The sequence below is a fragment of the Prevotella merdae genome, assembly GCF_900290275.1.
GTDB classification, from domain to species: Bacteria; Bacteroidota; Bacteroidia; order Bacteroidales; family Bacteroidaceae; genus Prevotella; species Prevotella merdae.
In genome coordinates this window covers 598,358-656,028 of record NZ_LT985324.1, presented here as the reverse complement: position 1 = coordinate 656,028, position 57,671 = coordinate 598,358, and the positions used below count along the sequence as shown (strand labels likewise).

Sequence of the window (57,671 nt, the reverse complement as noted above, 5' to 3'; positions counted from 1 at the left end):
ACTTTCCGTTCAGAGCGCCTGAGGAAGGAACCAAACTGATATCAACCGACCGTTTCTTATTGCCACAAGGATGGAATGTGTCTATAGTAATAGCATGTATGAGTGCGGCACTTGGCCTGACTATGGTTACACATACAAGTACCGAATTCTTCACATCGCTTGCAGTAGGATTTGCTATCGCAATACTTACATTGCGATTCCCTGCCGTAAGAATGGGACGATTCACGTCTATGGTAGGCAATGTTTGCATACTGACAGCTGTATTGGCAATGACACTACACAATGGTATGCTCGACGACACACTGAAACCTATGGTGCTTGGTCTTGGCTTCGGACTTACCGCATCCGAACAGTTGTACAAATTGTTGGACAGAAGCAACCACTGCCAACGCAGTACAGCCGAAAGCACATATTTTATGGCAAGCGATGGTGGTTTGTTCTTGGGCATTGCTGCAGGTTGTCTCGTTGGTACCTATGCCGCCGAACAAGCAGCAACGGGCGAACATGGAGCCATTCTGCTATTTGCAATAGCATCGATAATGTGCTCGATTAACTCGTTGATGAAGAAGAAACATACCGAGTTTCACGCATAAACAAAAATACATAAAACCATAAATGTAAAGGAGACTAATATTATGATTATTGATTTCAGAAACATCGAAAGAAAAGAAGTCGACGGATTCAAAGGTGGTAATGGTCCTTTCTTGACCAAACTTGCAGACGACGGCAAAGTGAAAATCATGCACAACATATTGCCAGCTGGCAGTAGCATTGGTCTTCATACGCATACGGGAAATTGCGAGGTAATGTATATCCTTAAGGGAACCATCACCTTTACCTATGACGGAAAGACAGAGACGGCATCGGCAGGCGACGTGCACTACTGCCCAAGCGGACATGCACATTGCGCTGAAAACAAGACATCTGAAGACGCAGAATTCTTTGCTATTGTGCCCGAGACAGGAACTATCTAAAATATGGCAAAATCGAATGAAATAGACATGCTTCATGGGCCTCTGCTTATGAAGATACTTGTCTTCTCATTGCCTCTTGCTGCAAGCAGTGTGCTACAACAGCTCTTCAACTCTATTGATGTTGCTGTTGTAGGACATTTTGCAAGCAGTCAGGCTCTTGCAGCCGTTGGCAGCAATGGCCCTGTTATCAGCTTGCTCATCAACCTATTCCTTGGTGTGTCGATGGGCGCTAATGTTATCATATCCAACCATATAGGCCAAAACGATGAAGAAGGCATACAGAAAGCTGTTTCAACTGCATTCACCACAGCCATCGTAAGTGGATTGATACTTATGTGCTTGGGCGTGGCTGCTGCCAAACCCATACTTACGATTATGGGCACACCTGATGATGTACTGACATTGGCTGCCACATATTTGCGAATATACTTCTTAGGAATACCTTTCTTTCTGATATTCAACTTTGGCGCAGCAATACTAAGAAGTATGGGCGACACAAAACGCCCACTATACATACTCGTTATTGCCGGTATCGTGAATACTGTGCTCAATCTGTTCTTTGTCATCGTACTAAAGATGAGTGTTGCAGGTGTTGCTGTGGCTACTGGTATTGCCAATCTTGTTAGCGCATTGCTTATCATTAGATTGCTTTGCAAGGAGAAAGCCCCCTTCCGCCTACACCTTAATAAAATAGGTGTAGTATGGAGCGAACTTAAGCGTATGCTTATGATAGGTATTCCGGCCGGATTGCAAGGCATGGTATTCTCTTTCTCTAACGTTCTGCTGCAAACAGCAATTAACGGATATGGATCTGATGCCATAGCAGGATCGGCTGCCGCTCTCAACTTTGAATACTACTGCTATTTCGTGATAGCGGCCTTTAATGGAGCAGCAATATCATTTATAGGCCAGAACTATGGCGCAGGAAACAAGGAAAGAGTAAAACGCATCTATTGGATATGCCTTACACTTAGCGTTGTATGCTGCGGAGCACTTAACGAACTATTCGTATGGCAACACTCGTTCTTCCTGTCGTTTTTCTCTAACGACCCAAATGTTCAGGCATATGGAGCTACCCGTATGGATATTGTACTTGCTTGGCAGTTCATTGCAAGCAGTTATGAGATATCTGCCTCATCACTTAGAGGTATGGGCAAATCGATGCTGCCAACTATTCTTACCGTCTTCGGCACATGCCTATTGCGTATCGTTTGGGTATATGCTGTTTGTCCGGTATGGCACACTTTCGACGTCATAATGCTTGTATACCCAGTTTCGTGGTGCCTAACGGGCATAATGGTATGCACAGCATACTACATTACAGCAAGAAAGAAATTGCGAACAACCCCAATGGCCACTTGCCAATAAAAGAAAAAAAATAGCATTGTCATAAATTTGACGGTGCTATTTTTGTTTTGTATTAGATTTTACGCTATCTTTGCACTAAACGTAATACGAACCTAATAACAAAAACATTATGACACACAAATCATTAGCACATTTAGCAACAGCTTTATTGTTCGCACTTATGTGGACATCATGCGAGAAAGCCGTTTTCAGCGACGAGGAAGAACGAAGTAACAACAAACCCAACAAAGACGAAATAACCGTTACGTTTGGAGCAAGCGAACTTGACAACGCTTTCGTCAACGATCAGTTGGCACCGCAACAAAGCCGCGCAACAACTCCTATTCAAAACTTGTGCAATCGTATAAACCTTGCAATATACAATGGCGACGACGGTACAAGAATAAAGTCGATTAATCAGGAAAAGGGAGATGCTTCGTTCGGACAGATTAAGACCACTCTTGCCAAAGGCCACTATTACATTGCTGTATTGGCACATAACGGCGAAGGCAATGCCACTATGACTACACCTTCAAAAATAACGTTCAAAGACAATAAGGTTACCGACACATTTTATTATTATGGTGACATAGATGTGGGAGAAAACATTACATTCAACCTTACAATGAAACGAGCCGTTGCCATGGTGCGACTCGTAATGAAAGACAAAACACCAGCTAACATACACAATATTAAGTTCTATTACACTGGCGGAAGCTCTACATTTGACGCGACAACAGGATACGGATGCGTAAACTCTAAACAAACAGAAATGCGCTCGGTAGCCAACTCTGCATACACTGGCGAGTCGACATACGATATATATACATTTCCGCATGCCGATGGCAAAAAGCTGAAAATAGAAATATCCGCATTGGAAAATGCCAGTTCAACATCATCCACATACGAACGAACCATAGACAATGTGAGCGTAAAACGCAATTATATAACACGTTATTCGGGTTGCTTCTACGAAGATGAGTCGGCAACGGGACGTGGTTTTACGATGTCAACAGACGACGAATGGCATTACGAAGACTACGAGTACTGACTTAACAAGGTGAAAATTAACTAGTTCGGCAAACCAATATTAGCTTTATAAGCAAAAAAATGCACAATAAATTTTCATATAACACGAAAAACTTGTATCTTTGCACGTCCTTAGAGGAAAGAAAGATAAAAACAAGATAACAATAACATACATTCAAATGACTAAAGCAGATATCATTAACAAAATTGCTGAGAGCACTGGTTTGCAAAAGAAGGACGTATCGGTCGTAGTAGAAAGCTTTATGGAGAACATAAAAGACAGCTTGTTGTCAAACAAGGAGAATGTGTACCTGCGTGGATTTGGAAGTTTCATCGTAAAGCATCGCGCTGCCAAAACAGCAAGAAACATATTGAAGAAGACAACGATGAAGATTGGCGCTCACGACCAGCCAAGTTTCAAGCCAGCTAAGTGCTTTATCGAGGAGATGAAAAATGCGACAATGGAATAAGACAATAAACATATTATAAATTAACATATTAACAATAAAAATTTTAAAGTTATGCCAAACGGAAAGAAAAAAAAGGGACACAAGATGGCTACTCACAAGCGTAAAAAGAGATTACGTAAGAACAGACATAAGAGCAAGTAAGAAAGCCTGCCCATAAGGGTCAGTTCCGAAATATGGGGGCGCGTCAAACACAATGCAAACGCAATGAGCTTTGGCGCGCCCCTATGCTTTACTCGTATGTAAGCAACGTAATTCAAAGTATCGGATACAGATGGAAAAGCAGTAATGCCGGAAAGCTGATTACTGATACTAACTTATTAATCTAAATTAGAACAGAAAGAGAAATGACGAGCGAAGTTATAATCGACGTTCAACAGAAAGAAATTTCCATAGCATTGCTTGAGGACAAGCGACTTGTGGAATATCAGACAGAGCCAAGATCTGCCTCATTCTCTGTTGGCAACATCTATGTAGCAAAAGTAAAAAAACTAATGCCCGGACTGAATGCCAGTTTCGTGGATGTTGGTTATGAGCGCGATGCTTTTCTCCACTATCTTGATTTAGGCAACCAATTCAATTCTTACGAAAAATACCTAAGACAGGTACAAAGCGACAAAAAAAAGCTCTATCCTTTTGCTAAGGCAACACGCCAACCCGACTTGAAGAAAGACGGAAGTGTACAGAACACGCTGACTGTTGGACAAGAGGTATTGGTGCAGATTGTTAAAGAACCAATATCAACAAAAGGACCACGACTCACTGGCGAATTAAGTTTTGCAGGACGATATCTCGTACTTATGCCTTTTGGCGACAAGGTTTCTGTATCGTCTAAAATTAAAAGCGGTGAAGAACGAGCACGCTTAAAACAACTCATCAACAGTATTAAACCCAAGAATTGCGGTGTAATTGTTCGTACTGTTGCTGAGGGCAAAAGAGTCGCTGAACTGGACGCTGAATTAAAAATTCTGACGAAGCGTTGGGAAGACGCACTTATTAAAGTGCAAAAGACCCAGAAACGCCCGCAACTAATCTTCGAAGAAACAGGACGTGCCGTAGCTCTATTGAGAGATTTGTTCAACCCCACCTACGAAAACATCTACGTCAACGATGAAGATGTGTTCCACGAAGTGAAGCACTATGTTGAACTCATTGCCCCAGAGAAGGCCAACATCGTGAAACTTTACACAGGAACAGTTCCTATCTTCGATAACTTTAATGTAACAAAACAAATTAAGTCCAGTTTCGGCAAAACAGTCAACTACAAACACGGTGCTTATCTCATTATCGAACACACCGAAGCTTTGCATGTAGTTGACGTAAACAGCGGCAACCGTTCACACTCTGACAATGGACAAGAGGCTAATGCTCTTGACGTTAACCTTGGAGCAGCCGATGAGTTGGCACGCCAGTTGCGACTTCGCGATATGGGAGGTATTATCGTTGTCGACTTTATAGACATGAACCTCGCCGAAGACAGACAGCTTCTATACGAACGCATGTGCAAAAACATGCAGAAGGATAGAGCACGCCACAATATCTTGCCATTAAGCAAATTTGGCTTGATGCAGATAACACGACAAAGAGTGCGCCCCGCCATGGACGTGAATGTGGAAGAAATATGCCCCACATGCTTCGGTAAAGGAAAAATAAAATCGAGCATCATTTTTACAGACCAACTCGAAAGTAAGATTGACCGACTTGTCAACAAGATTGGAGTCAAGACATTCTACCTACATGTACACCCGTATGTAGCTGCCTACATCAATAAGGGAGTGTTCTCCCTTAAACGTAAATGGCAACTCAAATATGGACTTGGAGTACATATCATACCTTCAGAGAAACTCGCTTTCTTGCAGTATGAATTCTACGACAACAAACGCCAGTTCATAGACATGAAGGAAGAAATAGAAACAAAGTAAAAAATGAAAGTAAACAAAACGACAGAAGCAACTAATTTGCTTCTGTCGTTTTGTTATATCAATTTGTTAATATTAACTAAACACACACAAAAACAAACATGCCAACATACATTATTCAAAATATTATGAGTAACTTTGCAGCCGCTATTACGAGTTAGTAGCATAATTCAAACCACAATATTAAATTAAAATTTAAAAATGGCAACAAAAATCAGACTTCAGCGCGGCGGACGTAAAGGCTACGCTTTCTATCGTATCGTTATCGCTGACTCAAGAGCACCACGTGATGGTAAGTTTACTGAGAAGATTGGTACTTACAACCCTAACACCAATCCTGCTACTGTAGATTTGGATTTTGACCGTGCACTCTACTGGGTAGAGGCAGGTGCACAGCCCACAGCAACAACACACAACATCCTCAAGGGCGAGGGCGTTTACTTGATGAAGCACCTTCGTGGTGGCGTTAAGAAGGGCGCATTCGACGAGGCTACAGCACAGAACAAGTTTGACGCTTGGAAGGCTGACAAGCAGAAGGGACTTGATAGCGTACGCGAGAGCGAGGCTAAGGCTAAGGCAGAGGCTGTTGCTAAGGAACTTGAGGCTGAGAAGAAGACAAATGAGGAGATTGCTAAGAAGGTAGCTGAGAAGAAGGCTGCTGAGGCTGCCGCTAAGGCAGAGGCAGAGGCTGCTGCTAACGCAGAGGCTACTGAAGAGGCTCCAGCTGAGGCTTAATCCACATTGTCAAAAGCTATGACTATCGTTTTTTAGTCAAAACAATATGAATCCCAAGGACATAACCGTTCTTGGGATTTATTATTTTCTCATTACCCACATTTATAAACATCAAAACAACAGCTGTAGAATGTCAACAACCAACAAAACCAACAACTCTATTGCCTACCGTGCAATAGCACTCGACCTTGACGGAACATTGACAAACCACGACAAAGAGGTTACACCCATAACACGACAAGCCTTGATGAAGGCACAAAAGGATGGTGCACACATCATATTAGCTTCTGGTCGACCTACATACGGCATTGCACCAATTGCCGACCATCTGGAAATTAACAAGTATGACGGTTATGTTCTATCATACAATGGAGGCAAGATTGTAAAATGGCAAACAAAAGAAGAGATCTATTCCAACCATCTTCCAAACGACGTTATACCTATCTTATATAATTACGCCAAGGAAAAAGGCCATGCACTTCTTGGATATTCGGGCAAAGAAATAATAACAGAGATGCCCGATGACAAATACGTAAAAGAGGAGTCGCGCATCAACAAGATGCAGATAAGAAAGATAAACAATCTTATGGAAAGTCTCGAGCCAAATCCTACCAAGCTGCTTATGACTGGCGACCCGTCGCTTATGATAAAGGCAGAAGAGGAGTTAAGCGAGCTTGTAGGCAATCGTATGGACGTGTTCCGCTCTGCCCCATTCTTCATCGAACTTGTACCCAGAGGCATTGACAAGGCACAATCACTAAACAGACTATTGGGATTGATTGGCCTTACACCTAACGATATGATTGCTTTTGGCGATGGATATAACGACCTTTCCATGCTAAAGCTTGCCGGAATTGGCGTGGCCATGGCTAATGCTGTACCTGAAGTAAGAGCCGAGGCCGACTTCATTACCAAGTCGAACGAAGAAGACGGCGTAGCATTTGCCATCCAAAAGTTCTGCTACAATACAGACATTTAATGTTACATTATATATATAATAGATGTTTATATGAAGGTTGACATAAAAACATACAAAGAAATACACAGACCGGTTTACATCCTTGAGGAGGAGCGACTCAGAAGAAACCTCGAATTGATAAGCGATGTTGCCAAAAGAGCTAACATAGAAATAATACTTGCATTCAAGGCTTACGCCCTTTGGAAGACATTCCCTATATTCAGAGAATACATCAAGTCGACAACAGCAAGCTCACTTGCTGAGGCCCGTCTTGCCTTAGACAAGTTTGGCAGCAAGGCTCATACATTCTCGCCGGCATATACCGACTACGAGATAGACGAGATAGCTGAATGTTCAAGCCATTTAACATTCAACTCAATATCTCAATATGATCGACTGCACATCAGAGCACAAAAAGCCAACAATGATATAAGCTTTGGCATACGCATCAATCCTGAATACTCTGAGATTGAGACCGACATATACAATCCATGTGCACCTGGCACACGCTTCGGCGTAAGTGCCGACAAGATGCCAGATACCCTACCCCAATTTATTGAGGGATTTCATTGCCATTGCCATTGCGAGAATGGATCGGACGTATTTGTACGCACACTTAAACACATAGAAGATAAGTTTGCAAAATGGTTTACACAAATAAAGTGGATAAACTTCGGCGGCGGACATCTAATGACACGCAAAGACTATGACATAGAGTTGCTCGTAAATACTCTCAACAACTTCCATAAACGATATCCATGGCTAAAAGTTATTATGGAACCAGGCAGCGCCTTCGGTTGGCAAACAGGACCACTAGTTGCTCAAGTTATAGACATAGTAGAAGACAAAGGCATTAAAACTGCCATTCTAAACACAAGCTTCTCATGTCATATGCCCGACTGCCTTGAAATGCCATACCATCCCACTGTACGTGGAGCCGAAACAATAGAGGAAGATATCGACTACTCTAAGCCATACACATATCGTTTAGGAGCCAACAGCTGTCTTTCTGGCGACTTTATGTCGGCTTGGCGATTTGACCACGAACTGCAAATAGGCGAAAATATCATATTCGAGGACATGAATCATTACACCACAGTGAAGACAACCATGTTCAATGGCATCACTCATCCATCCATTGCAATGGTACATAAAGGCACAAATGAGCTTAAAATACTTAAAGAATATACCGTAAACGACTATTTTAATCGTATGGATTAAAAAAATGCACTTTTTCTTGAATTTTTCTCACAAAAGTTTTGGCGGTTCAAGAAAAAGTGCTACCTTTGCACTCGCTTTAAAGAACTAAGCAAAACATCAACAAAAGATGATGCGGCAATAGCTCAGTTGGTAGAGCACAACCTTGCCAAGGTTGGGGTCGCGAGTTCAAGTCTCGTTTGCCGCTCAATGTTCTGAATAAGTTGAACGAAAGCAACTCTTTCAATTGCCCAGGTGGCGGAATTGGTAGACGCGCACGTTTCAGGTGCGTGTGTTTAACGACGTGCAGGTTCGAGTCCTGTTCTGGGCACAGATTATTCAGATCGCAAATACATAATATGTCGGAGAGGTGGCGGAATTGGTAGACGCGCTACTTTGAGGGGGTAGTGACAATTGTGTCGTGGGAGTTCGAGTCTCCTCCTCTTCACATATTAAATGTATAAAACAATGCGGCAATAGCTCAGTTGGTAGAGCACAACCTTGCCAAGGTTGGGGTCGCGAGTTCAAGTCTCGTTTGCCGCTCATCCATTATTTATGGATTAATTTAAGCCTTCTTTATATGGCTTAATTTTAATAGTCTTTGTTGGAGAGGTGGCGGAATTGGTAGACGCGCTACTTTGAGGGGGTAGTGACAATTGTGTCGTGGGAGTTCGAGTCTCCTCCTCTTCACCAAAGTAAATAATGCGGCAATAGCTCAGTTGGTAGAGCACAACCTTGCCAAGGTTGGGGTCGCGAGTTCAAGTCTCGTTTGCCGCTCTTTTTCTAATATCGATTTTTATATAAAATAAAAATCTTTTGATGAACCATAACAAGATTAATCAATGAATTTATATCTTAGATATTTTGACAAAGAGACATTAGTATATAACGTAGAAGATGCGTTAGATTTTTTGCGCTCTATACCCGAGATTGGTATGAATGCAAATCTTGAGGCTGATGTTCGTGAATACGCTGAAAGCGAAGTGTTTTACCCTAAAAGATATAAAATTCGTCCCCGAGTTTACTTCATTATAATCAAGACCACAGCTGCCACTATGCTTGACTTCAAGCAGAAGAAGGCCTTGCACCCTGCTCCACAGAATTCTGTCGCAGCAGAGAAGCATGATATGGTGGTTACAGCTACAACGAAGCTTAATGAAGAACGTCCTGGATGGTACGAGGGAACATTAGACTTCAAACGAGTAATGCTCATCCCTGCTACCGGTAAGCACGAATACAGAGATACACATTTTGTTGTAAGATGTAAGGCAAATTCGGGACAAGACTGCTACAATCGTATTGTAGAACACTTGCGCGATCGTGTCGACAGCCGTTCACAATTTCCATCTGCTAAGGGTAAAAACTTCCACTACAAGTATTTAGGTATGTGGAAATAACACATATTATATATATTAGGGTGTCTGCCAAGTTGCATGGCACCCTTATTTGCTTTGTATAGCTACCATATATAATATAAATTCATGTATTATAAAATCAAGAACTAAAATACTACTATTATGAATAAGGTGATGTTGATAGGAAACGTTGGCAAAGAACCTGACGTAAAGTATTATGATGCCGATCAAGCTGTGGCTCAATTTCCATTGGCAACCACTGAGCGTGGCTATGTTCTTCAAAACGGAACAAGAGTGCCCGACCGTACCGATTGGCACAATATAGTAATGTGGCGAGAATTGGCCAAGGTTGCAGAGAAATATGTGCATAAAGGCGACAAACTATATATCGAAGGACGCATTCGTTATAGATACTATGACGACAAGAATGGACAACGACGCTTTGTAACAGAAATCTATGCCGACAACATGGAGATGCTTACTAGCAAGCAACAACCTACCACTACAAACACTCAAAATATATAACATTGGAAACATACCTATCTTTTATACTCGACTCTTTAAACGACGTTCACTTTGTAGCACCTACCATCGGAGTGATTCTAACCATTCTGCTCACCATGCTGCTTATGGGCGCATCGGCATTTGCAAGTGGTTCTGAGATAGCTTTCTTCAGCCTATCACCTGCAGACATTGCAGAAATAAGCCAGGAGAAGACAACATGCGACAAGAACATTCAGAAACTGCGCGAAGATAGCGAACGTACACTGGCAACAATACTTATCACCAACAACTTTATTAATGTGACCATCATTATGTTGTGCAACAACATATTTGGTCATATAGTTCATTTTGGCGCAAAAGCCTATTGGTTGCAATTCTTGTCTCTCACCGTACTTCTCACATTCTTATTGCTCCTTTTTGGCGAAATAATGCCTAAAGTATACAGTCGACAGAATCCTTTAGGTTTCTGTAGAAAAAGTGTCAACGGAATATGTTTTTGCCGTAAGATATTCTGGCCTATAGAAAGCATATTGTTGCGTAGCGGTATTCTTGCCGAAAAGGTGGTACAGAAGGAAAATCATGTGCTTAGTGTCGATGATCTTGAACAGGCTCTTAACCTGACCGACAAGAACGACATAAAGGACGAGCAGAATATGCTTAAAGGTATTATACGCTTTGGCGACGAAACAGCCAAGGAGGTTATGACTAGCCGACAGGATATTGTTGGTCTTGACATCAACTCTACCTTTGCTGAAGTGCTCGAATGTATTGTCGAGAACAACTATAGCCGCATCCCAGTATACCAAGAGAATGGCGACAACATTCGTGGCATTCTATATATTAAGGATCTATTGCCGCATCTGTCCAAGCCTTCAACCTTTAGATGGCAAAGCCTGATGCGCCCTCCATATTTTGTTCCTGAAACTAAAAAAATTGACGCTCTTATGCGCGAGTTCCAAGAGAACAAGATACACATAGCTATTGTTGTCGACGAGTTTGGTGGCACAAGCGGACTTGTTACGCTTGAGGATATCCTTGAGGAGATTGTTGGCGAGATAAACGACGAATACGACGAAGAGAACAAATTCTATACAAAGCTCAACTACAATACGTATATATTTGAAGGCAAAACTCTTCTGTCTGACTTCTGCAAGATCCTTAACATCGATGATGAAGAGTTTGTTGACGTTGAGGGAGATGCAGATACTCTTGCCGGACTATTGCTGGAGATTAAGGGCGACTTCCCAAGCATACACGAGAAGATTGAATACAAAAACTATTCGTTTGAGATTGCTGAGATAGAAGGACGTCGCATTAGCCGCATCAAGGTTATCGTACATGAGGTGAAGCATATGCCAAACAGTAAGGACGACAACAACAAGCACTAAATAATGTCTACCATATATATTAAGGACATCGACCAGCATACGCAGTTGGGACTTTACAGCATTGATGCTGACCTTCGAATAGAGCAAGCTTGTCCTACTGCAATATGTAAGGATTTGCAAAAAAAGAGCACAACAAGACAGCAAGAGACAGCTGCCGTGTATATGCTTTTAAGGGAGATGATAGGCAGACACGATTTTGTTATCGAGCACGAGTCTTCTGGCAAACCATTCATCTCTATATGTGGCAAGCCATCTAACTATAAAATAAGTATAAGTCATACCAAAGGCTATGTAAGCGTTATTGTCTCTACCACACAGCAAGTGTCGGTAGACATTGAATACCATAGCGACCGTGTACAACGTATAGCTTCACGTTTCTTACGCAAAGACGAAATGGAGGACATAAACAAACTAACACCCTCCTCCACTCTACTGCTTTTATATTGGTGTGCAAAGGAAACATTATACAAACTATTTTCGAATACATCACTTACATTCCAAAACATGAAAGCGAGCTATATAGGAAATATAAAAGATAAAGGTGAATTTGCTTGTAAGAATCTTCTGAATGAAGAAGTTATACGCATCAACTACATATTAGACAATAACCTCGTGCTTACTTATTGCAAAAAGTACTAACATAAAAAGCAACAATAGTCATTAGCTATTGTTGCTTTTTTTTATTATCCGATACATTGTTTACTTAACCCAACAAACATAATACCCAATTCCATCACTCATACTGATAATAATACCAATACGTATTGCCATACGTATCACGCAAAGCTGTTTTGCGTTGTGCACTAAGAATGGTGTTCTCAAGCTTCTGAAAATCTTGAAAATCAGCATTCAATACATCATTCTTATAAATAATGTATGGTGTGGAGTGCAGATGGGTATACAGTAGCAGCGCCTCTTCATAATGCTTCGGCAGCGAAACCGAGTCATTTACAGCATAGTGCTTTGTTATTTCCCTCACAAACAAGTCGAGCTTTTTATCCAGCAGGTATCCACATAGCATATAATCGGCCGTCACTTTGTTCATTCTCTTATGCCTTTTTTGGTAATTAAGGTAATGCATTGTCTGCATACGTTGTCTGTAACAATTACCAAGATAAGCATAGAATGACGTATCAGGCAACAATTCGAACCTTGTTGTTGTGCCATTAGGCATCATTGCCTTGGAGCCACCTTTCAATTGATACTCAAACAGACTCTCTGGAAGTTGTTTATTGCGCGATAATGCATAAACCGTAAGCATCGTTAGATTCTCGTCAGGTTCGTCACAATGCTTGATAGCATCTAATGCTCCTTCAAAATCGCCATTCAATATACATTGCTCGGCATGTATACGCACATGATACACCCTATCGTTATTACCACATAGGCATGCCAAAGCCATCAGCGAGAACAATACTGCAAGATTAGCCCATAAACGGCGCACTATCTTAAAGTCCAAGGAATTGAATGCTGCCGTCATGCCTGTAGAATGAGCCAACCACACAAGCAGTAGATATACCACTAACGCAATGGGACACAGATAAACACCTGCACCAAACTCAAGCTTGCTCTCGTTCAGCACCGGGTGTACATCTGTAAGCATTATAAGACATAGTACAGATGGCACGAACGTAAAAGCCCATGCCATCTTTACCTTTTTAAGCAAGTTTGCCGTAGCCACCTGTACAAACAGCAACACCAATGTTATCAGTATCGCACCTATAAAGTGGTTGTAGTGTGTTTGTCCTTGCGACAATACATGTTGCGTCACTGTAAGCAAATCAGCCTGAAAGTAATACAGGTAGAAGAATGCGAACAATGAAAACACAAACGTGCACGCAACACGCACCAATGTATCCTGATTATTTAATGCAAATCCTTTGCTCATTAGTTTTTCTTTAATACTACTGCCGAGCGTGCAGGAATGTAGAGTTTCAACCATTCCTTATGTTCGTTGACATACGCTGGGTCATAATTTGTTAGATGCGTCATCGTATCATCAGCAAGTCCATTGCCACCGAACATCTTTGCGTCTGTATTTAGGACAACATCATACGAGCCTGTTGGCACGAGGAAACCATAGTCGGTAAACGAGCGTGTCGGGCTGAAGTTGAAGATAAAGACAAGGTCGCCACGCATATATGCCAATATCTGGTCGCCATCGTTATGCCATATCTCCTGCACAGGTTTGTTCTGTATGCTACGTTCAAGCTTCAACACTTTCAACATCTCACGGTCAAAGTCGCCAAGGAAGTGATAGTCGAGGTCTGGATTATCTACCAGATTCCACTGACGTCGTGCATACTTATGGCTCCATCCATTGCCCTCGCGTGGGAAGTCAATCCATTCGGGATGTCCAAACTCATTGCCCATAAAGTTGAGGTAACCGCCATTTATTGTTGAAGCCGTTACAAGGCGAATCATCTTGTGCAATGCTATGCCACGGTATACACGGTCGTTCTCGTCGCCACGACGGAAGTGCCAGTACATATCCGAGTCGATAAGACGGAAGATAATAGTCTTGTCGCCTACAAGTGCCTGGTCATGACTCTCGCAATAGCTTATTGTACGCTCGTCCGAACGACGGTTTGTTACTTCCCAGAAGATAGAACTTGGCTTCCAACCCTCGTCTGGCAATTCCTTGATTGTCTTAATCCAATAGTCTGGAATGTTCATTGCCATACGATAATCGAATCCATAACCACCGTCAGTAAACTTTGCAGCCAATCCTGGCATACCGCTCACCTCCTCGGCAATGGTTATAGCCTGTGGATTAACCTCATGTATAAGGAGGTTGGCAAGTGTAAGATAGCAGATAGCATTGTCGTCCTGATGACCGTTAAAGTAGTCGCCATAATTACAGAACGCCTCACCAAGTCCATGGCTATAATAAAGCATTGATGTTACACCGTCGAAACGGAAACCATCAAAATGGAACTCTTCAAGCCAATACTTACAGTTAGACAAGAGGAAGTGAATTACCTGGTCCTTGCCATAGTCGAAGCAGAGCGAATCCCAAGCCGGATGCTCATGACGATCGCCTGGATAGAAGTACTGGTTCGGATCGCCTGCAAGGTTGCCCAATCCCTCTACCTCATTCTTTACAGCATGCGAGTGGACAATATCCATAATAACAGCTATGCCGTCCTTATGTGCCTGGTCGATAAGTGCCTTAAGCTCCTCAGGTGTACCAAAACGCGAAGACGCTGCAAAGAACGAGCTAACATGATAGCCAAAAGATCCATAATAAGGATGCTCCTGAATAGCCATTATCTGTATACAGTTGTAGCCATCCTTCTTGATACGAGGCAACACATTCTCGCGGAACTCATTGTATGTGCCCACCTTCTCTGCATCCTGTGCCATACCGATATGGCATTCGTATATAAGTAGCGGCGACTTATTAGGCTTAAAGCTCTTCTTCTTCCATGCATATGGTTCTGGATTCCACACCTGTGCCGAGAATATCTTTGTTACATCATCCTGCACCACACGTGTTGCCCAAGCCGGTATACGCTCACCATCACCACCTTCCCAATAAACATGCATCTTATACAAGTCGCCATGCTTAATGGCCTTTTCTGACAGTTTCAACTCCCAGTTGTCGGTTCCGGCAATACGCTTAGCCTTATATCTATCGGTTTCTTTCCATCCGTTAAAGTCACCTATAAGGTATATCTCAGTTGCATTAGGAGCCCACTCGCGGAACACCCATCCGCGTGTAGTCTTATGCAAACCATAATATTTATATCCATTTGCAAAATCAGTTAGTTTGTTTTTTCCATTGTTAGTTAGAGCGTTCAGCTTCCACAAAGCATGGTCGTGACGACCCTTTATTGCCTCTTCATAAGGCTCAAGATAGCCATCATTCTTAACCAAACCTATATGCTTTACAGTAGGTTTCTTTGCAACAGTCTGACTTTTATTCGTTTTTGTAGCCATAATTGATATTTTAATTGTTGTTTGAGATTTTTCGGTTATATATGCAGCCATTGTGTATGCCACAATCAGCCATTAGTTTTTATCTTCGAAGCATCTACCGTGCTCGTAATGTCCACGTTTCACAATCTGTCCATTACGGTCCTTCTCTACGAACGAGCCATCACGTAGTCCGTCCACATACGATCCCTCGAAGCGTTTACCGTCCTTCGATTCTTCTATTGCGGCTCCATTTCGCTTGCCATTCTTGTATATGCCCTTAAACTTGGAGCCATCAGCAAAGTGGATAATAACATTGCCATTTACCTTTCCGTTTCTGAAGTCGCCTTCAAACACATCACCACTTTTCTTAACAAGCTTGCCACGTCCATGCTGTAGGTCGTTCTTCCACTCACCTATATACATGTCGCCATTTTTCCACACGAAAGTACCCTGACCATCCTTGTTGCCTTCGCTAAAGTGGCCAGTATACTTGTCGCCATTCTTATATTTGAAGATACCTTCGCCAGTGCGTTCGCCTTGAACATAGGCACCTTCGTATACATCACCGTTTTGAAATTTGTACACACCCTTCCCGTTCTGTATATCGTTGAGCCAATCGCCTGTATACACATCTCCATCGGCATACTTGTTTGTACCCTTACCCGAACGTTGGTTGTTAAGCCACATACCATCGTATGTTGTACCATCGCCCCAAGCAAAGAATCCCTTACCCGACTTCTGGTCATCCTTCCAATTACCATCATAGAAAGCACCACCAGCAAACGTATACTTACCCTTGCCTTGTCGTTTGTCTTGTTGCCAATAGCCATCGTACTTATCACCATTATAGTAGTACATCACACCATGTCCCTGCTGATAGTCACGATACCACATTCCAACATACTTGTTATTGTTCAGAAACCAGTAAGTACCATATCCATGCTGCTGGTCTTGGAACCATTCTCCATCGTATTTCTCTCCGTCCGAGAATGTATACACACCTTGTCCTTGGCGTTTGCCCTTAACATATTCGCCTTCAAAAATGTCACCATTCTTAAATATGGTAGTACCTTTGCCGCTTGGCTTGCCCGATTGCATCTGTCCTTTATATTGTCCTCCGTCATGCGTTGTGCACGAACCAAGAGTTATTTTCTGGGCACTTACATGAGCCGACACTATAAACAGGAGTAATGCTGATAATATATGATTTTTCACGTTTTCTTGTTATTATGAAGTAATTACCTCCAAAATTATCAAATTAAAACGAGATAGCAAAATGAATTTAGGATTTTTATATAAAAAGACAAAAAAAGGAGGTAATACCATTGGTACTACCTCCTATATAAAAATAAGATTGACTTATTTTACCTTCTCAACGATGGCCTTGAAAGCCTCAGGGTTGTTAACAGCGAGGTCAGCAAGGACCTTGCGGTTAATCTCGATACCTGCCTTGTGAAGAGCACCCATAAGTGTAGAGTAGCTCATGTTCTCAAGACGAGCAGCAGCGTTGATACGCTGGATCCACAATGCGCGGAAATTGCGCTTCTTATTGCGGCGGTCACGGTATGCATATGTGAGACCCTTTTCCCAGGTGTTCTTTGCTACGGTCCAAACATTCTTGCGTGCACCATAGTAACCCTTGGTGAGTTTCAGGATTCTTGTTCTCTTTGCTTTAGAAGCAACATGATTGACTGATCTTGGCATAGTTTTCTTTTTCCTTTAAATGTTTGACTAATAAAATTAACGGAGGCAGAGCAAGTCGCGAACCTGCTTCAAGTTTGAACGGTCTACGATAGTCTCACCAAGGAGATTTCTCTTCTGCTTCTTTGTCTTCTTAGTCAGAATGTGACTGTGGAAAGCGTGATGACGCTTGATCTTACCTGTTCCGGTAAAGCGGAATCTCTTCTTTGCACCGGAGTTAGTCTTAACTTTTGGCATTTTTTTTAATTTTAAATTATTATTATTATATGTGGCAACGCATATACCAGGGCGTTACGCACACTTTATCATGTTGTCTTATTCTTCTCCCTTAAGAGCCTTAAGCGCCTCAGGGCTTACCTTTGCATTAGCAAGAAGTCCGCCGTTTGCTGGCACAGCATCTGCAGCATCTACGTTCTGCTTCGGAGCACGTGCCTCTGCCTCACGCTTCTCACGGTCTACCTTCTGCTGACTCTTCTTTACTACACCGGCCTTTTTAGGAGCCAAGTAAAGGAACATCTTCTTGCCATCGAGCTTCGGGAGCTGTTCTACCTTTGCATACTCCTCAAGGTCGTTGGCAAAACGAAGCAATAGAACCTCGCCCTGCTCCTTAAAGAGAATAGAGCGACCACGGAAGAATACATAAGCGCGAACCTTATTGCCCTCGTTCAAGAACTCCTGGGCATGTTTCAACTTAAAGTTGTAGTCGTGCTCATCAGTCTGAGGTCCAAAACGAATCTCCTTCACTTCAACCTTAGCCTGCTTTGCCTTCATCTCCTTGGCATGCTTCTTCTGCTGATAGAGGAATTTGCTATAGTCTATGAGACGACAAACAGGTGGTTGGGCATTGGGGGATATTTCTACAAGGTCAACACCTTGCTCTCTCGCCATGTCCAAAGCATGACGTGTAGGCATAACAGTTGATTCACCGTCACTCACTATACGTACTTCCCTAACGCGAATCTGCTCGTTCACGCGGTACTGGTTTTTCATTTTGTCATTCTTCATTAAACTATTTTTGTGATAAAGCTATATTTTTTAAAGCGTTAGCTGCTTTTATAAGCGGGTGCAAAGGTAGTCATTTTAACTTGGTTGACAAAATATTTATCCTCTTTTTTGCTCCCTACCCCATGATTTTCTTCATATTAACGTGCTTTTCTGCATGTTTTTAAGTAATTTTGCACTCATAAAACACGTTACACATGGATCAACTTTATTTCACCGGCTTAATAATAGCCGTTAGCACATTTCTTATTATAGGATTGTTCCATCCTATCGTCATCAAGGTAGAATACTATTTTGGTACACGTCTTTGGTGGATATTCCTTATATCAGGCCTGTTGCTCATCTTAGGCGCAATGTTTGTGGCCAACGTTATAGCATCTGCCCTATTGGGGGTATGTGGCGCATCATGCCTGTGGAGCATTGGCGAGATATTCGAGCAGAAACAAAGAGTAAAAAAGGGATGGTTCCCTATGAACCCTAAGCGAAAGAAAGATTATGAAGACTGAACTTATACTGATAGGCAAGACCAATGACAAGCTATACGTCAACGGCATAAACGACTATACAGAGCGCATTACACACTATATGCCATTTGGCATAACCACCATTCCAGCCATTAAGAACACCAAGAGTCTGTCGGAAGAACAGCAGAAGCAAATGGAGGGTGAACAGATACTAAAACTCATTCAAGCATCCGACACAGTGGTATTACTTGACGAGAAAGGTGCCGAACGCACCAGTTTGCAAATGGCTACATGGCTTGAGAAGCGCCAACAGACTGCACGACGTCTGATATTTATCATCGGAGGTCCTTATGGTTTCTCCGAAGCTGTATACAAGCGTGCCAATGAACTCATCTCACTATCCAAGATGACATTCTCGCACCAAATGGTAAGACTTATCTTCACCGAACAGCTATATCGTGCTTGCACCATTATAAAAGGTGAAAGCTACCATCACGAATAGCACACACTTGCCACGACAAACCACAAAGAGTCAGGATTTATGCCCGATACCGAATCAGCAAGAATACCAACATGCTGAAGCGAAGCGCATCAATCCTGACTCTTGTCTTTTTATCACAAACCTGGCTATCAACCAAGAATCAGCGGAATTATAGATGGAGTAAGCAGCGAAGTGAATATACCGTTAAGCGTAAGTCCAAGGCTGGCATAAGCTCCGTGCACCTGACTACGGTCCATAGATGTTGCCGTACCTAAGGCATGAGCTGCCGTTCCCATTGACAAACCCTGAGCTACGGGCGTCTTTACACGTGCAAAGCCCATTGTGCGATAACCGCATACGGCACAAAGCAATCCAACACCTACCACTACAGCTGCTGTAAGCGACGGTATACCACCAACTGCCTTTGTTACTTCCATTGCAATAGGTGTAGTTACCGACTTTGACGCCAACGACAATACAACCTCCCTTGAGGCACCAAGTTCCTTGGCTATCCAAACCACCGAAACAATACCAACCACACAACCTGCCAACTCTGAAAGTACAATTGGTGTAAGCTGCTTCTTGATAGTGGACAACTGCATATAGAGAGGCACACCAAGAGCCACTACTGCAGGACGTAACCAAAACTCAATCATATGGCCACCCTGATTGTATGTCTCGTAGCTTATGCCTGTAATTTTCAAGAATGCAATGATGCACGCTATCGATATCAATATCGGATTCATCACTACCCAACCGGTAAGACGGCGCAACAACTTGCCCAAGAAATAAGTGCCAAACGTCAAGGCTATCAGAAAAAAATCGTTAGAGAAATATTCCATATTATCTACTTGCTTTACATTATTAATAATAATACATTATATATAAGACATTAGGCTTTATCGTCATGCTTCAACATATCATGAGCCTTGTCCTTAGCCTTGCCATAACATTGGTGCACCCAACCCGTAACGGCAAGCACAAGTACAGTAGACACAACCGAAGCAACAACAATAGGCACAAGCTGAGCCTTGATAATGTCGAAGTAAAGCATAACAGCCACTCCTGGCGGAACAAAGAAGAAACCTATATTACCAACCAAGAAGTCGGAAATGCTGCGCACCCACTCCAGGCGTATAACCTTGAGCTTAAGCAAGAGTGTCAACAAGAGCATACCCAGAATGCTCGAAGGCAGCGGAATATGAGTGAGATAAATTACCAGCTCACCCAGCGCTAGACACCCGAAAATGATAGCCAACTGACGAATCATCATAATCCCAGAAACAATTTTTAAATACCTTTATTAATAATACTATACGGAGAGTTATCCAACTGCAAAGGTAGACATTTTTTAGATAAACAGCCCAAAAACAAGCAAATATAATTCAAGAATACAAATATTTTATTGCTATACATCAATTCTTTAGTAAAAAACGTTAAATAAAACAAGTAAATACATTCACACCATTGCCAGTATAAAATAAAAGTAGTACCTTTGCACCCGCAATTTTGCAAAGTATTTTTAATTTTTCACAAACAATGAATCGATACGAAACCGTTTTCATTTTGACTCCCGTTTTGTCTGATGAACAGATGAAGGAAGCGGTCGCAAAGTTCAAGAAGCTCCTCACCGACAATGGTGCTGAGATCGTGAACGAGGAGACCTGGGGACTCAAGAAGATGGCTTATGCTATTCAGAAGAAGTCAACAGGATTCTATTGCCTGCTCGAGTTCAAGGCTGAGCCTACAATCGTTAAAACTCTCGAAACTGGCTATCGCCGCGACGAGAAAGTTATTCGTCACATGACAGTTAAGCTCGACAAGTATGCTGCACAGTATGCTGAGAAGAGACGTAACAAATTTGCAAACAAGGAGGCTTAAATTATGGCAGCAGTAGAATCAGAAATTCGCTATTTGACTCCACCTTCAGTGGACACACGCAAGAAGAAGTATTGCCGTTTCAAGAAGAGCGGTATCAAGTACATCGACTATAAGGATCCTGAGTTCCTCAAGAAGTTCTTGAACGAGCAGGGTAAGATCCTTCCACGTCGTATCACAGGTACATCTTTGAAGTATCAGCGTCGCGTAGCACAGGCTGTTAAGCGTGCTCGCCAGATTGCTTTGCTTCCTTACGTAACCGATTTGATGAAATAATTATTAAGGAGGAATAGCAATGGAAATCATACTTAAAGAAGATATTATCGGACTGGGTTACAAGAACGACATCGTTAATGTAAAGAGTGGTTACGGCCGTAACTACCTCATTCCCCAGGGCAAAGGTGTAATCGCATCTGAATCAGCAAAGAAGGTTCTCGCTGAGAACTTGAAGCAGCAGGCTCACAAGCTCGCAGCTATCAAGGCTGCAGCTGAGAAGAAGGCTGAGGAACTCAATGGTGTAGAGCTCGTTATCACAGCTAAGGTTAGCGCTACTGGTGCTACTTACGGCTCGGTTAACGCTGCTACCGTTGCTGCTGAGCTTGGTAAGAAGGGCATCGAGGTTGATCGCAAGATCATCACAATGCGCGATATCAAGCACGTAGGCGACTTTGAGGCTACAATCCACTTCCACAAGGAGGTTGAGGTTAAGGTTCCTGTTAAGGTAGTAGCTGAGGATGCTAAGGTAGAGGCTCCTGCAACAGAGGCTACCGAGGCTCCTGCAACTGAGGCACCTGCAGCAGAGTAATCTATATTACAACTGTATATAATAAAGAGGAGGACATCTTGTTCTCCTCTTTTTTTTGTTTTATACCGACATTCCAACAACATACACCCTACCCCCTACACTCTCTCCTATTCTATTGTCCAATTCTATTGTCCAAGAACAACCGTTATATATTTTATAAATACATGGCTCAAGTTTATGTTCGGTGTCACCGAATGTACGTTCCGTGACACCGAATGGCCGTTCCGTGTCACCGAATGGCCGTTCCGTGTGTGGTTTAACGATTTTAGTTGACCACTCTAAGTATTATTGATAATACAAGTTGACTCAGTTATTACTTATTTATAATTCACGTTGACTTATTTAATTTTAGTCATACTTATAGTTGACTACTTATGCCTATAGTCACAAATAAAATTACCCTTCATATCTCCGCAAAGAAACATGTTGGGGGATAATNTTGACTCAGTTATTACTTATTTATAATTCACGTTGACTTATTTAATTTTAGTCATACTTATAGTTGACTACTTATGCCTATAGTCACAAATAAAATTACCCTTCATATCTCCGCAAAGAAACATGTTGGGGGATAATCCTGAGCGTAGCTTCCTTGGTAAGTTTGGGTTGGGCTCGATGCCCAACTCAAACTTTTTACGTTGGTGGCTTAAACCATCACGTAGTTCCTTGGTGGTGCAAAGATACAAAAAGATTCTAAGCAACCTTAGCTTTTATCGCTTTTTCTCTGTAACTTATCCATCTTTTATCAATCTCGCCTCTTTTCTTTGCAGCCTCACGAGGGGTCAAGCCGTCAAGACTCAAATGTGGACGTTCTTCGTTATAGAAGCGGATGGCAGCCTTTACTGCCACCAAGACCTCTGATATAGAAGTAAACGACATGCCTTTCAAAAGCTCGTTCTTGATAGTATTGTTGACTCTTTCTGCAACGGCATTGTCCTTGGGATTGCCTGTTTCCGTCATGCTGATTTGTATGTTGTATTGCTTGAGCAAACCAGTATATTGGTAACTTGCATACTGAACCCCACGGTCAGAATGATGAATCAGTTGGCTAAGGTCATTTCCTTTGTAGTAATCCAAAGCCATCTTAAGGGCTTCTATGGCATGAATAGACTCTAGCGTTGGAGCGACACTATACCCGACTATCTCCTTTGTATAATAGTCCGTAATGAGGGCAAGATAACAGAACTTGTACTCACCGCTCTCGGGGTCGAGATAATATGGTATATACGTTATGTCACTGACAATCAGTTGGCATGGACGGCTGGGAAGCAAATCCTTAACAATATTAGGATACAATGGAAGGTCATGGGCGGAGTCTGTTGTCTTCACCCTACGTTTTACCTTTCGTACCTTAAGGTTGTATTTCTCGACAATGTCATAAAAGCGGTTGTAGCCAACACTTCTGGATACGCCAAATTGCCTTTGGTACATGAACCAAAGCTTATTGCCGCCAATACCTGGGTCTTTCTTGCGAACGCCTTTGATGAACTCTACAACGAACGCCTCTTGCGCAACCTTTAACATGGAACTGTCACCATGTTTGTAATAGGCTTGCTTGGTTACACCAAGTAACCGACACATCGAGATGACTGGATAGAGTTTGCCATCTCGTGTGTGAAGCCTGTTTGCTACTTGGTGCCAGCTTTTTTTAAGTCAATACCATAGACTTCCTTGCCAAAGGCTACCATTTCTTCATAGAAGTCTGCACGAAGGCGCTCCGATTTTACTTGCTTCTTCAGCTCTGCTATTTCCTGAAGCAGTTGCTTATAGTCCTCAGGAATGATTTCTTTACCTTTTTTACTCATTTTTTCTGCCAATTCTGAGTTTTCGGCTTCAAAAGTACGAATTTTACGGTGAACGCTGCTAGGAGCAATACCAACGTTTTCAGAAATTTCAATCATTGTAAGGTGTTCTAAAGCATAAAGACGATAAATCTCCTTGCTTAATTCAACTTCCTTTAATGTCTCTTCTAATGATTTTTTCATTTCACTTACATTTTAGGGAGTCAACCATATTTACAAAAAGACAATTATTAATATCAAACAGAATTATCTCAAAATAAATCTGACGTTTGCACGTGTTTTTACATAAATTTTAGTTACATTTGTGGGGACTATATTCAAAACAAAAAGCTAATTAAGATGAACAGATTATTACTTACTGGTCTTCTCGTTGCGGCTGTCATAACTGCCAACGCACAAGACAACGCCACCAAAGATTCGCTCACTATGGAAAATATGATGCACAATATTCCTGAAGTGATGGTAAAAGGATCGCGCCCTATTGTCAAGGCAGAACGTGGTATGCTGTCGTACAATATGCCGTTGCTATTGAAGCAGTTGCCTGCCGACAATGCTTATGAGGCATTGACACGCATACCTGGTGTCAGCAATGCCACTGGCAACATATCCTTCTCGGGCAATGAGGTAACATTGATTGTCAACGGACAAGCCACCACATTGACACAAGAGCAACTGGCAGAGCGCCTTAAGGCAATGCCAGCCGCACAGTTGGCTAAAGCCGAAGTGATGCTTTCAGCCCCTGCCCGCTATCATGTGCGTGGCATGGCTATCAACATCGTTACGAAAGACTACGCAGGTACCAATCAGCTTTCGGGACAAATCATTGGTGGCATGCGGCAAAACAAATACGCCAATGAGTGTGGTAATTTATATCTTTCCTTGCAAAGAGGCAAGTTTGGACTTGACGCACAATATAAATATGTAAACGGCAATTCATACGGTGAGTCTTCACGCATAGCCAATCATCCACTTGACAACAATCGTATACACTATAATGATGAAACCGGGCAGAAGTCGTTTGGTATTACGCACGACTACCGACTGGGAATGAATTATGCCTTTAGCAAGAACCATCGTCTCGACGTTGCCTATACAGGACACTGGGACAAGACGTGCTCAAACAGCAACACCACAGGATCGAGCATTAGCGGAATGCATCATGACAGTCATGAGTATCTGCACAATGTGGATGTTAACTACTCGCTTCCTTTCGGACTCACCCTTAACGGTTCGTACACCTACTATCGCACGCCTCAGCAACAAGCCCTCGATGGTACGATAACTACGGAAAACAAAAATGAAACTGAACGCAACCTAACAAGCGGCAGTGAGCAGACCATCAACAAATGGATGTTCACTGCCGACCAAACTCATTCTTTGTCACATGGTTGGGGATTGTCGTATGGTGTGAAAGGGCAATTCACAAGCAACAAGAGTTATCAGACCACAATAGATAAGGATGGAACCATCCTGCCTGATGGAACAAGCAGCGTGGACAATAACGAGCGGATATGGAATATATATGCCGGTTTCAGCAAGCAGATAAACAAGGCCCTTAGTCTTGAAGCATCTGTTGCTGCCGAGCAATATCACTCGCCCGTATGGGATAAATGGCGCGTATATCCTACGCTCAATGCTTTGTGGAACGTCAACGACAACCATTTGCTCAATCTATCATTTAGCTCCAATTCCGAGTTCCCGAGCTATTGGTCAACTATGAGCAATGTGTTCTACTCGTCCACATACACCGAGATACATGGCAATCCCGATTTGAAACCCTTCTCTTATTACAATGTCAACCTTATGTGGCAGATAAAGCGACGTTATACGCTCATGGCTTTTGCAAGTCTGAAGCCCGACTATTTCGTTCAGTTGCCATATCAGACCACAGACCGCATGGCTGTGATAATGAAGGAAACCAACTTCGACTTTTCCAATAGTTATGGACTACAAGCATCTGCCATATTCAGTGCAGGCAAATGGCTCAACGGCAACGTGTTTGCAGTAGGAACCTACAAGCACGACAAGAGCTGTAATTTCTTCGACTTGCCGTTCAATCGCAAGAAACTGTCTGTTATACTTGGAGGTACTGCATCCGTAAAACTATGCAGCACGCAGGACTTGCGTCTTATTCTGAATCCTTTCTATCAGACTAAGGCCATACAAGGTGTTTACGACATAAGTCCTGTCTTCAGAATGAATGCCAAACTGCAATGGTCGTCGCATGACGGTAAATGGGGCGTGCGCCTAAATGGCAGCAACATCTTCAACAATCGGTTCGACACCCGTTCAGTACAAGGCAACCAAGACTACCGTATGAAGATAAACTACAACTGGGCGTCTGTCACCTTTGCAGTTATCTATAAGTTTGGTGGCTACAAGGAGAAGACAGTAAAGGAAGTGGATACATCACGCATGGGACACTAAGCAATAAGAAGACAACAATTCCAATATATATGCAGTTCTTTAAAGTTATCGTATCTTTTACGTTTGCTGCAACATAGAAAGGCACGGCAATAAAAAAGCACCCGAAACAGCATTGTCGAATAATTATCAGAAAAATAAATAGGTTGGAATGAAAATCTCAATTATTATTTGTAAATTTGCTACATTATAAAATTAGATATTTGATATGGCATATACAATAAGCGACAAGTTAGATTGGATTATGATCTTCATTTTGGAGTTCGGTCGAAAACACGGACTAACGATGAAGCAAGCGTTCAATTATCTCAACCGTTACCAAGGTATGGCATTCTTGGATAAGCATTACGACTATGTACATACTCAGTCTTTCAAATCAATGGTTGATGATATAACTGAATATTGCCATAAGAAAGGAGGCGGATTGCAATGAAACTATATCATGGTACAAATATTGACTTTGATAAAATAGATATATCCAAGTCTAAGCCCAATAAAGATTTTGGATGTGGCTTTTATCTTTCAGCAGATTTTGAACAAGCCAAAAATATGGCGAACATTAAAATTCTGATACTTATCAAAAGGTGATGGATGACAAGACAGGACTTTATTATCAAAGTCCAAGATATGTATTATCTTTCTTAGATAGTGAAATTAAGAACGGAAAGATTTGTTAAACAATATCAATTATTAGTGTTTAAAGTGCCATATCGGTCAAGCAAAGAGCACCATTCATTGGTTTGCCTTTGCTTGACCGATATTGTTATTTAGCGTTATCCTGCATAGCCTTCAGTTCTTTGTCTGTCATCTGCACATATAAAGAGACACCATAGAGGGTTGTTCCATCAGCTTCTATTCCCAACGGATGAACCATGCAGAAAGTTGGTTGAGCACCAAGGGTCCATCCCGTTATCTGGATGTATTCGTTGTTGTCAAGCAACAAAACTGTACGCGACGTACCATTGTACCTACCATTAAATGTATAAGCAACTTCCGTCTTCTTTACAGCACCACCGGAAATGTCTGAACGATAATACGTTGTCAGTTTCGTGTCACTATCAAAATAGTAATTTTCTGGAGCTAAGCCTAACATGTTGCTGTAATATTCAGCAGACTTTCTTTTGCCGTTCTTGTCTATTTCCCATGTGGCATAGTGCTTCCATCCATGCCCAATGAACATCTTGTTAAAGTCCGCTTGGCCTATGCCACCGCCATCACCAAAGCAGTTTCCATTGTCACTGAAAGAGTACGCAACTCCATGATTGTCCAATACATGAGCCCATTCTTGCTCCATTGTTTCCTCTACGTCATCATTACATGATGCAAAAAATAATGATGCAAAAAGAACTAATACAAGTCCTACGAAAGATTTTAGATTTTTCATATCGATATTTGTTTATAACGCTTGCAAATATACAAAAAGTGCAAGAAAAAACACACACATTGTAAAAAAATAGTTATATTTACAACAAATACTAACCACAACAAATGGTAAGTCTACTTTATGAATTCCTAAGTTGCCAATATGATAACTATGCAATCCATTACAGCCTTACGTGGACGCGGGATTATGCTTTCTTAAATATATAAACCATAACAAGGTTTAGCTCGGGCACTCTATTTTGTATATTCAGATATTTTTTGTATATTCGCATCGTAATAGAAAATAACCCACGAGTATGGCAAGAAAACTATATCCTTTAGGCATACAGACATTCTCGGAAATCCGCACGAATGACAATCTTTATATAGACAAGACTGCCTATATATATCGTATGGCGAATACTGACGGCAAATTCATCTTCTTGAGTCGTCCACGCAGATTCGGCAAGTCGCTTCTTGTCTCCACATTGCAGAGCTATTTTGAGGGACGCAAGGAACTCTTCAAGGGGTTGGCAATAGACAGATTGGAAAAGGAGTGGACAGAATATCCCGTGCTTCATTTCGACCTTTCGGGTGGCAAGCATCAGGAAGAAGACCAGCTGAACAGATACCTTGACTATATTCTTAAAGAAAATGAACGCAGGTTCGGCATAGAATGTGACGCTGTGGATGCAAATGTGCGCCTGGCAAATCTCATATCTTCCGTCTATAATAAGACGGGCAAGCAGGTGGTTGTGCTTATTGATGAGTATGACGCTCCGTTGCTGGATGTGGCTCATCAAGACGAGCGGCTTGAAAGCTTGCGATATATTATGCGCAACTTCTACAGTCCGTTGAAGCAGTGTGAGCCGATGTTGCGATTCGTGTTCCTTACGGGTATCACTAAATTCTCACAACTCAGCATCTTCAGCGAACTGAACAACATCACCAATATCAGCATGGACGAAGCCTATGCCGGCATTTGCGGCATCACCAAGGAAGAATTGCTCACACAGATGTCTGACGATATTGATCGTCTTGCCGAAAAAATGTCCATCACCAGAGAAGAAGCCATACTACAGCTTACAGACAATTACGACGGTTATCATTTCACGTATCCGTCGCCCGACATTTTCAATCCTTACAGTCTGCTGAATTGTTTCTCAAAAGAGAAAATAGGGGCTTATTGGTTTGGCTCGGGCACTCCGACGTTCCTGATAGAGATGATGCGCAAGTTTAAGGTTCTCCCCTCAAGCATCGGCAATATCTACGCCAAGCTGTCGTCGTTCGACGCTTCCACGGAGAACATGACTTCCATTATACCCTTGTTATACCAGAGTGGATACATCACGATAAAGGACTATGACAAGGAGTTGAAACTCTACAAACTCGACATACCAAATAAGGAAATAAGCATCGGACTATATGAGAGTCTGTTGCCGAATTATGTTACAACGGAGATAGATGAAGGCAAGGTTGTAATAGCTCGGATGTCGGCTTTCATAAACAGTGGTGACATTGACGGAGCATTGAGTTTGCTTCAGACTTTCCTTGCTACTGTGCCTTATTGCGACAATACGCTCTATGAGGGTCATTATCAGCAGATGCTCTACATCATCTTCGCCCTTCTGACAGACTATCGCATCCTTGTGGAGCAGCGCACGGCAAAGGGTCGCACAGACATCACTCTCGAAACCCATGACCATGTGTTCATAATTGAGCTGAAGTTTGACAAGACTGCAAATGAGGCACTTGAGCAAATAGAAGCAAAGCGTTATGCTGACGCATTCGCTCTGAGTGGCAAGAAAGTGGTGAAAGTAGGAATCGCTTTCAGTGTGAAGGACGAACGGAACATTACGGAATGGATAATCAGATAGAAAGAATATCGGTCAGGCAAAGAGCTGTCATCTTTGCTTGACCGATGTTTTATTTTAGGGAATCCCAATGAAGATGTATCCCTTACATTCTGTTCTTCTGACTTTCTCCTGCACCCGTTCCCTTATACTTGCTTCTCGTAGTATTGAATTTATAGCGGACAGTCAGTGATATTTTGCTTGTTGAGAATTCATCGAAGATAGTTTCCTTCAGTTTGCCGTACTTGCCTATTATGTGACTGTCGTTCGTGCCAAACACGTCGTTGACATAAAGCTGGATGGTCAGGCAGTCTTTCAGAAAGCCCTTGTATATAGACAGGTCGGTGTTGAACATCGGCTTGTAGATGTAATGGTTCTCCTCATATCCCTTTGTGATGTAAGTCATCATAACGGAGAACATCGCCCATTTCGTATCGAAGGTGTTGTTGAGTTTTAGCTCAGCTACAGGCTTGTTAAGATAATGTCCGTCCCTTGTCTCCAGCTCGAACCACTGCTTCTCAACCATTGCTGACAGCATAGGATGCCAGATGCCAATGGCAGGCTGCAAGGTGAGCATAGAAGACATATTGTTGTAAGATTTGCCATTTATCATCCTCATCAATCCTATGGTGGCATTGTCCTTATACATCTCTACTGTCTGATATATCGGATTGGATACATGTTCATAAGTCAGGTTGAAAGTCAGCCATTTGTAGGCGAGGTCGTAACTGATGTCTCTTGAAATCTCTGAGACAAGAAACGGATTGCCGGTCTCGTATGTATAGTGGTTGCTGTATTGCACGCCGCTTCTTAAAACCCAGTAGTTAGGACGATCGATGTCGGCTGCATAGCTCAGCTGCATCTGTACATTGCCGAAAGGCATCGAAAGGCTGAGAGACGGAAACCACTCGCCATAAGTCTTGCTTTGCTCCGCCATATACTTACCATTGTCATAATATTTGAAGTCCACATTCTCGTATCTCAAACCCGCTTCCATGTTCAGCTTGCCGAAGTCGCGATTATAGGTTACGAACGCAGAAGCCATGCCTTCCTTTATGCGGTCTATTACATTGTCGGCAAGAGTGTTCGGGATTATGGCGTAGTTGGTATTGCGGTTTGTGAACGAATACTCGCCTCCTACCGACAAGTCACCACCCAAAAGCGGATAAGAGAGCACCATTTTGGAAGCTATCAAGCGGTTGTACTTTGAAGTGGTACTGTTTACAAGTTGGTTTTGCATATCCGAGTTCACTTCCTGATAATGCTCATTTATATTGTTTTTATTGTTTCCTTTCGACCAAAACCAATCGGTATTGAAGTCAACACCCAATTTACCAACCTTACCTACATAATATATATTACTTGACAAGTTGCTATTCTGCCCAAACTCCGATCTAATAGAAGTGTTGTTCTCCGTCAAATCTTCATCTCTCAGCACAGAGCCTTCCGTCTTTCCGTCTGTTATCAGCTTTGGATTGCGCAAGAAACTAAAGCTTGCTCCAAACGAATTGTTGTCGTCAAACTGATAACTGACATTCAGTCGAGAACTAAAAGTTTCGGTTTTGTTTTTCCAACGTGTTTTGTCCTGTTGGTTCCATGTCTTGTCGAGATATGTCATTTGCTGCAAGTCTTTCTCGTCTGGCGATGATTGTTTTGCGCCATAGGCGTAAGCGCCAAGCTCCAATCCTTGCTTGCGGTAATACATATTCAGCCTGCCATATCCTCCAATGTTCTTTTTCTCATCGTACGATCCTTCTGTTGTAGCGTCAAATCCGAATCCGTCGCCTTGTATCTTCTTTGTGGTGATACGTATAACAGCCTTAGTGCTTGCAGCATAACGAGCACCTGGGTTGGATATTACCTCTACCGACTTGATGTTGTCCGAACTCAAGCGGTCGAGTTCGCTTCTGTCTCTCATCTGTCGTCCATTGATATATATTATAGGCTCGCCACGTCCAAACACCTTGATATTGCCATTTTGTGCAGATACGTTAGGTATGCGGTCGAGCAGATGCTCCATTGTTCCTGCCTTTTCAAGTACAGACCCAGCAACTGTTGTTGTCATTCCACCATTCTTAAGGATAGTCTTAGGCATAGATGATTTCACCACCACTTCGCCTAATATCTTGCTGTCTGCCATCATCTTTATCACACCGGCATTCTCTCCCGCACAGTCCTTCCATACTGTCTTGTATCCAACAGACGTAACCTTGATTATTCCATTGTTGCAAGGCGAATCGATGGTAAAATGTCCATCCTCACCACTCACAACACCTTTAACAAAAGCAGAATCCTGCCTATTCAAAAGCACAACATTGGCAAATGCCAAAGGTTGGTCCTTCTCATCCACAATCTTTCCCTTGATATCCTGTGCCATCATCGGTGATATAGCCGAGAAGCATAGAAACGTTATGAGCATTTTCTTATTCATAGTTTCTATATTCTATTTCGCTGGGTGCAAAGGTAAATAATTTGTAAGAAGAACAATAAATATTTGTTTTTTTTTTGTAATTTAAATCTAAATAAATGTATAGTTGTAAAGTTATCGATAATTATTTGTATATTTGCCACATTATTATATATACACAGTAGTAAACCAATAAATACATTTTCGCTAATGAGATATCTTGACCCAAAAGCTGATCTTACATTCAAGAAGATATTCGGTGAGCATAAGGATTTGCTCATCAGTCTTCTCAATGCTCTGTTGCCATTGGCAGATGACGAGCAGATAGAGAGCGTGGAGTATCTCTCGCCTGAGCTTGTGCCTGATACTTACGTAGGCAAGAACAGCATTGTGGATGTAAGATGTCGTGATGTAAAGAACAGGCAGTTTATTGTGGAGATGCAAATGTTGTGGACTGAAGCGTTCAAGCAACGTGTGCTGTTCAATGCTTCCAAGGCTTTTGTGCGTCAGCTTGACAAGAAGCGTAAGTATGAGTTTTTGCAACCAGTCTACTCGCTCAATCTTGTCAATGAGATTTTCATGAAGGAATATCCCGATGAGTTTATCCATAACTATAATGTTGTGCATGAGTTGCATAGCGATGAGATTATTGACGGACTGCATTTCACATTCGTGGAGCTTCCTAAGTTCCAGGCACATTCCATCAGAGAAAAGAAAATGGCTGTGCTGTGGCTTAGATTCCTTACAGAGATAGACGAGCAGACAAAGGTAGTGCCGCAAGAACTGTTGGATAATCCCGAAACCTCCAAAGCTCTAAAGACAGTAGAGGAATCGGCTATGTCGAAAGACGAATTGCTCGCCTATGAGGACTTTTGGGATAAACTCGGTGCAGAACGCTTGTTGTTTGTCGATTCTAATAAGCGAAGCATGGAGGAAGGCAGAGCCGAGGGACGTAAAGAAGGTTTGGCAGAAGGCGTTGCCAAGGGACGAGCTGAAGTAGCAAGGAATCTGCTGAACATGGGAATGTCTGTTGAAGACATCTCTAAAGCTACAGGAATTTCTAAAGATGAAATAGAGCGATATTCTTGTTAAGGGAGTAAAAAATATCGGTCAAGCAAATGCCAATCATTCATTGGTTTGTCTTTGCTTGACCGATTTTTATTACTTTATAATGGATATACCCTCTTCGGTGCTATTCAACACTTTGCCAAGTTTATGCTTCTTGTCAGCATTCTTACGGAAAGTATATCTTAGAATTACCCATGGACGGATTTTTTGGTCCTTGTAATGATTCTCTACTACAGAGTGGAAAGACCCGTCAACAGTCGTTGTCTTACTTTTATATTCGCCAGTGACATGCTGTAAGCAGACACCAATATAGAAGTCAGGTGTGAAATTGTAGTTCACTTGTAGATTGGCAACTGACGGATGCGAATATGTGGTGCATGCCAATGCCGTGTAATCTCTTGAATTGTAATCTATATCGCCATAGAATGAAAAGTCTTTCACTTGTGCGTTAAAGCCAAATGAAACATAGGTTGAGCTTTTAGCTTTGTGCCCCATGAAATAATAGGCTTTCCAACCGCCACCTGCATACACTCGTCCCCACTTAAAACGATAACTCAAATCAGCTCCTGCAGATATTTGGGCAAAATGTCCAGTATTTGCATAAGTGCTATAATAAACGCCCCCATCTGAATGGCCATAGTTTTCTATCACATCACTTATGTATTTATAGTCAGCAACAGGTGTGAAGTACAGCTTGCCGACATTCAATGTATATGACATGGAGGCGCTATGTGTCATTTGTGGCTTTAGATTCGGGTTGCCTATGCTTACAAACAAAGAGTCGGTTGATGTATTGTAAGGGTTCAGATATGCAACATTTGGAGCTGTATTTGAAAGTTGATAACTTAAGCGGACGGAGTTGTGTTTGTTAGCTACCCATGTAATACTTGTATTGCACCTTGGACGAAAATAGTTATAGTTGGCGTCACCTGCCTTTGCCCATATACCTTCCATTCCAATTGAAGCATTATAGTGTAGATGCTTGAGAGAGCCACCATAACCCACATATACATATTGGTTATAGCTATAATGTTTGAATATTGGATTTTCACCAATGGCGTTATTGATGTCATCCATGATGAGCGTGTTGTGGCTTCCTGCTATCAGCGAACTGTTGTTGGCATATTCTTTTGAATAGTCAATATTGAAACTTCCGGAATGACGTTTGTTGTTATATAGTGTATTTGCATCGATTTGTTGCTTTTCATAAGAGTCTGTGCGATTGGCATTATAATCATTCTTATTGAAATTGTACGCTAAACGCAATTCTAAATCACTACTTTTTGAAAATGAATGTTTGTAATACAGACTCGTGGTGAGAATATTGCTTTTGTTCGTGTCGAAGGATTGGAAACTATACCACTGTGAAATATCAGTAGTATAATTTCCATGAGCCGAGGTATTTCCTTTAGTAGTATTATATGAGTCATATAGTTGAGCTGCAAAATAATCATTAGGAGTAATCTGATACTTCAGCAACAACTCACCTATCCATTTATTGGCATCACTACGAGTTGACTGGTCATAAGTCTGTTTATAACCAGTATTCGTGCGGTTAACGAATGATTCTACATCTTCATGGTATTTATAGTGATAGGCTGCTCTGCCGTAAAGACTAATCTTATGGTTTCCTATTTCAAAATACCCCACACCAAAACCATTATCAAGAGGAATTTCATGACGTGTTGCTCCTTCAAGCCATAAGTATGGTTTGGTATGCTTTTTCAATCTAATATTCAGAATGCTCGTAACACCTTCTTGCAGATAACGTGCAGATACAGAGTTTACAACCTCAACAGACTCAATGTCAGCTGGAGAAATCGGTCCAATACCAGAGTTAATCATGTTGCCGTTGATAAGAATCAAAGGCGCTTTTCCGTTTAACATTTTTACAGATGAAGTGTTGGCATCAGATATGATGGCAGGTATCTCTTGCAAAGCCCTGAATGGATTGCTCATTTTCTTTGCATCTGACGACAGATAGAATATTTCACCATTGGCAGTCCTTTTTACAATCTGACTACGGTCGGCTACAATCGTCACCTCGTCAATTTCTTTTGTTTCTTCTTTTAGTCTATAGGTACGTTTTGTTGTATCTTTTATACTAAGAGAATCGCATATTGCTTGGTAGCCTAAGCACGTAACCTCTACGATATAATCACCGGCAGGAATATCCTTTATGGTAAAACTGCCATCCTTGTAAGAAGAAGTAGTTTTGAAAATATTTCCATTTTGTATAAGCAGAATATATCCATTCGCTATACCAACCTTGCCGTTCTTCGACACAATTTCTCCATGAAATACATTTTGGGCATGTGAAAATGCTACGTTTACCAGCATGAAGAAAAGTATGACAACTCTATTGTTTATATGGTTCATAATGATTAATTATTGGAAGTTTGCTTACTCATATAGCTTTTCAACACAGGTTTCTTTATGCATATCTGTTGTTAGGTCTGCAAGTCCCTATTGTCTTTGTAAAACAATATAAGCATTTTAATTCATAGTTTCTTTTTTTTATTTCGCTGGGTGCAAAGGTAAATAATTTGTAAGAAAAACAATAAATGGTTGATTTGGTATCAGAGGGAACATTGCTGCCTTTCGCTAAAGAGTCTGCTGAACGAGATAAATTCTTGGTATATGAGAGAACGAATTAGAGATAAAAGTCGTCTTGAATACATCGGTCAAGCAAATGCCAATCATTCATTGGTTTTTCTTTGCTTGACCGATATTTTTATTGTTTCGAACTATAGCGTAATTTCCTTTGTGCCATTCTTCTTATAGTATCCATACAAGGCAATGGAAATTATCATAAGAATCCCGATATAGATGCAGTTCCTTAAGGTCACTGTGTCTTTAACGTTTGCCGCAACATAGAAAGGCACGGCAATGAAAAACACCCGAGACAACATACGTGCTATATCTGAGAAATAAGCCTTCTTGAACATTGTACGTGTAACATTCTCGTCAAATCCTTTATACTTCTCGATGAAGGCTTGTTTCTTAAGCTCATAGTCACGACTATAGTGCTTGCCTATGGCAAACCAAATAAGTGCCCATGCCAGGAAGAAAGCACCAGATATTAAGCCTCCTGTTTCCTCATCCAAGAGATCACTGAAAGGGGAATCTGTAAAGGTCATGAACGAACCAAACAAAACAACAAGAAAAAGTATCCATACTCCCATGGATATCATCCCATTCTTAATGTGTCTATCCATATTTTGCCGTTTTAAATTGTTAGTTATTGAAAGGTATTCACTTATGCAAAGTTATGTAAATTTATCAGAAAAACAAATAGGTTGGGATGATTTTTTCGATAGTTATTTGTCTGTCATCTGCTCATATATTGAGACGCCATATATACCTTTAGTTTGCCTCAATATAATGTCCTAATCGGTCGGCTCTTGTTCCATCAGTAAAAAGATAAAAGATGCCACATTGATTTTCTATGACAAAGACTTCTGTATAAGTGAAATCTGGATGTTTTGTATGTAATGTGTCAAGCACACGACTCGGTACAGTAGTGCCTTCTGGCAAGGCATATCTTGTCTCCTTCCATTTTGAATCAATATTGTGTGAATCGAACAATACCGACTTTAACACTCCGTTGTGCATAATTAGATAGTTGTCATAGCCCAGATCGTTTATATATCCAAGTACTGTAGCATCTCTATAATGTTCTGATATCCAGTCTATATCTGTAGGGAGCGGTCTTACGTAAGCGTTATCGTTAAGTTCATATTCGCAAGACTTGAGCACCGTGCCATTGCTGTCGATAACAAGTGTGTGGATCCAGTTCTTATTCATTGAAGAATCTTGAACAATATAACACAACTCATAGTTTTTTCCACTTATACATGCTTGTGATATTTCCTTTATCTTCCAGAATTCGTATTTGACAGATTTAGGAAGTTCTTTGTAAAATCTCTGTCGCACATTGTCTGGTAAATTATTAATGTCTGATAAAGTAAGCAAACTACGGTTCCATACATTATCTACATACACCACAAGCAATTCATTCCCAGCCTTGTCCTTGCAATGGACAAAAGTTTCCTGTTGCCCCGTGTGACGATAGAATTCAGTTCCTGTATATACTTGCTCTATGTTGTTTGTTCCGTAGCGATTGTTGAAATCCTTGGCTATTACCTCTGGCAAACTATTGTAATTTACAGGTGTCTCATTTTCTGAATTACATGAAGATAAGATAATGGTAATTGCTGCAACCAGTACGCACAATAAGTGTTTTGTTTCTGATAAATTCATTCTATTTGATTATTACGTTTTTAATTCTATGCAAGGACGCTGGTCCAAGAACATATCTTTATTTCGGTACAAAGGTACTATTTTTTTATAAATACAATGATTCCTTATGCGAAAAAAATGCTGTGTGAACCGTCAGAATAGCAGGTTAAAGTGATTATGCTTCATTTATTGTCGCAGCATCATTTTGTGGATAAACTAAAATACAGTATATTTGCAAAATAAATTGAACTTTTCTCATAAGAAAAGAAATATACTATAAGAGTTCATATCTCTCTACATGTTAAATTATTAATTGCTGATAACTATGAGACTGAAGCCAAAACTCCTCAATGTAATAATAATTGGATTGACAATGTTCCTTTCAATGCAAACAGCTTTTGCAGCTTGCAAACTGTCATTTGCCGCTCAACAAAAGAAGGTAGCGACAATTAGCAAAAAGAAAGTCGCTGGTGGTAAGAAGAAAATCTATCGCAAGGCTTCGATGCGGAAATTTTCCCCAAAAGAACTAAATCAAATTATGCGAACACTTGAAAGGAAGTATTTGTCTGCAGACAATTCTTCAGCCTTTCGAAATGTCGTTGGATTTGGAATAGGAGACAACTCCATAGATGTTACACTCCGTTGGAACACTAAGGAGAAGCAACAGGAGTTTCGTAATCAGATATACAACTCGTCTGTCATTAAGTTTGGAGACAAACTCGACCCTATTATAAATAACAAAACAGGAGTAAGCTCTTATAATGGTATTTCCATTAAGGCAGAGACTCCCTCCTATCCTTTGGGTAGTACAGAAATCAAAATCACTATTACCAACCATAGTGGCAAAGAATTCATGTATGGCGAAGCATATTGCATCACAGCCCAAGGTGCGGATGGTAATTGGTTTATTTTACCAACTGACTGCCTATTCAAGGCTGTTGGGCATATATTAAGCGACGGTCAAAGCGGCACCATAACTGCTCATCTTTTTCCCGATATTCTGCCAAACAAGCCTGGCGTCTATCGATTCTTCTACGAAGATAACATAGATGGCAATAATGTGCTGCTTATGACAACATTTGAGTTGGAGTGAATAATAAAATAATGCTTATGAATAAAATATTGCTTATGAAAAAGCTTTTCAGTCTATTGGCTTTTTGTTTGTTTGCCGCATGCGTCCATTCCCAAGAGGTGGTGGACACGGTAAGTGTGCGTGTGCAGTATCGTGCATTATATAAACACACACTGGAGCAAAAGGAAGCGTATGATGATATAAATCTGTTGGATATAGGCAGTCATTCGTCTCGGTTTTATAGCCAACGTTTTGAGCATTTTCTGCATCAACGCGACTCTGTAAAGAGTGTGAATACCGACCCTATGAGCTATTTGCAATTCTTGGCAAATACGTTTGGATCTAAGAAAGGACGCGAGTATGAAGTTTATAAGCATATTCCGCAGAGGGGCACTCTCACTTATACGGATGTCCTGCACAATGAGTTTTTCTTCTGTTATGAAGAATCTATTCCGACGTTTTCTTGGGAACTTGCCGAGGGTGATACTATTATTATAGGTTATCCCTGCCATAAAGCCGTTTGTCAGTTCCGTGGACGCACTTGGACAGCATGGTATTCGTTGGACTTGCCTTTTGATAATGGTCCATGGAAGTTAGGTGGTTTGCCAGGACTAATACTGGCTGCTTCTGAAAGCCGACATGAATTCTCGTTTGTTGCCACAGGCATAGAGCAGATGCGGCAAACAGCAACCATCAGCTTTCACCCCAAGCGTTACTTGCGTTCAACTCCTGCCAAGTTGCAACGTCTGCTTGAAGATTACTGGAAAGACCAATGGAATACTACAAACCGCTTGCAAGGCAGTGGATATAGTGAACCGCCTAAGGCACAACGGACTTTCAATGCATGTTTAATGGACAAATATGAATAAGTGATATGAGAAATATATATATAACCTTTCTTTTTCTTATTTTCTGCTCAATGGCTTATGCTCAAGAGCAAGCAAAATATCGCGTCACATACGATTGTGATGCGCAGGTAGTAACAGGCAAGACCAATACTTACAGATGGACTCTTGATATAGGCGAGACTACCGCCGTATTTTATAATAACAACTACAGGTTGTACAGTAGTGAACTGGCTAAAGTGAAGGCACAAGGAGGCGACAATGCGATGATTGACCAACTGCCAGTAATTGGCGGAAAGTATTTCCCAAAGAATGATCTCCAGATTGTTGTTGGCTCTCCAGAGAAAGGGGAATACATTTATTACAAGCAGGTTCTCAACTCTGGATTGAAATATGTGGATGCGCTTCCCGTTATCGAATGGCAGTTGACAGACAGCACAAAGACCATCTGTGAATATGAATGCAAGCAGGCGGTTGGCTCCGTGTATGGCCGGACATGGACTGTATGGTATTCTATAGAGTTGCCTCTCAATTACGGTCCTTACATTCTTAATGGTTTGCCAGGATTGATTATGGCGGCAAGGGATTCGGAGGGCTTGTTTGATTTCAAAGCTGTTGGTGTAGAGAATGCTCCTGAGAATGCCTTGGTTTCGGTTTACAAAGAAGACAGCCACCAAAAGTGTACCCGAAAACGTTTCTTGCAACTGCGCTCAGAGTCAGAAGGAATCAATAAAGACCAACTTGTAGATAGAATTCTTAGTCAAACGACATCGGGTGAAAAAGTGATTGTTTATACTGTTTCTGGCACTGATGCAAAAGTCGATAACGAGGTTGAAGTGCCTAAATATAACCATTTGGATAAAGAATGAGAATTGCCGTTTTTATTTTACTTCTGCTAACAAACCTTTCTCTCTCTGCACAAACCTTCACAGGAAAGGTGAAGGGTAAGAAAGGAGAACTCTTGGTAGGTGCCTCGGTTGTGGCATCAACTGAGAGCAAGTCAACCGTGGCGTATTGTCTCACAAGCGATAAGGGTGAATATAAACTGACTATTCCTAAAGGGAAAAATCCTGCAAGCATAACGGTAAGTTATATTGGTTATCAGAAGAAGACAATGCCGTTTGCTGATTTGAAGGATGGCATGACTATCACGTTGACAGAAGGTGGCTTCAAGCTAAAGGAAGTAAAGATAAAAGCGGAGCGTATAAAGAGTACGGGAGACACGCTCACATATTCGGTTGCGGGTTTCCGCCAAGGACAGGACCGAAGCATAGCTGATGTAATAGCAAAGATGCCAGGTCTTGAAGTAAAAGCTGACGGCAAGGTGGAATACCAAGGAACACCTATCAATAAGTTCTATATAGAAGGACTTGACTTAATGGGGGCACAATATGGCGTTGCCAACCAAAACATCTCAGCTGATAAAATAAAGAGTGTGCAGGTGTTGGAGAATCATCAGTCGGTAAAGTCATTGCGTGGCGTAGCGTTTAGCGAGCAAGCTGCTCTCAACCTTGTATTGAAGGATGATGCCAAAGCTGTTTGGACGGGAACGGCTGACATTGGTCTTGGTTGTGGCGATGATTTTCTATACGACTGCCGACTAATGGGTATGCGTTTCAACAAGAAATATCAGACGCTTATGATGTACAAGAACAACAACATCGGCAAGCAACTCGATAATGAGGTGCTCGATCTTGCTGCATTGTTGAAGGGAAGAACTGGCTCTGAATCGGGCTTTCTCTCAATGATGTCGGTTGCAGCTCCCGACCTTGCAGACAACCGCTATACTTTCAACAATAGTCATCTTGTTGCCGGCAACTGGCTTTGGAAGACTGGCAAGGATTCGGAACTGCGTGTGCAAGGCAATGGATTTATTGACAAGACCGACATGCAGGACTATAGTTCATCCACCTATCTCACCCTTGCCGACATGCCAGTCATAGTTGAGGAGCAGAATGTCAGCAACACCCGAAGCGAATGGAAGGGTGAGGCTAATTATCAGTACAACGGCAGCAAGAGTTTCATCAAGAACAACCTTAAAGGTTATATTGACTTCAACAAGAGTGTCGGCACGATGATGTACAACGGACAACGCACCGACATGATGGTGAAGCCGCATAAGCGCACTATTACTGAGGATTTTCAGATGTCGCACACCACGGCAAAGGGCAACATATACAACATTGACAGTTATTGGACCTACAGCTATCTGCCAGGACAGTTGCTCACCATTGGAGGAATGACAGAACGGCTGAATCTCGGTTTCTTCTCCACGCAGAATGAAATGCAATATAAACTGAAAGTCGGCAGACACTATCTCAACAATGAATTGGGAGTGAACTACGACTATCAGAGCATTGGTGTGGCAATGGACGAGGAAGCGGAGAAGACTAATGTGTATCAGTTGCTTCGCACATATTGGTCTCCTTCAATGTCGTTCCTTTTCGGAAAGCACAGGATTGGAATAAAGTCGAAGGTAAGTTATGCCCGTCAGTCTTACCGTGAGTCAAGAAGCAATCATCTGTGGATAGACCCTTCGGCCAACTGGAATTGGAAGGCAACTGTTGTTTCTGAATTTTCGGCTAATGTTGGTTATGCTAATGCTCCATTGATGGGAAGATCAATCTGTGACACTCCTATCTTCACAAGTTATCGCACTCAGAAAGTGAATAGAGGTAAGACGGATGCCACTCACTCTCTTCATGCAACGGCAGCATATAAATACACCAATCCTGTGTCGGGACTGTTCTTTAATATTCGTCCTACATATAATAGAATGTCGGGAAACATCCTTTATGAGAGTGCGATGAATGGTAATATCTACACCACAACTGCTACAGACAAGGAATATGCCATGCAGACAATAGGCATTTCTGGTCGTGTAAGTAAATCGTTTGGATGGGCAAAGACACTTGTCGGTATTGGTGCCTCACACAACATCACAGATTATAGTATGCTTGTGTCGGGCATTGTGAATGATGCACGTATGAACACAACCGCCGTTTCGTTCGACTACTCATTGCGTCCAGCGAGATTTCTTTCTATTGAAGGAAAGTCAAATGTGAACATTTACAAGCAAAAGAACCTCACGTCTTCCAAACTCTCTTCCGACCCCACGACCGACTGGGAACATTTCCTTAAACTATATGTTTTCCCTGCCAAAGGATGGATGCTGAGCGTGAAGAACGAACTCTTCCATACCAACGACAAGAGCATCGGCATAAATCACTTTCTTGACCTTGCCATTGCCTACAAGGCTAAGCGTTGGGAGTTCTCTGTAACAGCAAACAACCTTATTGGTACTTCTGAGTTTGAACGAAGAACTCTTGGTAATACCATAGAGTCGTATAGCATAACCCGACTTCGTCCAAGAGAAGTGCTTGCAAAATGGAGTATGGATTTGTAACAACCGCAAAACACTTGGTCTTTATTTTAAGAATGAAAATATCGGACAAGCAAAGGCAATCTAAATAATGATTGCACTTTGCTTGACCGATATAATATAAGAAAAGCCTAAGTCTTCACTTTAAACTTTAATCGAAATACTGCCTCAAAGCCGACAGCAGTTCGTTGTTTTCGGTCTTTGAGCCTATGGTTATTCTCAGACAGTTGTCGCACAACATAACATTGGTGCGGTTTCTCACCACTATGGCTCTGTCTATCAGATAATTGTATATCTTTGTGGCATCCGATACCTTGGCAAGGAAGAAGTTTGCATCAGTAGGATACACTTTCTCGCATATAGGCAATTGCTTGAATGCCATCACCATGCGGTCGCGCTCACCAATAATGGTGCGAATCCACTTCTCCACCTCAAACGAGTCGGACAAGCGCTTCATGGCCAAATTTTGCGTAAGGTCGTTGACATTGTACGGATATTTCACCTTATTATATATATCGATGATATCCTTACTTGCAAACGCCATACCTAAACGAATAGCTGCACATCCCCATGCCTTGCTCATGGTATTGAGCACAATGATATTAGGAAACTCGGAAATGCGCGAACGCCATGAACGTGCCTTAGTAAAGTCAGAATAAGCCTCGTCTACAACGACAATGCCTTCAAACTGGCGCAACACCTTCTCCACCTCTTCCGCATTCATCAAGTTGCCAGTAGGATTGTTTGGCGAACAAATCCATATCAACTTAGTATTACCATTGCAAGCTGCAAGTATTGCATCTGCCGAAAGCTGATAGTTATCATCGAGCAACACCTTACGATATTCCACATTGTTGATGTCGGCACATACCTTGTACATACCGTAAGTAGGCTCTATCGCCACAACATTGTCAATACCCGGTCGACAGAAACAGCGATAAGCCAAATCTATCGTTTCGTCACTACCATTACCAAGGCACATATTCTCAACTGGAACACCCTTTATATGCGACAATTTCTCCTTGAGAGCAAGCTGCAAGGGGTCTGGATAGCGATTGTATGGAGAGTTGTATGGACTCTCGTTGGCATCAAGAAACACTCGAGCCTCCCTACCCTTAAACTCATCGCGGGCACAACTGTATGGTGCCAAGTTTAATATGTTAGGACGAACTAATTGGTTCAGAGTTTTCATTTCTTTTATTCTTTTATAACATCCCGCAAGCGCACGGTCATAGCATTCTTATGTGCGTCAAGACATTCGCTTGAAGCCATTACCTCCACTGCCCTTCCGATGGAGCGCACACCCTCGCTTGTTAGATGCTGGAATGTAACCTTACGATTAAAACTGTCAAGATTAACACCGTTGTATGCCATTGCATATCCATGTGTAGGAAGAGTATGGTTTGTACCACTGGCATAATCGCCAGCACTCTCGCAAGCATATTTACCAAGGAATACGCTACCGGCATTAATCACCTTGTCGGCAAGCTGCATATAATCGTCAGTTGCAATGATGAGGTGTTCGGGTGCATATGCGTTGCTAATTTGCATAGCATCGTCGGTATTGTGCACAAGTACAATCTTACTGTTGTCGAGTGTTTTTGCGGCTATATCGCGTCGCGGCAATACAGCAAGTTGCTTGTCTATCTCAACTCTCACCTTCTCCACCATATCGGCAGACGTGCTTATCAACAATACTTGTGAGTCTATGCCATGCTCGGCTTGCGACAACAAATCTGCAGCCACATATACAGGATTGCTACCAGCATCGGCTATAACACATACCTCCGATGGACCAGCAGGCATATCTATAGCCACATCATGAAGAGAGACTTGCTGCTTGGCAGCCATAACATACTGATTGCCTGGGCCAAATATCTTGTAGACCTTAGGCACTGACTCGGTGCCATAAGCCATAGCTCCGATAGCCTGTACACCACCTATCTTATATATAGCATTGACACCAGCTACCTTGGCAGCCGCCAATATAGCAGGATTTACATTACCTTGTTTGTCGGGAGGTGTGCAGAGCACTATATCTTTGCATCCGGCAATCTTGGCAGGTGTTGCAAGCATAAGAACAGTAGAGAACAAAGGAGCTGTGCCGCCTGGGATATACAAACCCACCTTCTCAATAGCCACACACTTCTGCCAGCAATCCACACCAGGTGCCGTCTCAACCTTTACACCTTCAAACCTTTGCGAGGCATGAAACTTAAAGATATTGTCATGAGCAAGCTCTATAGCCGACATAAGCTCAGGGTCTATCGAAGCACACGCTTCGTCTATCTCCAGTTGTGTAACAGCAAGCGAAGAAAGAGCCACGCCGTCAAACTTCTGCTCGTATCGCTTTACGGCTTCATCGCCATAAGCCTTGATGTCATCAAGCACCGACTTAACCACATCATTAAGCTTGGCCGTATCTATATGTGGACGTACCACAATATCGCCCCACTGGTCGACGGATGGATACTCGTATATCTTCATATATAAAGCGCTTTATATATACCTTATTATAATTATAATATCATCTTCTCTATAGGTGTGACAAGAATGCCTTGCGCACCGAGTTCCTTAAGCTTTCCTATGATGCCCCAGAAACGTTTCTCGTCAAGAACAGTATGTATAGAACACCATTGGTCGTCGGCAAGAGGAATGATTGTAGGGCTCTTTATACCTGGCAATACCTCAACAATCTCATTCAAATTGGCTTTCGGAACATTCATCATGACATACTTCTTGTCTACTGCCGAACGTACAGCCTCGAATCGGAATAACATCTCGTTGAGAATCTGATGCTTGTCATCATCAAGATTCCAGTTGCCAACGAGCAATGCCTCACTCTGTGTTACTATCTCCACCTCACGCAAGTTGTTGCTTACAAGTGTGCTGCCCGAGCTTACAATATCAAATATTCCATCTGCCATGCCGATACCCGGACTAATCTCCACACTACCAGTAATGACATGTATGTCGGCCTTTATATCATGCTCTCTAAGATACTTGCCCAAAATATTGGGGTAAGACGTAGCGATGCGCTTGTCGTCAAACCAATGAGGACCTGTGTATTTCACTTCTTTAGGAATGGCAAGCGAAAGACGACACTTGCTAAAACCAAGATGCGACAGAATCTGCACATTCTCGCCACGCTCCATATACTCGTTCTGACCGACAACACCAATGTCGGCTACACCAGAAGCTACACATTGCGGGATATCGTCATCGCGCAAGAAAAGTACCTCGAGTGGAAAATTAGGCGATTGTGCAATAAGGGTGCGTTTGCTTGAACTAACTTTGATATCTGCTTCTGAAAGCAAATTCATTGTGTCGTCGTAAAGACGTCCTTTTGACTGTACTGCTATTCTTAACATGCCTTTTAGATATTATTATGATTAATAATTCACGCAAAAGTAACTTTTTTTTATGTATTGTGCAAGAATTGTTGTACTTTTGTAAGCCATTCAATAAAGAATATATGCGATTTAGATATTTATACGTCTTATTTTACATTTTATGCATAATGGGATGCACCGAGAAAAAGAGCCAAGAGTTTACTCCATGGGGCACTCCATTAGATCAGGAACAGACTCCGATAAACAAGAATTTCAGTCTGAGCGACATACAAGAAAGCGGCGAGCTTATTATGCTTACCATGAGTGGACCCGACACCTACTTCGACTATCACGGCATGGGCATGGGCACTCAATATCTTATCTGCGAGAAGTATGCCCAACACCTCGGCGTGTCGCTGCGTGTAGAGACATGCAAGACAAAAGCAGAAATGCTGAAACGACTGGATAATGGCGACGCCGACATCATTGTATACCAAATGCCGAAGAACGAGAAAGGTACACTGCCATGTGGATATGCGGTAGACTCTTTAAACACAGCATGGGCAGTCAACACCCAATCGGCCGAGCTTGCCGACTCTATCAACTCGTGGTACGATCCTAAAATAGTGGCTTCGATACGTCGAGAGGAGCAACTGCGCTATTCGATACAAAGCATACACCGACGCACCTATGCACCTATGCTTAACGCAAAAGCCGGTGTGATATCCAAATATGACATGCTGTTTATGCGATATGCACCTATGGCACGTTGGGACTGGAGACTGCTTGCAGCACAATGTTATCAAGAGTCGTGCTTCGACCCTAAGGCCTACTCATGGGCTGGTGCACGCGGACTAATGCAGATTATGCCAGCAACTGCGGCACAAATAGGATTGCCCGAATCGAAGATGTACGACCCAGAAGAAAACATATATGCCGCTGTGCGATATATTATAAAGTTAACATCACACTTTCAGGATATACGCGATCCACGTGAGCGCCAGCTGTTTGTACTTGGAAGCTACAACGGAGGATTCTTTCATATACGCGATGCTATGGCACTTGCCAAGAAAAACGGCAAGAACCAATACCGATGGGATGACGTTGCAGAGTATGTGCTAAAGCTCAGTACACCACAATATTACAATGACCCAGTTGTAAAGTATGGATATATGCGTGGACAAGAAACATACACATATGTAAGCCGCATACGCGATAGATGGGCCCAATATCGAGGCGTAGCACGTGGCAGCATAGGCGCACCCGGCATAGGATTGGGCTTTACTCCTGGCGGAGACGAGCCACACAAAGCGCACAAAAAGCATCGATTTAAGCTATAAACGGCGCATACTTTAGTTAAAAAATAATAAAAACAACAATAACACAGCAACGCAAGAGGTCCGAAGACACATAATACAAGAAAATATGAGTACCTTTGCACCTCGAATTATTCAATTAACATAAAGTCTAACTTTATTAATTTAAATTTTTAACTTTTATAAATTTTATGTCAGATTTAAAGAACGTACAGCCATTGGCAGACTTCAACTGGGACGAGTTTGAGAATGGTAGCAGCTTGGAAGTAAGCAAGCAGGAGCTTGAGAAGGCTTATGACGAGACTCTTAACAAGGTATCAGAGCATCAGGTTGTTGAGGGTACCGTAATCTCTATCGACAAGAAAGAGGTAATCGTAAACATCGGCTACAAGAGCGACGGCATCATCCCTGCTTCTGAGTTCCGTTACAACCCAGACCTCAAGATTGGCGACAAGGTAGAGGTTTACGTTGAGAACCAGGAGGACAAGAAGGGTCAGCTTGTTCTTTCTCACAAGAAGGCTCGCCTCAGCAAGAGCTGGGATCTCGTTAACGCAGCTCTCGAGAATGAGGAGGTTATCCAGGGCTACATCAAGTGCCGCACTAAGGGTGGTATGATTGTTGATGTATTCGGTATTGAGGCATTCCTCCCAGGAAGCCAGATCGACGTTCATCCTATACGCGACTACGACGTATTCGTAGGCAAGACAATGGAGTTCAAGGTTGTTAAGATCAACCAGGAGTTCCGCAATGTGGTTGTTTCTCACAAGGCTCTTATCGAGGCCGAGCTCGAGGCTCAGAAGAAGGAAATCATCTCTAAGCTTGAGAAGGGTCAGATCCTCGAGGGTACTGTTAAGAACATCACTTCTTACGGTGTATTCGTTGACCTCGGTGGTGTTGACGGACTCATCCACATCACAGACCTCTCTTGGGGCCGCGTAAGCGATCCACACGAGGTTGTTGCTCTCGACCAGAAGATCAACGTTGTTATCCTCGACTTCGATGACGAGAAGAAGCGTATCGCTCTTGGTCTCAAGCAGCTTACTCCACACCCATGGGATGCTCTTGACGAGAACCTCAAGGTAGGCGACCACGTTAAGGGTAAGGTTGTTGTTATCGCTGATTACGGTGCATTCGTAGAGATTGCTCCTGGTGTTGAGGGTCTTATCCACGTTTCAGAGATGAGCTGGAGCCAGCACCTCCGTTCAGCACAGGACTTCTTGCACGTAGGTGACGAGGTTGAGGCAGTTATCCTTACACTCGACCGTGCAGAGCGTAAGATGTCTCTCGGTATCAAGCAGCTTAAGGAAGATCCTTGGGAGGAAATCGAGGTTAAGTATCCTGTAGGCAGCAAGCACACAGCTAAGGTACGCAACTTCACTAACTTCGGTATCTTCGTAGAGCTCGAAGAGGGTGTTGACGGCCTCATCCACATCTCAGACCTTTCTTGGACAAAGAAGGTAAAGCATCCTTCAGAGTTCACACAGGTTGGTGCAAACATCGATGTTGTTGTTCTCGAGATAGACAAGGAGAACCGTCGTCTCAGCCTTGGACACAAGCAGCTTGAGGAGAATCCTTGGGACAAGTACGAGGAGATCTATACTCCTGGTTCAATTCACACAGGCAAGATTACTGAAATGATGGACAAGGGCGCTGTTATCACTCTGAACGAGGGTGGTGAGGGCTTCGCTACTCCTAAGCACCTCGTTAAGGAGGATGGCACACAGGCACAGCTTGGTGAGGAGCTCGAGTTCAAGGTAATCGAGTTTGTTAAGGAGACAAAGCGTATCATCCTTTCTCACAGCCGCACATTCGAGGCTGGCAAGGAAGAGAAGCCAGTTCGCAAGCACCCTGTTAAGAAGGAGGCCGCTCCTGCTATCAACAATGTAGCTGCTACAACAACTCTTGGCGACCTTGATACTCTCGCAGCATTGAAGGCTAAGATGGAGAAGGGCGAGTAATTAAATCGCACTAATTCATAACATATAATAAAAAAAGGATGCAAGTATCTTTTGATATTTGCATCCTTTTTTTATTATTTTTATTGACAAGGCTTATATACCGAGAGGCGTTCTCTTATTTTGGCTGCCCTATCGGCAGAAAGCGGCGGTACACCATCAAGTTGGTATTGCAGTCCAAGCTTCTCGTACTTGTATTCTCCAAGTGTGTGATAAGGCAGAATCTCCATTCTCTCTACACAATCATACTGTGCTGCATGCTTGCCCAATCGGTCAAGCCACTCATCATTATCGGTAACACCAGGTACAACAACGTGGCGTATCCATGTTGGAATATGGCGTTGCTCAAGAATATCAAGAAACTTAAGGTTGTTGGTTTGACTAACACCAGTAAGTCGAGGATATAACTCTGGGTCCATAGTCTTTATATCAAGAAGCACCAGGTCGGTGTTGTCAAGCACCTTTTGTATGCGCTCTGATATATATGCGCCACTTGTATCAAGAGCCGTGTGCAATCCCTCTTCGTGACAAAGGCGAAAGAATTCTGCCACAAAATCGGCTTGCATCAAAGGTTCGCCACCCGAAACAGTAACCCCACCGCTCTTTATAAACGAACGATAACGCACTACCTCGTCACGCAATTGTTGCGGCGTAAATTCGTACTGGCATTTGGCATTGGCGTCCCATGTATCTGGGTTATGACAAAATTGGCATCGCAAAGGACAACCTTGCATAAACACCACAAAACGGACACCTGGACCGTCAACTGTACCGAACGACTCAAAAGAATGTATACGTCCAATCATCTGTTTTTGCACAAAGTTAGCTACAAAAACAACAATATGCAAGTGTTTGCACGCTTTCTTGATTTTTATTTTGTAAATTTGCATAAACAATAATAGATATATGAGCAACTTTCATTCCAACCGTCTAAATGACGACAACGACTATAGGCGTGAAGAACTAATACGCAAGATAGAATATGCTGTAGAACGCATGACTCTTAAGGAGCTTGAGGCATTGTCGTACGACATGTTTACGAAAGGCTATATAGAAGAATGCTAAATAAACTATTAGAAAATTAAGTTATAAACAAAATACCAACCTAAAATTTCACAAATGGCAACAGTAGACGATAAGAAGATTATCTTCTCGATGGTGGGTGTGTCGAAAATAATCCCACAAAACCGTAAACAGATATTAAAGGATATTTATCTGTCCTTCTTCTATGGCGCAAAGATTGGTATCATCGGATTGAATGGTGCCGGTAAGTCGACATTGATGAAAATAATAGCCGGAATAGAACAACCAACTCAAGGCGAGGTTGTTTGGAGTCCTGGCTACAGTGTAGGCTATCTGCCTCAGGACCCTCCTCTTGACGAGTCAAATACAGTTAAGGAGAATGTAATGGAAGGCGTTCAACAGGCATACGACGCACTGAAGGAATACGAAGAGATTAATGAGAAGTTCGGTCTTGAGGAGTATTATGGCGACCCCGACAAGATGGACAAACTAATGCAGCGTCAATCGGAAGTGCAGGATATCATAGATGCAACCGATGCTTGGAATATGGATTCTAAGCTCGACCGTGCTATGGCAGCATTGCGTTGTCCTAATGGCGATCTGCCTGTTACACATCTATCTGGTGGCGAGCGTCGCCGTGTAGCTTTGTGTCGTCTATTGCTTCAAAAGCCTGATGTATTGCTTCTTGATGAGCCTACCAACCACCTTGATGCCGAGAGTATAGACTGGTTGGAGCAGCACCTTCAGCAATACGAAGGCACAGTTATAGCTGTAACACACGACCGCTACTTCCTTGACGATGTAAGCGAATGGATATTGGAGCTTGACCGTGGCGAGGGAATTCCTTGGCATGGCAACTATTCTTCTTGGCTTGAGCAGAAGACCACACGTATGATGCAGGAAGAGAAGCAGGCATCTAAGCGCCGCAAGGCTCTTGAGCGCGAGCTTGAATGGGCACACATGGCTCCTAAGGCACGCCAGGCAAAGGGTAAGGCACGTCTTAACGCATATGAGCAGATGCTTGGTCAGGAACAGAAGGAACGTGAGGAGAAGCTTGAGATATTCATCCCTAACGGTCCGCGTCTTGGTAATAAGGTTATTGAGGCACAGCATGTAAAGAAGGCATTTGGCGACAAAGTGCTCTTCAACGACCTCAACTTCATGCTTCCTCCTAACGGCATTGTAGGTGTTATAGGTCCTAACGGTGCAGGCAAGACTACCCTATTCCGCATGATTATGGGTCTTGAACAAGCTGACGGTGGAACATTCGAGGTTGGCGAGACTGTGAAGCTTGCATACGTAGACCAGCAGCATAAGGATATCGACCCAAAGAAGTCGGTTTACGAGACAATATCTCAGGGTAATGAGACAATACGTATGGGCGGACGCGATGTAAATGCACGTGCTTACATCTCTCGTTTCAACTTTGCCGGTACCGACCAGTCAAAACTATGCGAGACTCTTTCTGGTGGTGAGCGCAACCGTTTGCAATTGGCTCTTGCCCTTAAGCAAGAAGGCAATGTTTTGTTGCTCGACGAGCCTACTAACGACATCGATGTAAACACATTGCGAGCATTAGAGGAAGGTCTTGAAGGATTTGCAGGTTGTGCTGTAGTTATCAGCCACGACCGTTGGTTCCTCGACCGTATCTGTACCCATATCCTCGCATTCGAGGGCAATGGCGAAGTATTCTTCTTTGAGGGCAGCTATTCCGACTACGAAATAAACAAGGCACGCCGCCTTGGCAATGAGGAGATAAAGAAGGGACGCTATCGCAAACTGATGGACGACTAAAAGACCGTCTGGTATATTAAAAACAAAAAGAGGGTGTGTCAAGACACACCCTCTTTTTTTGTAGTACGCTCGGCATGAGCATTGTCTAACGGGTGAAAGTCCCGAGCAAGCCCTAATAGCGGGAATTGCATAGTCAAAGGCAAGGGTGTTCATCGCGAGATGAAATCTGAAGGAAGCCCAAGACAAACATCTGACCTAACGGACAGAAACTTCATATAAGGCATGTGACCGTGGGTGAGGTTGCTATTCAAACCAAAGCCCAATAGCTATTCGGAACGGTCGGTGTAAATGAAGTAGGTATAAGATGGAAAGACAACGCCCTTATCCGAGGAGGTCTCACGGACGCTTCAAATAGTTGTTTTTACGAAAGAAGTGGAGTAAAGCTTGCCGTGAGAAGTCAGCAGACGTCATAGTAGTGCAACAATCGATAACGTTGCACGAAGGGCTGAACCTAACAATTAAACGATAGTAATTGAAACATACCTTATGAAGGAAAGAATGCAGAAAACATTATCCCAAGTTAATGGCTGCCCCCAAAGAAATAGGTCGGAAACCGAATGGTATGGGGGAGTGCAGACCTTCATGTGGATGTGTGAAGACAACATCGTGGAAGTACCATTCGACAAGGAACACCTTTTCGAGCAAATTCTTAGTCCCACAAATCTCAATCGAGCATACAAAGCAGTTATGAGAAACAAGGGCTGTGGTGGTATCGACAAGATGTCGTGCGAGCAATTGTTCCCATGGCTCCTGACCAATAAGGATGAACTCACCCGTTCCTTGATGGACGGTTCTTACCGTCCGAACCCAGTAAAAAGGGTAGAAATACCCAAGGACAATGGCAAGATGCGCCTGTTGGGAATACCTACAGTAGTAGACCGTCTGGTGCAACAAGCCATCAACCAAGTATTGACTCCCATCTATGAGAACCAATTCTCCAAGACGAGCTACGGCTTCCGTCCGAGAAGAGGATGCCATGACGCACTACGAGGAGCGCGAAGGATAGTCAACGAAGGCTACATATATGTAGTCGACCTTGACCTTGAACGCTTCTTCGACACGGTGAGCCATAGCAAACTCATAGAAATCCTCAGCCGTACGATAAAAGACGGCAGAGTGGTCAGTCTTATACACAAATATCTCCGAAGTGGTGTAATGAACAAAGGTTTGTTTGAAGCGAGCGAGGAAGGAACTCCCCAAGGCGGTCCGCTAAGTCCATTGTTGAGTAACATAATGCTCAACGAATTGGACAAGGAACTTGAACGCAGAGAACTCCCCTTTGTGCGCTATGCCGATGACTCGATGATATTCTGCAAGTCCAAAAGGGCTGCAATGCGAGTGAAGGAGTCTATAACCCGATTTATAGAGAATACTCTATATCTCAAAGTCAACAAGGAAAAGACCGTAGTGTCGTATGTGCGCGGAGTGAAATACCTCGGCTACTCCTTTTATGTGATGAAAGGCGAATGCCAACTCACGGTGCACCCAAAGTCCAAAGCCAAGATGAAGTCAAGGTTGAAAGAACTGACAAACCGCAGCAATGGATGGGGATATGCCAAGAGAAAGCAGAAGCTGAAAGAATACATACGAGGTTGGGTCGGCTATTATCACTTTGCCAATATGAAGCGTCTCTTGCTTGTAACAGACGAATGGTTAAGACGTAGAATACGCATGTGTATATGGAAAGCTTGGAAGAAAGTCAAGACAAAAGTGGCAAACCTCATTAGATGCGGTATCAATAAATACCAAGCATACGAATGGGGTAACACTCGCAAGGGCTATTGGCGAATAGCTGACAGCCCTGTTCTAAAAAGGGCGATAGATAACAATAAACTACGCTCCGCAGGGTATGCTACTTTAATGGAGGCGTATCTCGAATGGTATCCAAAATAGGAACCGCCGTATGCGGAACCGCACGTACGGTGGTGTGAGAGGTCGGAAAACGAAAGTAGGAAGAAAACTGCTTCGTTTTCCTCCTACTCGATTATTTACAGCACACAAGCCCTGCGACTTGCGTGCTTTGTTATGTTTTATTCAACAGAATATATATTTACATACCCTGATTGATTGTACGTGACAATACGTCAAGCTGTTGTTCGCGTGTAAGCTTAACGAAGTTCACGGCATAACCGCTGACACGGATAGTGAGCTGCGGATACTTCTCTGGATGCTCCATAGCATCAAGAAGCAGATTACGGTCGAACACGTTAACATTGATATGCTGTCCACCAGTAGGTGTAAAGTAACCATCGAGCAACGACACGAGGTTAGCCGACTGCATATCCTTAGTCTTACCAAGAGCCGAAGGAGCAACAGCGAATGTGTAAGATATACCATCGCGTGAGTGCTGGAACGGAAGCTTGGCAACCGAAGCAAGTGCAGCAACAGCACCCTTAACGTCGCGTGCGTTCATAGGATTAGCACCTGGAGCAAACGGAACACCTTTCTCACGACCGTCAGGTGTAGCACCTGTATTACGACCATACACTACGTTAGAAGTGATGGTAAGCAAGCTCTGTGTAGGAACAGCATCACGATAGGTACGATGCTGACGCAGATACTCCATAAACTTCTCTGTAATATCTACAGCAATAGCATCTGTCTCGTCGCAGTTGTTGCCAAACGGAGTATATTCGCCCTCCTCTATCTTATAATCAACTGCCAATCCCGATTCATCACGAATGATGCGAATCTTGCAATGCTGCATAGCTGCAATAGAGTCGGCTACGATAGACAATCCTGCAATACCAGTTGCACGTGTACGTTCCACATCACCATCATGCAATGACATCTCGAATGCCTCGTAGTCATACTTGTCGTGCATGTAGTGGATAATCTTCAGAGCGTTGACATAAGTCTTGGCAAGCCAGCGCATCATCTGCTCAAACTTAGGCATAAACTCCTCGTAGCTGAGATAGTCGCCTGTGATAGGAGCAAAGCGAGGACCAATCTGCTCGCCCGACATCTCGTCACGTCCGCCGTTGATAGCATAAAGCATACACTTTGCAAGGTTGGCACGGGCACCAAAGAACTGCATCTGCTTGCCAATCTTCATTGGTGAAACACAGCATGCAATACCATAGTCGTCGCCAAGGTCGGCACGCATAAGGTCATCGTTCTCGTACTGAATAGCGCTGGTATCGATGCTCACCTTTGCACAATACTTCTTCCACGACTCAGGCAAACGCTCGCTCCAAAGCACAGTAAGGTTTGGCTCAGGCGAAGGACCCATATTGTATAGAGTATGGAGGAAACGATAATCGGTCTTTGTTACCATTGAACGGCCATCGATACCCATACCACCAATAGATGCAGTAGCCCATATTGGGTCGCCAGAGAAGAGGTCGTTGTACTCAGGAGTGCGAAGGAAGCGTACAATACGCAGCTTCATAATCATCTGGTCGATAAGTTCCTGTGCCTCCTGTTCTGTAAGAGTGCCATTCTTCAAATCACGCTGAATATAGACATCAAGGAATGCACAAACACGGCCAAGTGACATAGCTGCACCATCCTGATCCTTTACAGCTCCAAGATAGCCAAAGTATGTCCACTGTACAGCCTCGCGAGCATTTGTAGCCGGACGTGTTACATCAAATCCGTAAGCAGCACACATGCGCTCAAATTGCTTAAGAGCCTGTATCTGCTCTGATATCTCCTCGCGATGACGTACAATCTCCTCGGTAAATTCCTGAATATCGATACGCTTGAAGTAACGCTTCTTCTCCTCTATAAGGTTGGCTGTACCATAAAGAGCAATACGACGATAGTCGCCGATAATACGGCCACGTCCGTATGCGTCGGGCAGACCTGTAATGATATGGGCATGACGTGCAGCCTTTATGTCGTCGTTATAAGCAGAGAACACACCCTCGTTGTGGGTCTTGCGATACTTAGTAAAGATAGTCTTTGTAGCAGGGTCAAGCTCGTAGCCATACGACTTCAAAGCCTTCTCTACCATACGTATACCACCCTTCGGGAATATGCCACGCTTCAATGGCTCATCGGTCTGCAAACCTACAATAACCTCACTATCCTTGTCTATATATCCAGCTCCATAAGTATCGATGCTCTGAGGCATCTTAGTCTCGGCATCATATACACCCTTCTCGCGCTCCACCTCAAACATCTTCGATAGAACATCCCAGAGATGAAGAGTACGCTCGGTAGGACCTACGAGAAAGCTCTCGTCGCCATCGTATGCCTCATAGTTAGCCTGAATGAAATCACGCACATCGATTTCGCGTTTCCAATTAGAACCTTTGAAATCGTTTTGCAAATTTTGAAGAATCATAAAATTTGTGGTTTTAAATATATTAATATTAGTGTGTAATCATTTGCAAAGATACTCTTATTTCTCTACTTACGCAAGAAAACCTAACACTTAAGCATAAAAATCATCATTTGTTTGTAGTGGTTAAGTGCGTAGAAGCCGTTTTCTAATTATTTTTTTGTAATTTTGTACACATTATTTAATTATGCGTATTTATAAACATATTTTATTTAGAATAGTACAATATATATGAACATAACAAAATCAGAATTTACAATATCATCAGCTACGGTGAGCCAATGCCCTAAGGACACCAAGCCCGAGTTTGCATTCATCGGCCGCTCAAATGTTGGCAAGTCGAGCCTCATCAATATGCTGTGCAACCACAAAGGTCTGGCAAAAACCTCTGCGACACCTGGCAAGACTTTGCTTATAAACCATTTCATCATTAATAATGACTGGTATCTTGTAGACCTTCCTGGTTACGGATTTGCCAAGCGCTCGAAGACTGTGCAGAAGAAGCTCGACCAGATGATTACGTCGTATATATTGCAACGCAAGCAGCTTGTCAACACATTTGTGCTGATAGACATACGACACGACCCGATGAAGATAGACACCGACTTCATCAACTGGTTAGGCGAAAGCCAAGTTCCTTTCTCTATAATATTCACTAAAGCCGACAAACTTGGCCCCGTACGCGCAAAGCAGAATGCCGCCAAATGGATGAATTCGCTTAAGGAACAATGGGAGGAACTGCCACCCTACTTCATCACAAGCTCGGAGAAAAAGACTGGCCGAGACGAGGTGCTCGACTATATTGAAAACATTCTGAAGGACATAGAACAGGAATAAAATATGACTCCATTACTCGACGTACAAAACGTCTCTAAACGTTTCGGCGCGCATGTCTTGTTTGAGGACATCTCTTTCTCTATAGGCGAAGGCCAACACGTCGGACTTATAGCAAAGAACGGAACGGGCAAGTCTACCCTACTATCGCTGCTCTCTGGCAAAGAGAGTGTAGATAGTGGCAGCATTATCTTCCGACGTGATATTAAGGTTGGATTCCTTGAGCAACAGCCTAAGTTCGATCCTGAGGAATCGGTACTTGACGCTTGTTTCAATCACAACGGCGATCCGGATAAAGTGCTTAAGGCCAAACAAGTGCTGACACAGTTGCGCATAACCGACTTAAGTCAGCCTATAGGACAACTTAGTGGCGGACAACAGAAGCGTGTAGCATTGGCTAATGTACTGATTACCGAACCAGACTTGCTTATCCTTGACGAGCCAACCAACCATCTTGACTTACAGATGATTGAATGGCTTGAGGGTTATCTGTCTCGTGGCAACAAGACATTGCTTATGGTAACGCACGACCGTTACTTCCTTGACC

At 42.7% G+C, this 57,671-nt stretch carries 52 protein-coding genes, 6 tRNA genes and 2 pseudogenes (2 of these 60 running past the window's edge); 40 read left to right on the top strand and 20 right to left on the bottom strand.

The window, feature by feature from the left end; translation table 11 throughout:
- From C9991_RS09290 to C9991_RS09200, 19 genes are all read left to right on the top strand, one after another.
- A protein-coding gene (locus C9991_RS09290; RefSeq protein WP_106812265.1) for an MFS transporter crosses the window boundary here: on the top strand, positions 1 to 593 show its 3' end. It extends 604 nt beyond the left edge of the window; the window shows 593 of its 1,197 coding nt (coding positions 605-1,197); the start codon falls outside the window, past its left edge; it ends in the stop codon at positions 591 to 593.
- A gap of 42 nt (positions 594 to 635) precedes the next feature.
- Positions 636 to 974, top strand: coding sequence for a cupin domain-containing protein (locus tag C9991_RS09285; protein WP_106812264.1), 339 nt, complete (start codon positions 636 to 638; stop codon positions 972 to 974).
- A 3-nt stretch (positions 975 to 977) separates the two neighbouring features.
- Complete coding sequence (locus C9991_RS09280; RefSeq protein WP_106812263.1) at positions 978 to 2,342, top strand: MATE family efflux transporter; 1,365 nt, start codon at positions 978 to 980, stop codon at positions 2,340 to 2,342.
- A gap of 109 nt (positions 2,343 to 2,451) precedes the next feature.
- The gene (locus C9991_RS09275; protein ID WP_106812262.1) at positions 2,452 to 3,372 is read left to right on the top strand and encodes a FimB/Mfa2 family fimbrial subunit; all 921 of its coding nucleotides are present in this window, start codon (positions 2,452 to 2,454) and stop codon (positions 3,370 to 3,372) included.
- 157 nt (positions 3,373 to 3,529) lie between these two features.
- The gene (locus C9991_RS09270) at positions 3,530 to 3,820 is read left to right on the top strand and encodes an HU family DNA-binding protein (RefSeq protein ID WP_106812261.1); all 291 of its coding nucleotides are present in this window, start codon (positions 3,530 to 3,532) and stop codon (positions 3,818 to 3,820) included.
- Positions 3,821 to 4,164: 344 nt separating this feature from the next.
- Positions 4,165 to 5,739, top strand: a complete 1,575-nt coding sequence (locus tag C9991_RS09265; protein WP_106812260.1) for an Rne/Rng family ribonuclease — start codon at positions 4,165 to 4,167, stop codon at positions 5,737 to 5,739.
- A 198-nt stretch (positions 5,740 to 5,937) separates the two neighbouring features.
- Positions 5,938 to 6,471, top strand: coding sequence for a 30S ribosomal protein S16 (locus C9991_RS09260; protein ID WP_106812259.1), 534 nt, complete (start codon positions 5,938 to 5,940; stop codon positions 6,469 to 6,471).
- Positions 6,472 to 6,631: 160 nt separating this feature from the next.
- Positions 6,632 to 7,450, top strand: coding sequence for a Cof-type HAD-IIB family hydrolase (locus C9991_RS09255; protein WP_106812797.1), 819 nt, complete (start codon positions 6,632 to 6,634; stop codon positions 7,448 to 7,450).
- A gap of 30 nt (positions 7,451 to 7,480) precedes the next feature.
- A complete protein-coding gene (nspC, locus tag C9991_RS09250; RefSeq protein ID WP_106812258.1) occupies positions 7,481 to 8,650 on the top strand; it encodes a carboxynorspermidine decarboxylase in 1,170 nt (389 codons plus the stop codon).
- A 111-nt stretch (positions 8,651 to 8,761) separates the two neighbouring features.
- Positions 8,762 to 8,834, top strand: a tRNA-Gly gene (locus C9991_RS09245).
- Between the two features lie 41 nt (positions 8,835 to 8,875).
- A tRNA-Leu gene (locus C9991_RS09240) sits at positions 8,876 to 8,957 on the top strand.
- A gap of 33 nt (positions 8,958 to 8,990) precedes the next feature.
- Positions 8,991 to 9,074, top strand: a tRNA-Leu gene (locus C9991_RS09235).
- 22 nt (positions 9,075 to 9,096) lie between these two features.
- Positions 9,097 to 9,169 (top strand) — tRNA-Gly (locus C9991_RS09230).
- 63 nt (positions 9,170 to 9,232) lie between these two features.
- Positions 9,233 to 9,319: transfer RNA gene (locus tag C9991_RS09225), tRNA-Leu, on the top strand.
- A gap of 11 nt (positions 9,320 to 9,330) precedes the next feature.
- Positions 9,331 to 9,403 (top strand) — tRNA-Gly (locus tag C9991_RS09220).
- Positions 9,404 to 9,468: 65 nt separating this feature from the next.
- Positions 9,469 to 10,023 carry a hypothetical protein gene (locus C9991_RS09215; RefSeq protein ID WP_106812257.1) on the top strand — a complete coding sequence of 185 codons (555 nt, stop codon included), beginning with the start codon at positions 9,469 to 9,471 and terminating at the stop codon, positions 10,021 to 10,023.
- A gap of 120 nt (positions 10,024 to 10,143) precedes the next feature.
- Positions 10,144 to 10,506, top strand: coding sequence for a single-stranded DNA-binding protein (locus C9991_RS09210; RefSeq protein WP_106812256.1), 363 nt, complete (start codon positions 10,144 to 10,146; stop codon positions 10,504 to 10,506).
- A gap of 2 nt (positions 10,507 to 10,508) precedes the next feature.
- Positions 10,509 to 11,873: a gliding motility-associated protein GldE gene (gene gldE, locus C9991_RS09205; protein ID WP_444392169.1), complete on the top strand. Its 1,365-nt coding sequence runs from the start codon at positions 10,509 to 10,511 to the stop codon at positions 11,871 to 11,873.
- Positions 11,874 to 11,876: 3 nt separating this feature from the next.
- Complete coding sequence (locus C9991_RS09200) at positions 11,877 to 12,512, top strand: 4'-phosphopantetheinyl transferase family protein (RefSeq protein WP_106812254.1); 636 nt, start codon at positions 11,877 to 11,879, stop codon at positions 12,510 to 12,512.
- A gap of 94 nt (positions 12,513 to 12,606) precedes the next feature.
- Here the strand turns inward: C9991_RS09200 and C9991_RS09195 are convergent, their stop codons facing one another.
- The 6 genes from C9991_RS09195 to infC form a co-directional block, all read right to left on the bottom strand.
- Positions 12,607 to 13,761, bottom strand: coding sequence for a DUF6057 family protein (locus tag C9991_RS09195; protein WP_106812253.1), 1,155 nt, complete (start codon positions 13,759 to 13,761; stop codon positions 12,607 to 12,609).
- On the bottom strand, positions 13,761 to 15,815 hold the full coding sequence (locus C9991_RS09190; RefSeq protein WP_106812796.1) for an alpha amylase C-terminal domain-containing protein: 2,055 nt from the start codon (positions 15,813 to 15,815) through the stop codon (positions 13,761 to 13,763). Before C9991_RS09190 ends, C9991_RS09195 begins: the two co-directional genes overlap by 1 nt.
- A gap of 72 nt (positions 15,816 to 15,887) precedes the next feature.
- Complete coding sequence (locus C9991_RS09185; RefSeq protein ID WP_232823291.1) at positions 15,888 to 17,009, bottom strand: MORN repeat-containing protein; 1,122 nt, start codon at positions 17,007 to 17,009, stop codon at positions 15,888 to 15,890.
- 144 nt (positions 17,010 to 17,153) lie between these two features.
- On the bottom strand, positions 17,154 to 17,498 hold the full coding sequence (gene rplT / locus C9991_RS09180) for a 50S ribosomal protein L20 (RefSeq protein ID WP_004370905.1): 345 nt from the start codon (positions 17,496 to 17,498) through the stop codon (positions 17,154 to 17,156).
- Between the two features lie 36 nt (positions 17,499 to 17,534).
- Complete coding sequence (gene rpmI, locus C9991_RS09175) at positions 17,535 to 17,732, bottom strand: 50S ribosomal protein L35 (protein WP_106812251.1); 198 nt, start codon at positions 17,730 to 17,732, stop codon at positions 17,535 to 17,537.
- A 78-nt stretch (positions 17,733 to 17,810) separates the two neighbouring features.
- Positions 17,811 to 18,500 (bottom strand): translation initiation factor IF-3, encoded by a 690-nt coding sequence (infC, locus tag C9991_RS09170; RefSeq protein ID WP_106812250.1) that lies wholly within the window; start codon positions 18,498 to 18,500, stop codon positions 17,811 to 17,813.
- A 194-nt stretch (positions 18,501 to 18,694) separates the two neighbouring features.
- On the opposite strand from infC, the gene C9991_RS09165 reads away from it, so the two are divergent.
- Both C9991_RS09165 and rlmH read left to right on the top strand, forming a co-directional pair.
- Positions 18,695 to 19,003 (top strand): DUF4491 family protein, encoded by a 309-nt coding sequence (locus C9991_RS09165; protein WP_106812249.1) that lies wholly within the window; start codon positions 18,695 to 18,697, stop codon positions 19,001 to 19,003.
- Positions 18,993 to 19,463, top strand: a complete 471-nt coding sequence (gene rlmH / locus C9991_RS09160) for a 23S rRNA (pseudouridine(1915)-N(3))-methyltransferase RlmH (RefSeq protein ID WP_106812248.1) — start codon at positions 18,993 to 18,995, stop codon at positions 19,461 to 19,463. Before C9991_RS09165 ends, rlmH begins: the two co-directional genes overlap by 11 nt.
- A gap of 128 nt (positions 19,464 to 19,591) precedes the next feature.
- Here the strand turns inward: rlmH and C9991_RS09155 are convergent, their stop codons facing one another.
- The gene (locus C9991_RS09155) at positions 19,592 to 20,284 is read right to left on the bottom strand and encodes an LrgB family protein (protein WP_106812247.1); all 693 of its coding nucleotides are present in this window, start codon (positions 20,282 to 20,284) and stop codon (positions 19,592 to 19,594) included.
- Positions 20,285 to 20,334: 50 nt separating this feature from the next.
- Positions 20,335 to 20,712, bottom strand: coding sequence for a CidA/LrgA family protein (locus C9991_RS09150; protein ID WP_106812246.1), 378 nt, complete (start codon positions 20,710 to 20,712; stop codon positions 20,335 to 20,337).
- A gap of 269 nt (positions 20,713 to 20,981) precedes the next feature.
- On the opposite strand from C9991_RS09150, the gene rpsF reads away from it, so the two are divergent.
- The 3 genes from rpsF to rplI are packed head-to-tail and all read left to right on the top strand — an operon-like array spanning position 20,982 to position 22,125.
- Positions 20,982 to 21,323, top strand: coding sequence for a 30S ribosomal protein S6 (gene rpsF, locus C9991_RS09145; RefSeq protein ID WP_106812245.1), 342 nt, complete (start codon positions 20,982 to 20,984; stop codon positions 21,321 to 21,323).
- A 3-nt stretch (positions 21,324 to 21,326) separates the two neighbouring features.
- A complete protein-coding gene (rpsR, locus tag C9991_RS09140; RefSeq protein ID WP_007898866.1) occupies positions 21,327 to 21,596 on the top strand; it encodes a 30S ribosomal protein S18 in 270 nt (89 codons plus the stop codon).
- A gap of 19 nt (positions 21,597 to 21,615) precedes the next feature.
- A complete protein-coding gene (gene rplI / locus C9991_RS09135) occupies positions 21,616 to 22,125 on the top strand; it encodes a 50S ribosomal protein L9 (protein WP_106812244.1) in 510 nt (169 codons plus the stop codon).
- Between the two features lie 693 nt (positions 22,126 to 22,818).
- Here rplI and C9991_RS09130 read toward each other — a convergent pair.
- A pseudogene (locus tag C9991_RS09130) lies at positions 22,819 to 23,715 on the bottom strand (IS3 family transposase); the annotation flags it as partial.
- A 38-nt stretch (positions 23,716 to 23,753) separates the two neighbouring features.
- On the bottom strand, positions 23,754 to 24,110 hold the full coding sequence (locus C9991_RS09125) for a helix-turn-helix domain-containing protein (protein ID WP_106810835.1): 357 nt from the start codon (positions 24,108 to 24,110) through the stop codon (positions 23,754 to 23,756).
- A gap of 156 nt (positions 24,111 to 24,266) precedes the next feature.
- Between C9991_RS09125 and C9991_RS09120 the strand changes: the two genes are divergently transcribed.
- The 3 genes and pseudogenes from C9991_RS09120 to C9991_RS09110 all read left to right on the top strand — a co-directional run.
- Positions 24,267 to 26,354: an outer membrane beta-barrel protein gene (locus C9991_RS09120; protein ID WP_106812243.1), complete on the top strand. Its 2,088-nt coding sequence runs from the start codon at positions 24,267 to 24,269 to the stop codon at positions 26,352 to 26,354.
- Between the two features lie 205 nt (positions 26,355 to 26,559).
- Positions 26,560 to 26,784 carry a DUF3791 domain-containing protein gene (locus C9991_RS09115; RefSeq protein WP_106812242.1) on the top strand — a complete coding sequence of 75 codons (225 nt, stop codon included), beginning with the start codon at positions 26,560 to 26,562 and terminating at the stop codon, positions 26,782 to 26,784.
- Positions 26,781 to 26,927: pseudogene (locus C9991_RS09110) on the top strand (DUF3990 domain-containing protein); the annotation flags it as partial. The gene C9991_RS09115 and the pseudogene C9991_RS09110, both read left to right, overlap by 4 nt.
- Before the next feature lie 187 nt (positions 26,928 to 27,114).
- Here C9991_RS09110 and C9991_RS09105 read toward each other — a convergent pair.
- Positions 27,115 to 27,735, bottom strand: coding sequence for a hypothetical protein (locus tag C9991_RS09105; RefSeq protein ID WP_157949427.1), 621 nt, complete (start codon positions 27,733 to 27,735; stop codon positions 27,115 to 27,117).
- A 295-nt stretch (positions 27,736 to 28,030) separates the two neighbouring features.
- On the opposite strand from C9991_RS09105, the gene C9991_RS09100 reads away from it, so the two are divergent.
- On the top strand, positions 28,031 to 29,590 hold the full coding sequence (locus tag C9991_RS09100; RefSeq protein ID WP_106812239.1) for an ATP-binding protein: 1,560 nt from the start codon (positions 28,031 to 28,033) through the stop codon (positions 29,588 to 29,590).
- 82 nt (positions 29,591 to 29,672) lie between these two features.
- On the opposite strand, the gene C9991_RS09095 is transcribed toward C9991_RS09100, so the two are convergent.
- Positions 29,673 to 31,997: a TonB-dependent receptor domain-containing protein gene (locus tag C9991_RS09095; RefSeq protein WP_106812238.1), complete on the bottom strand. Its 2,325-nt coding sequence runs from the start codon at positions 31,995 to 31,997 to the stop codon at positions 29,673 to 29,675.
- A 186-nt stretch (positions 31,998 to 32,183) separates the two neighbouring features.
- Between C9991_RS09095 and C9991_RS09090 the strand changes: the two genes are divergently transcribed.
- Positions 32,184 to 33,065 carry an Rpn family recombination-promoting nuclease/putative transposase gene (locus tag C9991_RS09090; protein ID WP_106812237.1) on the top strand — a complete coding sequence of 294 codons (882 nt, stop codon included), beginning with the start codon at positions 32,184 to 32,186 and terminating at the stop codon, positions 33,063 to 33,065.
- Between the two features lie 69 nt (positions 33,066 to 33,134).
- Here the strand turns inward: C9991_RS09090 and C9991_RS09085 are convergent, their stop codons facing one another.
- From C9991_RS09085 to C9991_RS09075, 3 genes are all read right to left on the bottom strand, one after another.
- Positions 33,135 to 35,420 carry a TonB-dependent receptor gene (locus tag C9991_RS09085; RefSeq protein ID WP_106812236.1) on the bottom strand — a complete coding sequence of 762 codons (2,286 nt, stop codon included), beginning with the start codon at positions 35,418 to 35,420 and terminating at the stop codon, positions 33,135 to 33,137.
- Between the two features lie 368 nt (positions 35,421 to 35,788).
- A complete protein-coding gene (locus C9991_RS09080; RefSeq protein ID WP_106812235.1) occupies positions 35,789 to 36,259 on the bottom strand; it encodes a hypothetical protein in 471 nt (156 codons plus the stop codon).
- Between the two features lie 148 nt (positions 36,260 to 36,407).
- Positions 36,408 to 37,304 carry a hypothetical protein gene (locus C9991_RS09075; protein WP_232823290.1) on the bottom strand — a complete coding sequence of 299 codons (897 nt, stop codon included), beginning with the start codon at positions 37,302 to 37,304 and terminating at the stop codon, positions 36,408 to 36,410.
- A 304-nt stretch (positions 37,305 to 37,608) separates the two neighbouring features.
- Here C9991_RS09075 and C9991_RS09070 point away from each other — a divergent pair, with 304 nt between their 5' ends.
- Genes C9991_RS09070 through C9991_RS09055 form a run of 4 tightly spaced genes read left to right on the top strand, consistent with a single transcriptional unit; the run spans position 37,609 to position 42,606 of the window.
- On the top strand, positions 37,609 to 38,376 hold the full coding sequence (locus C9991_RS09070; protein WP_106812233.1) for an immunoglobulin-like domain-containing protein: 768 nt from the start codon (positions 37,609 to 37,611) through the stop codon (positions 38,374 to 38,376).
- A gap of 17 nt (positions 38,377 to 38,393) precedes the next feature.
- Positions 38,394 to 39,224 carry a GLPGLI family protein gene (locus C9991_RS09065; protein WP_198643773.1) on the top strand — a complete coding sequence of 277 codons (831 nt, stop codon included), beginning with the start codon at positions 38,394 to 38,396 and terminating at the stop codon, positions 39,222 to 39,224.
- Between the two features lie 5 nt (positions 39,225 to 39,229).
- Complete coding sequence (locus C9991_RS09060) at positions 39,230 to 40,069, top strand: GLPGLI family protein (protein ID WP_106812232.1); 840 nt, start codon at positions 39,230 to 39,232, stop codon at positions 40,067 to 40,069.
- On the top strand, positions 40,066 to 42,606 hold the full coding sequence (locus tag C9991_RS09055) for a carboxypeptidase regulatory-like domain-containing protein (protein ID WP_106812231.1): 2,541 nt from the start codon (positions 40,066 to 40,068) through the stop codon (positions 42,604 to 42,606). The genes C9991_RS09060 and C9991_RS09055 overlap by 4 nt, the downstream gene beginning before the upstream one ends.
- Before the next feature lie 127 nt (positions 42,607 to 42,733).
- On the opposite strand, the gene hisC is transcribed toward C9991_RS09055, so the two are convergent.
- Genes hisC through hisG form a run of 3 tightly spaced genes read right to left on the bottom strand, consistent with a single transcriptional unit; the run spans position 42,734 to position 45,953 of the window.
- Positions 42,734 to 43,774: a histidinol-phosphate transaminase gene (gene hisC, locus C9991_RS09050; protein WP_106812230.1), complete on the bottom strand. Its 1,041-nt coding sequence runs from the start codon at positions 43,772 to 43,774 to the stop codon at positions 42,734 to 42,736.
- A gap of 5 nt (positions 43,775 to 43,779) precedes the next feature.
- A complete protein-coding gene (hisD, locus tag C9991_RS09045) occupies positions 43,780 to 45,069 on the bottom strand; it encodes a histidinol dehydrogenase (RefSeq protein WP_106812229.1) in 1,290 nt (429 codons plus the stop codon).
- A gap of 32 nt (positions 45,070 to 45,101) precedes the next feature.
- Positions 45,102 to 45,953 (bottom strand): ATP phosphoribosyltransferase, encoded by an 852-nt coding sequence (gene hisG, locus C9991_RS09040; protein ID WP_106812228.1) that lies wholly within the window; start codon positions 45,951 to 45,953, stop codon positions 45,102 to 45,104.
- Positions 45,954 to 46,057: 104 nt separating this feature from the next.
- Between hisG and C9991_RS09035 the strand changes: the two genes are divergently transcribed.
- Together C9991_RS09035 and rpsA are read left to right on the top strand one after the other, a co-directional pair.
- Positions 46,058 to 47,254 carry an MltF family protein gene (locus C9991_RS09035; RefSeq protein ID WP_106812227.1) on the top strand — a complete coding sequence of 399 codons (1,197 nt, stop codon included), beginning with the start codon at positions 46,058 to 46,060 and terminating at the stop codon, positions 47,252 to 47,254.
- A gap of 167 nt (positions 47,255 to 47,421) precedes the next feature.
- Positions 47,422 to 49,188, top strand: coding sequence for a 30S ribosomal protein S1 (gene rpsA, locus C9991_RS09030; protein ID WP_106812226.1), 1,767 nt, complete (start codon positions 47,422 to 47,424; stop codon positions 49,186 to 49,188).
- An 80-nt stretch (positions 49,189 to 49,268) separates the two neighbouring features.
- Here the strand turns inward: rpsA and pflA are convergent, their stop codons facing one another.
- Positions 49,269 to 49,991, bottom strand: coding sequence for a pyruvate formate-lyase-activating protein (gene pflA, locus C9991_RS09025; RefSeq protein ID WP_106812794.1), 723 nt, complete (start codon positions 49,989 to 49,991; stop codon positions 49,269 to 49,271).
- A 100-nt stretch (positions 49,992 to 50,091) separates the two neighbouring features.
- Here pflA and C9991_RS16860 point away from each other — a divergent pair, with 100 nt between their 5' ends.
- The 3 genes from C9991_RS16860 (at position 50,092) to ltrA (ending at position 53,895) form a co-directional block, all read left to right on the top strand.
- Positions 50,092 to 50,250: a hypothetical protein gene (locus C9991_RS16860; RefSeq protein WP_198643772.1), complete on the top strand. Its 159-nt coding sequence runs from the start codon at positions 50,092 to 50,094 to the stop codon at positions 50,248 to 50,250.
- Between the two features lie 54 nt (positions 50,251 to 50,304).
- Complete coding sequence (ettA, locus tag C9991_RS09020; protein WP_106812225.1) at positions 50,305 to 52,002, top strand: energy-dependent translational throttle protein EttA; 1,698 nt, start codon at positions 50,305 to 50,307, stop codon at positions 52,000 to 52,002.
- Positions 52,003 to 52,488: 486 nt separating this feature from the next.
- Positions 52,489 to 53,895 (top strand): group II intron reverse transcriptase/maturase, encoded by a 1,407-nt coding sequence (gene ltrA / locus C9991_RS09015; RefSeq protein WP_106810824.1) that lies wholly within the window; start codon positions 52,489 to 52,491, stop codon positions 53,893 to 53,895.
- 157 nt (positions 53,896 to 54,052) lie between these two features.
- On the opposite strand, the gene pflB is transcribed toward ltrA, so the two are convergent.
- A complete protein-coding gene (gene pflB / locus C9991_RS09010; protein WP_106812224.1) occupies positions 54,053 to 56,293 on the bottom strand; it encodes a formate C-acetyltransferase in 2,241 nt (746 codons plus the stop codon).
- Between the two features lie 228 nt (positions 56,294 to 56,521).
- Between pflB and yihA the strand changes: the two genes are divergently transcribed.
- Both yihA and abc-f read left to right on the top strand, forming a co-directional pair.
- Positions 56,522 to 57,127, top strand: coding sequence for a ribosome biogenesis GTP-binding protein YihA/YsxC (yihA, locus tag C9991_RS09005; protein ID WP_106812223.1), 606 nt, complete (start codon positions 56,522 to 56,524; stop codon positions 57,125 to 57,127).
- A 3-nt stretch (positions 57,128 to 57,130) separates the two neighbouring features.
- Positions 57,131 to 57,671 carry the 5' end (the start) of a ribosomal protection-like ABC-F family protein gene (abc-f, locus tag C9991_RS09000; protein ID WP_106812222.1) on the top strand. 1,238 nt of this gene lie beyond the right edge of the window, so the window shows 541 of its 1,779 coding nt (coding positions 1-541); it begins with the start codon at positions 57,131 to 57,133; its stop codon lies beyond the right edge, outside the window.

What these genes read in the sequence shown, in the direction of transcription:
- C9991_RS09285 (WP_106812264.1), top strand. Translation starts at nt 636, where the DNA reads ATGATTATTGATTTCAGAAACATCGAAAGAAAAGAAGTCGACGGATTC.
- C9991_RS09280 (WP_106812263.1), top strand. Translation starts at nt 978, where the DNA reads ATGGCAAAATCGAATGAAATAGACATGCTTCATGGGCCTCTGCTTATG.
- C9991_RS09275 (WP_106812262.1), top strand. Translation starts at nt 2,452, where the DNA reads ATGACACACAAATCATTAGCACATTTAGCAACAGCTTTATTGTTCGCA.
- C9991_RS09270 (WP_106812261.1), top strand. Translation starts at nt 3,530, where the DNA reads ATGACTAAAGCAGATATCATTAACAAAATTGCTGAGAGCACTGGTTTG.
- C9991_RS09265 (WP_106812260.1), top strand. Translation starts at nt 4,165, where the DNA reads ATGACGAGCGAAGTTATAATCGACGTTCAACAGAAAGAAATTTCCATA.
- C9991_RS09260 (WP_106812259.1), top strand. Translation starts at nt 5,938, where the DNA reads ATGGCAACAAAAATCAGACTTCAGCGCGGCGGACGTAAAGGCTACGCT.
- nspC (WP_106812258.1), top strand. Translation starts at nt 7,481, where the DNA reads ATGAAGGTTGACATAAAAACATACAAAGAAATACACAGACCGGTTTAC.
- C9991_RS09215 (WP_106812257.1), top strand. Translation starts at nt 9,469, where the DNA reads ATGAATTTATATCTTAGATATTTTGACAAAGAGACATTAGTATATAAC.
- C9991_RS09210 (WP_106812256.1), top strand. Translation starts at nt 10,144, where the DNA reads ATGAATAAGGTGATGTTGATAGGAAACGTTGGCAAAGAACCTGACGTA.
- C9991_RS09200 (WP_106812254.1), top strand. Translation starts at nt 11,877, where the DNA reads ATGTCTACCATATATATTAAGGACATCGACCAGCATACGCAGTTGGGA.
- C9991_RS09195 (WP_106812253.1), bottom strand. Translation starts at nt 13,761, where the DNA reads ATGAGCAAAGGATTTGCATTAAATAATCAGGATACATTGGTGCGTGTT.
- C9991_RS09190 (WP_106812796.1), bottom strand. Translation starts at nt 15,815, where the DNA reads ATGGCTACAAAAACGAATAAAAGTCAGACTGTTGCAAAGAAACCTACT.
- rplT (WP_004370905.1), bottom strand. Translation starts at nt 17,498, where the DNA reads ATGCCAAGATCAGTCAATCATGTTGCTTCTAAAGCAAAGAGAACAAGA.
- rpmI (WP_106812251.1), bottom strand. Translation starts at nt 17,732, where the DNA reads ATGCCAAAAGTTAAGACTAACTCCGGTGCAAAGAAGAGATTCCGCTTT.
- infC (WP_106812250.1), bottom strand. Translation starts at nt 18,500, where the DNA reads ATGAAGAATGACAAAATGAAAAACCAGTACCGCGTGAACGAGCAGATT.
- C9991_RS09165 (WP_106812249.1), top strand. Translation starts at nt 18,695, where the DNA reads ATGGATCAACTTTATTTCACCGGCTTAATAATAGCCGTTAGCACATTT.
- rlmH (WP_106812248.1), top strand. Translation starts at nt 18,993, where the DNA reads ATGAAGACTGAACTTATACTGATAGGCAAGACCAATGACAAGCTATAC.
- C9991_RS09155 (WP_106812247.1), bottom strand. Translation starts at nt 20,284, where the DNA reads ATGGAATATTTCTCTAACGATTTTTTTCTGATAGCCTTGACGTTTGGC.
- C9991_RS09150 (WP_106812246.1), bottom strand. Translation starts at nt 20,712, where the DNA reads ATGATTCGTCAGTTGGCTATCATTTTCGGGTGTCTAGCGCTGGGTGAG.
- rpsF (WP_106812245.1), top strand. Translation starts at nt 20,982, where the DNA reads ATGAATCGATACGAAACCGTTTTCATTTTGACTCCCGTTTTGTCTGAT.
- rpsR (WP_007898866.1), top strand. Translation starts at nt 21,327, where the DNA reads ATGGCAGCAGTAGAATCAGAAATTCGCTATTTGACTCCACCTTCAGTG.
- rplI (WP_106812244.1), top strand. Translation starts at nt 21,616, where the DNA reads ATGGAAATCATACTTAAAGAAGATATTATCGGACTGGGTTACAAGAAC.
- C9991_RS09125 (WP_106810835.1), bottom strand. Translation starts at nt 24,110, where the DNA reads ATGAAAAAATCATTAGAAGAGACATTAAAGGAAGTTGAATTAAGCAAG.
- C9991_RS09120 (WP_106812243.1), top strand. Translation starts at nt 24,267, where the DNA reads ATGAACAGATTATTACTTACTGGTCTTCTCGTTGCGGCTGTCATAACT.
- C9991_RS09115 (WP_106812242.1), top strand. Translation starts at nt 26,560, where the DNA reads ATGGCATATACAATAAGCGACAAGTTAGATTGGATTATGATCTTCATT.
- C9991_RS09105 (WP_157949427.1), bottom strand. Translation starts at nt 27,735, where the DNA reads ATGAAAAATCTAAAATCTTTCGTAGGACTTGTATTAGTTCTTTTTGCA.
- C9991_RS09100 (WP_106812239.1), top strand. Translation starts at nt 28,031, where the DNA reads ATGGCAAGAAAACTATATCCTTTAGGCATACAGACATTCTCGGAAATC.
- C9991_RS09095 (WP_106812238.1), bottom strand. Translation starts at nt 31,997, where the DNA reads ATGAATAAGAAAATGCTCATAACGTTTCTATGCTTCTCGGCTATATCA.
- C9991_RS09090 (WP_106812237.1), top strand. Translation starts at nt 32,184, where the DNA reads ATGAGATATCTTGACCCAAAAGCTGATCTTACATTCAAGAAGATATTC.
- C9991_RS09085 (WP_106812236.1), bottom strand. Translation starts at nt 35,420, where the DNA reads ATGAACCATATAAACAATAGAGTTGTCATACTTTTCTTCATGCTGGTA.
- C9991_RS09080 (WP_106812235.1), bottom strand. Translation starts at nt 36,259, where the DNA reads ATGGATAGACACATTAAGAATGGGATGATATCCATGGGAGTATGGATA.
- C9991_RS09075 (WP_232823290.1), bottom strand. Translation starts at nt 37,304, where the DNA reads ATGAATTTATCAGAAACAAAACACTTATTGTGCGTACTGGTTGCAGCA.
- C9991_RS09070 (WP_106812233.1), top strand. Translation starts at nt 37,609, where the DNA reads ATGAGACTGAAGCCAAAACTCCTCAATGTAATAATAATTGGATTGACA.
- C9991_RS09065 (WP_198643773.1), top strand. Translation starts at nt 38,394, where the DNA reads ATGAATAAAATATTGCTTATGAAAAAGCTTTTCAGTCTATTGGCTTTT.
- C9991_RS09060 (WP_106812232.1), top strand. Translation starts at nt 39,230, where the DNA reads ATGAGAAATATATATATAACCTTTCTTTTTCTTATTTTCTGCTCAATG.
- C9991_RS09055 (WP_106812231.1), top strand. Translation starts at nt 40,066, where the DNA reads ATGAGAATTGCCGTTTTTATTTTACTTCTGCTAACAAACCTTTCTCTC.
- hisC (WP_106812230.1), bottom strand. Translation starts at nt 43,774, where the DNA reads ATGAAAACTCTGAACCAATTAGTTCGTCCTAACATATTAAACTTGGCA.
- hisD (WP_106812229.1), bottom strand. Translation starts at nt 45,069, where the DNA reads ATGAAGATATACGAGTATCCATCCGTCGACCAGTGGGGCGATATTGTG.
- hisG (WP_106812228.1), bottom strand. Translation starts at nt 45,953, where the DNA reads ATGTTAAGAATAGCAGTACAGTCAAAAGGACGTCTTTACGACGACACA.
- C9991_RS09035 (WP_106812227.1), top strand. Translation starts at nt 46,058, where the DNA reads ATGCGATTTAGATATTTATACGTCTTATTTTACATTTTATGCATAATG.
- rpsA (WP_106812226.1), top strand. Translation starts at nt 47,422, where the DNA reads ATGTCAGATTTAAAGAACGTACAGCCATTGGCAGACTTCAACTGGGAC.
- pflA (WP_106812794.1), bottom strand. Translation starts at nt 49,991, where the DNA reads ATGATTGGACGTATACATTCTTTTGAGTCGTTCGGTACAGTTGACGGT.
- C9991_RS16860 (WP_198643772.1), top strand. Translation starts at nt 50,092, where the DNA reads ATGAGCAACTTTCATTCCAACCGTCTAAATGACGACAACGACTATAGG.
- ettA (WP_106812225.1), top strand. Translation starts at nt 50,305, where the DNA reads ATGGCAACAGTAGACGATAAGAAGATTATCTTCTCGATGGTGGGTGTG.
- ltrA (WP_106810824.1), top strand. Translation starts at nt 52,489, where the DNA reads ATGAAGGAAAGAATGCAGAAAACATTATCCCAAGTTAATGGCTGCCCC.
- pflB (WP_106812224.1), bottom strand. Translation starts at nt 56,293, where the DNA reads ATGATTCTTCAAAATTTGCAAAACGATTTCAAAGGTTCTAATTGGAAA.
- yihA (WP_106812223.1), top strand. Translation starts at nt 56,522, where the DNA reads ATGAACATAACAAAATCAGAATTTACAATATCATCAGCTACGGTGAGC.